This is a genomic window from Brevundimonas aurantiaca (assembly GCF_014199955.1).
Taxonomy (GTDB): domain Bacteria; phylum Pseudomonadota; class Alphaproteobacteria; order Caulobacterales; family Caulobacteraceae; genus Brevundimonas; species Brevundimonas aurantiaca.
Genome location: NZ_JACHOQ010000012.1, coordinates 1 through 56,777, shown reverse-complemented (window position 1 = coordinate 56,777; position 56,777 = coordinate 1). Strand labels below are relative to the sequence as shown.

General features: G+C 66.9%; 51 protein-coding genes and 1 tRNA gene (1 of these 52 running past the window's edge). 17 read left to right on the top strand and 35 right to left on the bottom strand.

Going from position 1 to position 56,777, the window contains the following annotated elements; all coding sequences use genetic code 11:
• A protein-coding gene (ppc, locus tag GGQ93_RS15070; protein ID WP_183218130.1) for a phosphoenolpyruvate carboxylase crosses the window boundary here: on the top strand, positions 1-1,759 show its 3' portion. The gene continues 941 nt to the left of window position 1, outside the view; the window shows 1,759 of its 2,700 coding nt (coding positions 942-2,700); its start codon lies beyond the left edge, outside the window; its stop codon occupies positions 1,757-1,759.
• A gap of 138 nt (positions 1,760-1,897) precedes the next feature.
• On the top strand, positions 1,898-2,230 hold the full coding sequence (locus tag GGQ93_RS15065) for a UrcA family protein (protein ID WP_182714004.1): 333 nt from the start codon (positions 1,898-1,900) through the stop codon (positions 2,228-2,230).
• Between the two features lie 48 nt (positions 2,231-2,278).
• Here the strand turns inward: GGQ93_RS15065 and GGQ93_RS15060 are convergent, their stop codons facing one another.
• Positions 2,279-3,244, bottom strand: a complete 966-nt coding sequence (locus GGQ93_RS15060) for a magnesium and cobalt transport protein CorA (RefSeq protein ID WP_183218127.1) — start codon at positions 3,242-3,244, stop codon at positions 2,279-2,281.
• 128 nt (positions 3,245-3,372) lie between these two features.
• Positions 3,373-5,556, bottom strand: coding sequence for a M3 family metallopeptidase (locus GGQ93_RS15055; protein ID WP_183218124.1), 2,184 nt, complete (start codon positions 5,554-5,556; stop codon positions 3,373-3,375).
• Between the two features lie 128 nt (positions 5,557-5,684).
• On the opposite strand from GGQ93_RS15055, the gene GGQ93_RS15050 reads away from it, so the two are divergent.
• On the top strand, positions 5,685-6,542 hold the full coding sequence (locus tag GGQ93_RS15050; protein ID WP_183218122.1) for a glutamate racemase: 858 nt from the start codon (positions 5,685-5,687) through the stop codon (positions 6,540-6,542).
• A 10-nt stretch (positions 6,543-6,552) separates the two neighbouring features.
• On the opposite strand, the gene GGQ93_RS15045 is transcribed toward GGQ93_RS15050, so the two are convergent.
• From GGQ93_RS15045 to argH, 5 genes are all read right to left on the bottom strand, one after another.
• Positions 6,553-7,551 (bottom strand): cation diffusion facilitator family transporter, encoded by a 999-nt coding sequence (locus GGQ93_RS15045; protein WP_183218120.1) that lies wholly within the window; start codon positions 7,549-7,551, stop codon positions 6,553-6,555.
• Between the two features lie 80 nt (positions 7,552-7,631).
• Complete coding sequence (locus tag GGQ93_RS15040) at positions 7,632-8,288, bottom strand: hypothetical protein (protein WP_054764081.1); 657 nt, start codon at positions 8,286-8,288, stop codon at positions 7,632-7,634.
• A gap of 49 nt (positions 8,289-8,337) precedes the next feature.
• Complete coding sequence (gene lysA, locus GGQ93_RS15035; RefSeq protein WP_183218117.1) at positions 8,338-9,612, bottom strand: diaminopimelate decarboxylase; 1,275 nt, start codon at positions 9,610-9,612, stop codon at positions 8,338-8,340.
• 6 nt (positions 9,613-9,618) lie between these two features.
• On the bottom strand, positions 9,619-9,861 hold the full coding sequence (locus tag GGQ93_RS15030) for a hypothetical protein (RefSeq protein WP_054764083.1): 243 nt from the start codon (positions 9,859-9,861) through the stop codon (positions 9,619-9,621).
• Positions 9,858-11,294 carry an argininosuccinate lyase gene (gene argH, locus GGQ93_RS15025; RefSeq protein ID WP_183218115.1) on the bottom strand — a complete coding sequence of 479 codons (1,437 nt, stop codon included), beginning with the start codon at positions 11,292-11,294 and terminating at the stop codon, positions 9,858-9,860. The genes GGQ93_RS15030 and argH overlap by 4 nt, the downstream gene beginning before the upstream one ends.
• Here argH and GGQ93_RS15020 point away from each other — a divergent pair.
• Entirely contained in the window at positions 11,293-11,940 is a 648-nt protein-coding gene (locus GGQ93_RS15020) for a TlpA family protein disulfide reductase (protein ID WP_183218112.1), read from the top strand. The two genes, argH and GGQ93_RS15020, sit on opposite strands and share 2 nt — an antisense overlap.
• A gap of 13 nt (positions 11,941-11,953) precedes the next feature.
• Here the strand turns inward: GGQ93_RS15020 and GGQ93_RS15015 are convergent, their stop codons facing one another.
• Both GGQ93_RS15015 and GGQ93_RS15010 read right to left on the bottom strand, forming a co-directional pair.
• Complete coding sequence (locus GGQ93_RS15015; RefSeq protein ID WP_183218110.1) at positions 11,954-12,262, bottom strand: hypothetical protein; 309 nt, start codon at positions 12,260-12,262, stop codon at positions 11,954-11,956.
• A gap of 98 nt (positions 12,263-12,360) precedes the next feature.
• Positions 12,361-12,437: transfer RNA gene (locus GGQ93_RS15010), tRNA-Met, on the bottom strand.
• Between the two features lie 191 nt (positions 12,438-12,628).
• Here GGQ93_RS15010 and GGQ93_RS15005 point away from each other — a divergent pair.
• From GGQ93_RS15005 to GGQ93_RS14985, 5 genes are all read left to right on the top strand, one after another.
• Entirely contained in the window at positions 12,629-13,864 is a 1,236-nt protein-coding gene (locus GGQ93_RS15005; RefSeq protein ID WP_183218107.1) for a PQQ-dependent sugar dehydrogenase, read from the top strand.
• 54 nt (positions 13,865-13,918) lie between these two features.
• Positions 13,919-14,152: a hypothetical protein gene (locus tag GGQ93_RS15000; protein WP_183218105.1), complete on the top strand. Its 234-nt coding sequence runs from the start codon at positions 13,919-13,921 to the stop codon at positions 14,150-14,152.
• A gap of 160 nt (positions 14,153-14,312) precedes the next feature.
• Positions 14,313-15,518, top strand: coding sequence for an acetyl-CoA C-acetyltransferase (locus GGQ93_RS14995; RefSeq protein WP_054764089.1), 1,206 nt, complete (start codon positions 14,313-14,315; stop codon positions 15,516-15,518).
• A gap of 138 nt (positions 15,519-15,656) precedes the next feature.
• The gene (locus GGQ93_RS14990; RefSeq protein WP_183218103.1) at positions 15,657-17,849 is read left to right on the top strand and encodes a 3-hydroxyacyl-CoA dehydrogenase NAD-binding domain-containing protein; all 2,193 of its coding nucleotides are present in this window, start codon (positions 15,657-15,659) and stop codon (positions 17,847-17,849) included.
• Positions 17,850-17,969: 120 nt separating this feature from the next.
• Entirely contained in the window at positions 17,970-18,851 is an 882-nt protein-coding gene (locus GGQ93_RS14985) for a DUF7946 domain-containing protein (protein WP_183218101.1), read from the top strand.
• A gap of 110 nt (positions 18,852-18,961) precedes the next feature.
• Here the strand turns inward: GGQ93_RS14985 and recA are convergent, their stop codons facing one another.
• The 6 genes from recA to GGQ93_RS16340 all read right to left on the bottom strand — a co-directional run bounded on the left by recA (position 18,962) and on the right by GGQ93_RS16340 (position 24,921).
• On the bottom strand, positions 18,962-20,041 hold the full coding sequence (gene recA / locus GGQ93_RS14980) for a recombinase RecA (protein ID WP_054764091.1): 1,080 nt from the start codon (positions 20,039-20,041) through the stop codon (positions 18,962-18,964).
• Between the two features lie 167 nt (positions 20,042-20,208).
• Positions 20,209-22,113 carry a M20/M25/M40 family metallo-hydrolase gene (locus tag GGQ93_RS14975; RefSeq protein ID WP_183218099.1) on the bottom strand — a complete coding sequence of 635 codons (1,905 nt, stop codon included), beginning with the start codon at positions 22,111-22,113 and terminating at the stop codon, positions 20,209-20,211.
• A gap of 80 nt (positions 22,114-22,193) precedes the next feature.
• Complete coding sequence (locus GGQ93_RS14970) at positions 22,194-23,162, bottom strand: right-handed parallel beta-helix repeat-containing protein (protein WP_183218096.1); 969 nt, start codon at positions 23,160-23,162, stop codon at positions 22,194-22,196.
• A gap of 1 nt (position 23,163) precedes the next feature.
• A complete protein-coding gene (locus GGQ93_RS14965; RefSeq protein ID WP_183218094.1) occupies positions 23,164-23,985 on the bottom strand; it encodes a phosphatase PAP2 family protein in 822 nt (273 codons plus the stop codon).
• Positions 23,982-24,497, bottom strand: a complete 516-nt coding sequence (locus tag GGQ93_RS14960) for a hypothetical protein (RefSeq protein ID WP_183218091.1) — start codon at positions 24,495-24,497, stop codon at positions 23,982-23,984. The genes GGQ93_RS14965 and GGQ93_RS14960 overlap by 4 nt, the downstream gene beginning before the upstream one ends.
• Before the next feature lie 70 nt (positions 24,498-24,567).
• Positions 24,568-24,921 carry a ribonuclease gene (locus tag GGQ93_RS16340; RefSeq protein ID WP_224764346.1) on the bottom strand — a complete coding sequence of 118 codons (354 nt, stop codon included), beginning with the start codon at positions 24,919-24,921 and terminating at the stop codon, positions 24,568-24,570.
• Between the two features lie 139 nt (positions 24,922-25,060).
• On the opposite strand from GGQ93_RS16340, the gene GGQ93_RS14950 reads away from it, so the two are divergent.
• On the top strand, positions 25,061-26,053 hold the full coding sequence (locus GGQ93_RS14950) for an LLM class flavin-dependent oxidoreductase (RefSeq protein WP_183218089.1): 993 nt from the start codon (positions 25,061-25,063) through the stop codon (positions 26,051-26,053).
• A gap of 18 nt (positions 26,054-26,071) precedes the next feature.
• Here the strand turns inward: GGQ93_RS14950 and pheT are convergent, their stop codons facing one another.
• From pheT to GGQ93_RS14930, 4 genes are read right to left on the bottom strand one after another with little or no spacing between them, the layout of a single operon-like run.
• Positions 26,072-28,525, bottom strand: a complete 2,454-nt coding sequence (gene pheT / locus GGQ93_RS14945; protein WP_183218086.1) for a phenylalanine--tRNA ligase subunit beta — start codon at positions 28,523-28,525, stop codon at positions 26,072-26,074.
• Positions 28,522-28,914: a hypothetical protein gene (locus tag GGQ93_RS14940; protein WP_221233743.1), complete on the bottom strand. Its 393-nt coding sequence runs from the start codon at positions 28,912-28,914 to the stop codon at positions 28,522-28,524. Before GGQ93_RS14940 ends, pheT begins: the two co-directional genes overlap by 4 nt.
• Positions 28,915-28,917: 3 nt before the next feature.
• Entirely contained in the window at positions 28,918-29,994 is a 1,077-nt protein-coding gene (gene pheS, locus GGQ93_RS14935; RefSeq protein WP_183218084.1) for a phenylalanine--tRNA ligase subunit alpha, read from the bottom strand.
• 41 nt (positions 29,995-30,035) lie between these two features.
• Positions 30,036-31,022, bottom strand: a complete 987-nt coding sequence (locus tag GGQ93_RS14930) for a polysaccharide deacetylase family protein (protein ID WP_183218082.1) — start codon at positions 31,020-31,022, stop codon at positions 30,036-30,038.
• 158 nt (positions 31,023-31,180) lie between these two features.
• Between GGQ93_RS14930 and GGQ93_RS14925 the strand changes: the two genes are divergently transcribed.
• The gene (locus tag GGQ93_RS14925) at positions 31,181-32,800 is read left to right on the top strand and encodes a response regulator (RefSeq protein WP_183218080.1); all 1,620 of its coding nucleotides are present in this window, start codon (positions 31,181-31,183) and stop codon (positions 32,798-32,800) included.
• 78 nt (positions 32,801-32,878) lie between these two features.
• On the opposite strand, the gene rplT is transcribed toward GGQ93_RS14925, so the two are convergent.
• From rplT to GGQ93_RS14895, 6 genes are all read right to left on the bottom strand, one after another.
• Positions 32,879-33,232 (bottom strand): 50S ribosomal protein L20, encoded by a 354-nt coding sequence (rplT, locus tag GGQ93_RS14920; protein ID WP_054764100.1) that lies wholly within the window; start codon positions 33,230-33,232, stop codon positions 32,879-32,881.
• A gap of 106 nt (positions 33,233-33,338) precedes the next feature.
• On the bottom strand, positions 33,339-33,536 hold the full coding sequence (rpmI, locus tag GGQ93_RS14915) for a 50S ribosomal protein L35 (protein WP_054766748.1): 198 nt from the start codon (positions 33,534-33,536) through the stop codon (positions 33,339-33,341).
• 163 nt (positions 33,537-33,699) lie between these two features.
• Positions 33,700-34,989, bottom strand: coding sequence for an MFS transporter (locus tag GGQ93_RS14910; RefSeq protein WP_183218077.1), 1,290 nt, complete (start codon positions 34,987-34,989; stop codon positions 33,700-33,702).
• Positions 34,990-35,074: 85 nt separating this feature from the next.
• Entirely contained in the window at positions 35,075-37,036 is a 1,962-nt protein-coding gene (locus tag GGQ93_RS14905; RefSeq protein WP_183218075.1) for an alpha/beta hydrolase family protein, read from the bottom strand.
• Between the two features lie 253 nt (positions 37,037-37,289).
• Positions 37,290-37,811, bottom strand: coding sequence for a translation initiation factor IF-3 (infC, locus tag GGQ93_RS14900; RefSeq protein WP_039244129.1), 522 nt, complete (start codon positions 37,809-37,811; stop codon positions 37,290-37,292).
• A gap of 118 nt (positions 37,812-37,929) precedes the next feature.
• Positions 37,930-38,898: a glycosyltransferase family 9 protein gene (locus tag GGQ93_RS14895; protein ID WP_183218073.1), complete on the bottom strand. Its 969-nt coding sequence runs from the start codon at positions 38,896-38,898 to the stop codon at positions 37,930-37,932.
• A gap of 198 nt (positions 38,899-39,096) precedes the next feature.
• On the opposite strand from GGQ93_RS14895, the gene GGQ93_RS14890 reads away from it, so the two are divergent.
• Entirely contained in the window at positions 39,097-39,837 is a 741-nt protein-coding gene (locus tag GGQ93_RS14890; RefSeq protein ID WP_183218070.1) for an alpha/beta fold hydrolase, read from the top strand.
• A 60-nt stretch (positions 39,838-39,897) separates the two neighbouring features.
• Here GGQ93_RS14890 and aguB read toward each other — a convergent pair whose 3' ends face one another.
• From aguB to GGQ93_RS14860, 6 genes are all read right to left on the bottom strand, one after another.
• Positions 39,898-40,797, bottom strand: coding sequence for an N-carbamoylputrescine amidase (gene aguB / locus GGQ93_RS14885; protein WP_183218068.1), 900 nt, complete (start codon positions 40,795-40,797; stop codon positions 39,898-39,900).
• Complete coding sequence (locus GGQ93_RS14880) at positions 40,794-41,189, bottom strand: four helix bundle protein (protein WP_183218066.1); 396 nt, start codon at positions 41,187-41,189, stop codon at positions 40,794-40,796. The genes aguB and GGQ93_RS14880 overlap by 4 nt, the downstream gene beginning before the upstream one ends.
• On the bottom strand, positions 41,186-42,193 hold the full coding sequence (locus GGQ93_RS14875; RefSeq protein ID WP_183218063.1) for an agmatine deiminase family protein: 1,008 nt from the start codon (positions 42,191-42,193) through the stop codon (positions 41,186-41,188). The genes GGQ93_RS14880 and GGQ93_RS14875 overlap by 4 nt, the downstream gene beginning before the upstream one ends.
• Positions 42,194-42,368: 175 nt before the next feature.
• Positions 42,369-45,719, bottom strand: a complete 3,351-nt coding sequence (locus GGQ93_RS14870; protein WP_054764106.1) for a TonB-dependent receptor — start codon at positions 45,717-45,719, stop codon at positions 42,369-42,371.
• A 175-nt stretch (positions 45,720-45,894) separates the two neighbouring features.
• On the bottom strand, positions 45,895-47,022 hold the full coding sequence (locus tag GGQ93_RS14865; RefSeq protein WP_260171233.1) for a capsular biosynthesis protein: 1,128 nt from the start codon (positions 47,020-47,022) through the stop codon (positions 45,895-45,897).
• Positions 47,023-47,570: 548 nt separating this feature from the next.
• The gene (locus tag GGQ93_RS14860) at positions 47,571-48,728 is read right to left on the bottom strand and encodes an OmpA family protein (protein WP_183218059.1); all 1,158 of its coding nucleotides are present in this window, start codon (positions 48,726-48,728) and stop codon (positions 47,571-47,573) included.
• Positions 48,729-48,991: 263 nt separating this feature from the next.
• Between GGQ93_RS14860 and GGQ93_RS14855 the strand changes: the two genes are divergently transcribed.
• Entirely contained in the window at positions 48,992-50,194 is a 1,203-nt protein-coding gene (locus GGQ93_RS14855) for an acetyl-CoA C-acyltransferase (protein ID WP_183218057.1), read from the top strand.
• Positions 50,195-50,338: 144 nt separating this feature from the next.
• Here GGQ93_RS14855 and GGQ93_RS14850 read toward each other — a convergent pair whose 3' ends face one another.
• The 3 genes from GGQ93_RS14850 to GGQ93_RS14840 are packed head-to-tail and all read right to left on the bottom strand — an operon-like array spanning position 50,339 to position 52,073.
• The gene (locus tag GGQ93_RS14850) at positions 50,339-50,911 is read right to left on the bottom strand and encodes a demethoxyubiquinone hydroxylase family protein (protein ID WP_183218055.1); all 573 of its coding nucleotides are present in this window, start codon (positions 50,909-50,911) and stop codon (positions 50,339-50,341) included.
• Positions 50,912-50,915: 4 nt separating this feature from the next.
• A complete protein-coding gene (locus tag GGQ93_RS14845) occupies positions 50,916-51,458 on the bottom strand; it encodes a disulfide bond formation protein B (protein ID WP_183218053.1) in 543 nt (180 codons plus the stop codon).
• Positions 51,459-51,497: 39 nt separating this feature from the next.
• On the bottom strand, positions 51,498-52,073 hold the full coding sequence (locus tag GGQ93_RS14840) for a YqaA family protein (RefSeq protein WP_183218050.1): 576 nt from the start codon (positions 52,071-52,073) through the stop codon (positions 51,498-51,500).
• 106 nt (positions 52,074-52,179) lie between these two features.
• On the opposite strand from GGQ93_RS14840, the gene GGQ93_RS14835 reads away from it, so the two are divergent.
• From GGQ93_RS14835 to GGQ93_RS14820, 4 genes are all read left to right on the top strand, one after another.
• On the top strand, positions 52,180-52,815 hold the full coding sequence (locus GGQ93_RS14835; RefSeq protein WP_183218048.1) for an exopolysaccharide biosynthesis protein: 636 nt from the start codon (positions 52,180-52,182) through the stop codon (positions 52,813-52,815).
• 134 nt (positions 52,816-52,949) lie between these two features.
• The gene (locus tag GGQ93_RS14830; RefSeq protein WP_183218046.1) at positions 52,950-54,059 is read left to right on the top strand and encodes a DUF5694 domain-containing protein; all 1,110 of its coding nucleotides are present in this window, start codon (positions 52,950-52,952) and stop codon (positions 54,057-54,059) included.
• 151 nt (positions 54,060-54,210) lie between these two features.
• Positions 54,211-55,323, top strand: a complete 1,113-nt coding sequence (gene hppD, locus GGQ93_RS14825; protein WP_183218146.1) for a 4-hydroxyphenylpyruvate dioxygenase — start codon at positions 54,211-54,213, stop codon at positions 55,321-55,323.
• Positions 55,324-55,509, top strand: a complete 186-nt coding sequence (locus GGQ93_RS14820) for a hypothetical protein (protein ID WP_054764115.1) — start codon at positions 55,324-55,326, stop codon at positions 55,507-55,509. It begins immediately after the preceding gene.
• Positions 55,510-55,888: 379 nt separating this feature from the next.
• Here the strand turns inward: GGQ93_RS14820 and GGQ93_RS14815 are convergent, their stop codons facing one another.
• A complete protein-coding gene (locus GGQ93_RS14815) occupies positions 55,889-56,380 on the bottom strand; it encodes a DUF4145 domain-containing protein (RefSeq protein ID WP_183218044.1) in 492 nt (163 codons plus the stop codon).
• Positions 56,381-56,777 lie beyond the last annotated feature (397 nt).

Here is a 56,777-nt window from a genome sequence, read left to right as displayed (position 1 = left end):
CCGGGCGGACGAGCCCTATCGCCGCGCCCTGACCGGGGTCTATGCGCGCCTGGCCGCCACCTATGAGGCGCGGGGCGGCGCACAGCCCCCCCGCCGCGCGGCCGTTGCAGCCGAAGCCTATCCCGGCCCAGACGCCTTCGAGGCCGATCTGCGAATCCTGCGCGACAGCCTGGTCTCGCACCACGGCGAGGTGTTCGCCGACGACCGGCTGAACGATCTGATCACGTCGGTGGAAATCTTCGGCTTCCACATGGCGACCCTGGACCTGCGCCAGAACTCGGATGTCCATGAGCGGGTCGTCGCCGATCTGCTGAAGACGGCCGGGGTCTGCGACGACTATTCCGCCCTGGACGAGGAGGGCCGGCTGGCGGTGCTGGCGGCCGAACTGGCCTCGCCGCGCCTGCTGTTCAGCCCCTATGCCGACTATGCGGCCGAGACCCTGAAGGAGCGGGCCATCCTCCAGGCCGCCGCCGACGCCCTGGCCGCCTTCGGCCCCCAGGCGATCCGCACCCATATCGTCTCCAAGACCGACGCGGCCTCGGACCTCTTGGAGGTCTATCTGCTGCTGAAGGAGGTCGGGCTTTACCGCCCCGAAGACCCCGCCGCCTGCCCGATCCAGGCGGCGCCCCTGTTCGAGACCATCGAGGACCTGCGCGCCTCCCGCCCCACCCTGGAGCGGCTGCTGAAGGAACCCTCCGCCCTGGCCGTCGCCAAGGCGCGCGGGGTGCAGGAGGTGATGATCGGCTATTCCGACTCCAACAAGGACGGCTCCTATCTGACTTCGGGCTGGGAGCTGCACGAGGCGTCGCGCGCCCTGGTCGAGGTCACCCAAGCCGCCGGTCTGAAGCTGCAGCTGTTCCACGGGCGCGGCGGCACGGTCGGACGCGGCGGCGGCTCGGCCTTCGCTGGGGTCCTGGCCCAGCCGGAGGGCACGGTCCAGGGCCGGATCCGCACGACCGAACAGGGCGAGGTCATCGCCAACAAATACGGCGAGCCGGAGATCGCCCTGCGCAATCTGGACGCCCTGACCTGCGGCGCCGTGCTGGCCTCCCTGGGCCAGGGACGGGACCAGGCCTTCACCGCCGAACACGGCGCCACCCTGTCGGACCTGTCGGCCCGGTCGATGGCCGCCTATCGCAAGCTGGTCTATGAGACCCAGGGCTTCGTCGACTATTACCGCGCCGCCACCCCCATCGCCGAGATCGCCGATCTGAAGATCGGCTCGCGCCCGTCGTCGCGGACCGCCTCGACCCGGATCGAGGATCTGCGCGCCATTCCGTGGGTGTTCAGCTGGTCCCAGAGCCGGGTCATGCTGCCCGGCTGGTTCGGCTTCGGCTCGGCGGTCCAGGGCTGCGACATGGACGAGCTGAAGGCGATGGCCGAGGCCTGGCCCTTCTTCAAGACCTTGGTTCAGAACATGGAGATGGTCATGGCCAAGTCGGACATGACCATCGCCCGCCGCTACGCCACCCTGGTCAGCGACGCGGGTCTGGCCGCCGCCATCTTCGGCGAAATCCGCGACGAATGGCAGAGGACGCACGACGCCATCCTGGCCATCACCGGCCATGACAAGCTGCTGGGCGGCCAGCCGGAACTGGACCGTCTGATCCGCCTGCGGATGCCCTATGTCGAGCCGCTGAACCATGTGCAGATCGAGCTGATCCGCCGCCGCCGCGCCGGCGACGAAGATCCGCGGGTGCGCGAGGGAATCCTGCTGGCGATCAACGGGGTGGCGGCGGGGCTGAGGAACAGCGGCTGATTTCCGCCGACACCCTAAATCCGATTTAATTCAACCGTCACAGATCGGCGCCGTAATTCTCACTGCGGCGTTACAGAAGAAAGCTATTGCGCCTTCATCGTCACTTCGGGCGATTATCGTTCCCTAGGAGCTAAAACGATGAAGGTTCTTTCCCCCGTTCTCTTCGCCGTCGCCGTCCTGTCCGCCTCCTCCGCCCTGGCTCAGGACGTCCGGATCCCCTTCGGCGATCTGGACCTGGCCTCGACGGCCGGCGCCGCCGCCTTCGACGCCCGCGTCCATCAGGCGGCCGAGCGTCTGTGCCGCGACATCAGCTTCACCGCCGGCCAGATCACCAATCGCCGCTCCTGCCGCGCGGCTGTGCGGGCCGAGGCTCTGAGCCGGCTGCCGCGCCTCCACCGCGTCCAATACGTCAGCGCGTCGCGAGACGTCCGCCCCGTCGTTCGCGCCGCGACCGCCTCCGGCGAAAGCTGACCGTTCGGATCGGCGAGGGGCCTCAGCGTCCCTCGCCGGTCTCTTGCGTCACAGCCATTTCGTCCGTTTGAACGTGATGTAGAGACCGACGCAGACGGCGGCCATCACCGCCATGACGGCCGGATAGCCGTAGCGCCAGTGCAGTTCCGGCATGTGTTCGAAATTCATGCCATAGATGCCGGCGATGGCGGTGGGCACGGCCAGCAGCGCCGCCCAGGAGGCGAGCTTGCGGGTGATGACCCCCTGCCTCTGCTGTTCCAGCAGATTGGCGACTTCAAAGACGGACGACAGGATCTCGGTCAGGCCGTTCAGGCGGCTGTTGACCCGTCGGACATGGTCGCCGACGTCGCGGAAATAGGGTCGGACGTCGGGGTCGATACAGGGCAGGTCCAGAGACTGGAGCTTGCCCGCCACCTCCTCCATCGGCCCCAGGATGCGGCGAAACTTCAGCAGTTCGCGGCGCAGGGTGAACAGGCGGCGGATTTCGTTGCGCGACAGAAACGCCTCTAGCGCCCTCTGCTCGATCTCCAGCACGGCGTCCTCGGAATGGTCGACGATGGGCACATAGGCGTCGACGATGAAGTCGAGAACGCCATGCAGCACGAAATCCGGCCCGGTCCGCAGCTGGGCCGGCGAGGCCTCCAGCTGGGTCCGCAAGGCCGTGTGGGCGCGGTTTGAGCCGTGACGGATGCTGATGACGTGGTCATCCCCCACAAAGACGTGGGTTTCGCCGTACTGGATATGGTCCTCGATCTTTTCCGCCGTCCGGGCGACCACGAACAGCTCGCGACCATAGACCTCGACCTTGGGCATCTGATGGGCCGACAGGGCGTCCTCGACCGCCAGGGGGTGCAGGTTGAAGCGCCGGACCAGAACCTCGAACTCGGCGTCGGTCGGGTCGTGCAGGCCGATCCAGACGAACTCGCCGGGCTGCAGGGCCAGTCCTTCGGGGGTCAGAGGCGCGGCGCGCTCCCTTTGACCGTCGCGATAGACGTAGGAGGCGACGACGGGCATGGGCGCTTCTTCTTTCTTCGGCAGTCCTCCCGACTTAGGCCAGACCGCGCGCAAACGAAACGGCCGGCGGATCGCTCCGCCGGCCGCAAACGTCATTCAGCCCGTTGGGGTCTCAAACAGGCCCCGGATCAGGAAACCGGGAAGCCCCGGACCTTCAGCAGAGCCGCCACGTCGGGGTCGCGGCCGCGGAAGGCGCGGTAGGCCTCGGCCCGGTCGGTGGTGTTGCCTGGCGCCAGCATGATCGACTTGAAGCGACCGGCGATGTCCGGATTGAAGACGTCGCCCGACTCCTCGAAATAGGCCCAAGTGTCGGCGTCCATCGTCTCGGACCACAGATAGCTGTAATAGCCGGCCGAATAGGCGTCGGACGTGAACAGGTGATTGAACTGCGGCAGCCGGTGCCGCATCACGATCTCCTTGGGCATGCCGATGCGGGCCAGGCTGGCCTTTTCGAAGGCGTCGATGTCGGTCGGCGGCACGGCCTGGGTGTGCAGATCCATGTCGACGATGGCCGAGGACAGATAGCTGACCGTCGCATAGCCCTGGTTGAAGGTGGACGAGGCCTGGATCTTGTCCACCAGGGCCTGAGGCATGGCTTCGCCGGTCTGATAATGTTTCAGATAGCCGTCCAGGATCGGCCGGCTCAGCACCCAGTGCTCGTGCACTTGCGACGGATATTCGACGAAGTCGCGCGGCGTATTGCCGAACGACGGATAGGTCACGTTCGACGAGAAATAGTGCAGGGTGTGGCCGAACTCGTGGAACAGGGTCTCGGCGTCGTCCAGCGAGATCAGCACCGGCTCGCCCGGCTCGGGCTTAGTGAAGTTGTTGTTGTTGGAGCCCAGGATCACCTTGGATCCGTCCAGGGTCGAGAAGGACCGATAGGTGGTCATCCAGGCGCCCGAACGCTTGCCCGGACGGGCGTAGTCGTCAGTGTAATACAGGCCGATCAGCTTGCCGGTGGCCTTGTCGTGCAGCTCATAGACCTCGACGTCCGGCTCGAAGGTCGGAACTGAGCCCTTGGGCAGTTTGGTGAATTTGAAGCCGTACAGACGCTCGGCCATGGCGAAGGAGCCGGCGCGGACCGCGTTCAGCTCGAAATAGGGCTTCAGCTGGTTCTGATCCAGGTCGTACTTGGCCTTACGCACCTTCTCGGCGAAGTAGAGATAGTCCCAGGGTTCGATGTCGAAACCGGCGATCGCCTTCATGTCGGCGACCTCTTCGGCGACGCGGGCCTTGGCCGGGGCCCAGACGCGGTCCATCAGATTTTGCGCATTGGCTGGGGTCTTGGCCATGGTGTCCTGCATCCGCAGTTCCGCATGGTTGCGATAGCCCAACAGCTTGGCGCGCTGGTCCCGCAGCTTCACGATCTCGGCGATGGTCGAGTTGGTGTCGTTGGCGTCGCCGTTGTCGCCGCGGTTGACGAACTTCTTCCAGACCTGCTCGCGCAGGGCCCGGTCGTCGGCGAAGGTCAGGAAGGGGTCCACGGCCGAACGGGTGTTCAGAATGGCCCAGCCCTGCAGATTGCGGCTGCGCGCGGCCGAGGCGGCGGCGGCCTTGTTCGAGGCGGGCAGGCCGGCGACGCCGGCTTCGTTGGGGATCAGGGTCCAGCTGTTCTCATCAGCCACCACCTTCTGGCCGAAACGGGTGAAGGCGTTGGACAGGGCGGTGTTGATCCGGCCCAGCTCGGCCTTGCCGGCCGCGTCCAGATTGGCGCCGGAGCGGATGAAGGCGTCGCGGCGACGTTCGGCCAGACGCTTCTGCTGGGGGCTGAGGCCCATGGCGTCGGCGTTGTCGGCGACGGTCTTGATGCGCTGGAACAGCTTTTCGTTGAAGGTGATCTCGTCCGAGGCGGCCGACAGGATGGGCGACAGTTCGGTGTCGACGGCGTCATAGGCCTCGCCGCCGATGTTGGAGGTCATGACGCCATAGATGTTCGACGCCCGGTCCAGCGGCTCGCCGGCCAGCTCCATCGCCGCCAGGGTGTTGGCGAAGGTGGGCGGTTCGGGATTATTCGCAATGGCCGCGATGTCGGCCCGCTGCAGCTCGATTCCCTCCAGCATGGCTTCGCGCAGCTTGGCCGGCGTCACCTTGTCGAAAGGCGGCACGCCGTCATAGGGGCCGGTCCAGGGCTGGAGCAGTTCGGCCTTCGGCGTCGCCTTGGGCAGGACGGCGCGGGCGATCCGGGCCTCTTCGGCGAGGTCCATGGCGGCGGGCGCCGAGCCGGCCGGGGCGGCGCCGGAGCCGGTGGAGGCGCAGGCCGAGAGGGCCATCAGGCTGCCGCCCGCGATGAGAAGCTGGCGTCTGTGCATGGAATGCTCCGTGAAAAGGTCATGTCGCGGTCACACTTAGGCGCGCCGGGGCGGATCGTCACCTGTCCGACCCGTTAAAGCCCCGTAATCTTGTTGGAAGGATCGTCGCACTGTTCTAAAGCGCGGTCATGGCTATTGGCGTTTTCGACTCCGGCGTGGGCGGCCTGACCGTCCATCGTGAACTGACGCAGCGGTTTCCGCAGCGCGACTTCATCTATCTGGCGGACCAGGCCCACGCCCCCTACGGCGGACGCGGCGGCGAGGACATCGTCGAACTGACCAAGGCCGGGTGCGAGCGACTGTTCGAGGCCGGCGCCTCGGTCGTGGTCCTGGCCTGCAACACCGCCAGCGCCATCGCCCTGCGCCGCCTGCAACAGACTTGGATCCCCGGCCTGCGCGAGCGGCTGGGCCGGCCGGTCAATGTGCTGGGCATCATCGTGCCGACCATCGAGGCCGCGACGGGCCTGCCCTGGAGTTTCGAGGCCGAACGTCCCCAGGAGGGTGAAAAGATCCAGGCGGTGGACATCACCGGCGTCTTCTGCACCGCCGCCACCGCCATCAGCCGCGTGTTCGAGATCGAGATCGACAAACGGCGCGAGGACATCGCCGTCTTCTGCGAACCCTGCCCCGGCCTGGCCGGCCTGATCGAACTGGGCGCCCCGGTCGAAGAACTGACGGTCGTGGTCAATGATCACGTGGACGCGCTGCGCCGCCGCATCGGCCGCCACCCGGACAAGGCCATATTGGGCTGCACCCACTATGAGATCATCGCCGAACTGTTCGCCGCCGCCCTCCCGCCTGGGACGGCCCTGATCGAGCAGCCGACGGCGGTGGCCGACGCCCTGGACCGCTATTTCGCCCGCCATCCCGAATACGCCCTGGGCGACAGTGGTCGTCGCGACTTCCTGACCACGGGCCAGGCCGGGCCCCAGTCGGACCTGGTCGCCCGCTTCTGGGGCGCCCCTCTGACGTTCGATCAGGCTTAAGCTCGGCGGCTCAACACCCCGGACAATCCGGCAAGGGCTCGCTCTCCAGCTGGAGCGTGGTGTGGCGGATCGCATGGCGTCGCGCCACCGCCTGAGCCTCTCGCAGAAGCATGTCGCCGTCCGTCCGGTCGTGGACCAGGTGGGCCGTCAGGGCGGTCTCGGTCGTGGACAGGGCCCAGACGTGCAGGTCGTGCACCGCGCGCACGCCCGGCAGGGCGCACAGTCCCTGTTCCAGCGCCGTCATGTCGACGTCGTCCGGCGCCCCGTCCATCGCCAGATGGACCGAATCCTTCAGCAGGCCCCAGGTCGACCACAGGATGACGGCGACGATGACCAGGCTGACGATCGGATCGACCACGGACCAGCCGGTCAGCAGAATCATGCCCCCCGCCAGGACGACGCCCAAGGACACTCCCGCGTCGGCCATCATGTGCAGATAGGCGCCGCGCGCGTTCAGATCGTGCTGGGACTTCATGAACAGCAGGGCCGTGCCCAGATTGATGATGAAGCCGACGGCGGCCACCGTCATGATGACACCCGAGCCGACCGGCGCCGGTTCCGCAAACCGCCGCACGGCCTCGAAGGCGATGGCGCCGCAGGCGAAGATCAGCAGCACGGCGTTGGCCAGGGCCGCCAGGACCGTCGCCTTGCCGAAACCGTAGGTGCTCCGTCCGCCCGCCGCCCCGTGCGCCCCGCGCCGCGCCAGCCAGGCCGCCCCGCCGGCCATGGCCAGGCCCAGGACATCCGACAGATTATGGCCGGCGTCGGCCAGGAGAGCGGTGGAATCCGCGATCAGCCCGGCCGCGAATTCGCAGACCACAAAGGCCAGATTGACCGCCAGGCCGACGGCGTAGCGCCAGTCTCCGGTGTCCACGGGGCCATGGGCGTGCCCGTGGCCGTGATGGTGATGATGACGTCCCCCGTGCGCGTGGTGATGACCGTCGTGCGCATGATCATGCTCGTGATCATGGTCGTGGTGGGCGGAGGGGCTTTCGGGCTGGGCTGTCATGGCTCTCGCCTATACGCCAATTCCGCAAACAGCGAAGCTGCTACATGATAACGCTTTGAATGTTATCATGTAATATCCCATCAATGCTGATGCAGCGCGACCAGCAGCCCCAGGCCGATCAGGGCCAGGCCCAGCACCGCGCCTTCATAGCGCGCCCATCGCTCCAGCCGCAGGATTGAGGCGCCCGCACTGGCCAGGGCCGTGAAGACGGCCATGCCGGCGATGGTGCCCAGGGCGAAGATCAGGGTCAGCAGGGCCAGGGCCGTCATCCCCTCCGAGGCCGAAGACAGATAGATGGGCAAGAGGACCTCGCCCGGGGACACGGCCATCATCGCCACCAGACCCAGGAAGGCCGCCTTGTCCGATACGGCGGGGGCGGCGATTTCCAACGCGGGGCCGCCCGCCACGGCCGGGCGTTTCAGCGTGGCCCGCGCCAGATAGAAGGCGCCGAACAGGAACAGCAGGACGGCGGCAAGATGCGGCAGCAGACCCTCCACCCAGCGCTCGAGCGCCAGGCCCGCCGCCACGATCAGCCCGCCGACCAGGGCGGTGGTGGCGATATGGGCCAGGCCGGCGACGGCCACCACCGCCAGCACCCGCGACGCGCGCCAGCCCTGCGCCCGCCCCACCAGGGTGAAGGGCAGCCAGTGGGTCGGGAGGGCCGCATGCAGGAAGGCCGCGACGAAGCCGCCTCCCAGGAGAGACAACAGGACAGGCGGGTCGGACGGCGGGGACATGACCGGCCCTATAGCTTGTTACTTTATAACAGTCGAGCCCAAATCGCCCCTACAGCCAGTCGGCGAAAGGCTCGCGGTCCAGCATCTCCTCATAGGTGGGGCGGGGGCGGATCACCGCCCACTGCTCGCCGTCCACCAGAACCTCGGGGACCAGGGGCCGGCTGTTGTACTCGCTGGCCATGACGGCCCCATAGGCGCCGGCGCCGGTGAAGACCACCAGATCCTCGGGCTCCAGCGGCGGCAGGAGCCGGTCGCGGGCGAAGGTGTCGCCGGTCTCGCACACGGGGCCGACCACATCATAGGGCCGGGCCGCGCCGGGCCGGGGATTGACCGGGCGGATGTCGTGATAGGCGTCATACAGGGCCGGACGCATCAGATCGTTCATCGCCGCATCCAGCACCAGGAAGCGGCGGCCGTCCGAGCGTTCATTGACCTGGATCACCTGGCTCAGCAGCACCCCGGCGTTGGCGGCCAGAAGACGGCCGGGCTCGAAGGCCGCCTCGACCTCCAGCCCCGCCAGGACGCGGGCCGCCATGGCGACATAGTCGGCCGGAGACGGCGGCTCCGTCCCGCCGGCGTAGGGCACGCCCAGGCCGCCGCCCAGGTCGAGCCGGGTCACGGCGTGGCCCTGGCGTCTCAGCTCGCGGGTCATGTCGGCCAGGATCGTGAAGGCCGCCTCCAGCGGCGCCAGGTCGGTGATCTGGCTGCCGATATGACAGGCCAGGCCCACGGGCGTGGCGTGGGGCGAGGCCGAGGCGCGGGCGTAGAGCGCCATCGCCTCCTCGACCGGCACGCCGAACTTGTCGCCCTTGCCGCCCGTCGTGATCTTGGCGTGGCCGCCGGCCCCGACGTTCGGATTGACCCGCACGGCGACGGCCGGGGCGGCCTGCATCAGGGCGGCGACGGCGATCAGCCGGTCCAGTTCGGCCCCGGACTCGATATTGATCTGGCGCACCCCGATGCTGATGGCGAAGGCGATCTCCATGTCGGTCTTGCCGACGCCGGAGAAGATGATCTTGTCGGCCGGCACCCCGGCGGCCAAGGCCCGGCGGATCTCCCCTTCCGAAACCGTATCGGCGCCCGACCCCAGCCGGGCCAGGGTCGCCAGGACCGAAAGGTTGGAGTTGGCCTTGACCGCAAAGGCGATCAGGGCCTCGCCCAGGGCGTCGCGGTGCGCGTCGGCGGCGGCGCGCAGCAGGCCATAGTGCCGCTTCAGCGTCGCGGTCGAATAGACATAGACGGGCGTGCCCACCTCGTCGGCGATCAGGTCCAGCGGCGCGCCTTCGGCGTGCAGGGCGCCGTTCTTGAGATCGAAATGGTGCAAGGCGGCCTAGCGGGGGTCGTTGGCGGCGGGATTGGCGCCGAAGGGATTGGAGGGGCCGCCGTCGATCGGCACGCTGCTGGACGGCCGGTTGATGGTCGCCGGCTCGGGCAGGCTGGGGGCGCGGCTGCTGCGGGGGGCCCGCTCGGTCTCGCGCCTGGGCGATTCCAGATCGGCCATACGACCGCAGCCGGCGACCGACAGGGCGAGCAGGCCCGCGAGGATCAGGGTCTTTTTCCCAAAGACGTTCATAGGCGGGCTCTCCAGTCGGCGATGCGCGCGCGGACCTGTTCCGGCGCGGTGCCGCCATAGCTCTGACGGCTCCGGCACGAAGCCTCGGCGGTCAGCACCTTGTAAACCGCTTCCGTGATCCCCGGCTCGAGTTTCTGCATTTCTTCCAGCGGCAGTTGCGACAGGTCCACGCCCAGGGCTTCCGCCTGTTTCACCGCCGCGCCCGTGACGTGGTGCGCCTTGCGGAAGGGCAGGTTCAGTTCGCGCACCAGCCAGTCGGCGAGGTCCGTCGCGGTCGAGAAGCCGGCGCCGGCTGCGGCCGCCATCCGTTCGGTATTGGGCCGCAAGGCCGAGACCATGGCGGTCATGGCGACCAGGGCCAGGTCCAGGGCGTCGAACGCCTCGAACACCGGCGGCTTGTCCTCCTGCATGTCCTTGGAATAGGCCAGCGGCAGGCCCTTCATTACGGTGGACAGGGCGACCAGCGATCCCATGATCCGGCCGGTCTTGGCGCGCACCAGTTCGGCGGCGTCGGGATTGCGCTTCTGCGGCATGATCGACGAACCGGTGGTCAGGTCGTCCGGCAGGGTGGCGAAGCCGAACATAGGCGTCATCCAGACCACGATCTCTTCCGCCAGGCGCGACAGATGGCCCGCGGTGATCGAGGCGGCGGCCAGGCTTTCCAGGGCGAAGTCGCGGTCCGAGACGGCGTCCAGCGAATTGGCCATCGGCCGGTCGAAGCCCAGCTCGGCCGCCGTCATGTGGCGGTCGATCGGGAAGGGCGAGCCGGCCAGGGCGGCGGCGCCCAGGGGGCTTTCGTTCATCCGCGTCCGGGCGTCGGCGAAGCGGCCGGCGTCACGGCCGAACATTTCGACATAGGCCATCAGATGGTGGCCCAGGGTCACCGGCTGGGCGGTCTGCAGATGGGTGAAGCCGGGCATCAGGTCGGCCGCATGCTGTTCGGCCCGGTCCAGAAGCGCGGCCTGCAAGGCCTTCAGCTGGGCGATCGAGCGGTCGCAGGCGTCGCGGACCCACAGGCGGAAGTCCAGGGCCACCTGGTCGTTGCGGCTGCGGGCGGTGTGCAGCCGGCCCGACGGCTCGCCGATCAGCTCGGACAGCCGGGCCTCCACATTCATGTGGATGTCCTCGAACTGGTCGCGGAAGGGGAAGGTTCCGTTCAGAATCTCAGCCTCGACGGCGTCCAGCCCCTTCAGAATGGCCTCGGCGTCCGCCGACTGGATCACGCCCTGTTTGGCCAGCATCCGACAATGGGCGCGCGATCCGGCCAGATCCTGACGCCACAGACGCCGGTCCACCCCGATGGAGACGTTGATCGCCTGCATGATCTCGGCGGGGCGCGACGAAAAGCGGCCGCCCCACATGTCTTGACCTGCGGGCTTCGCCGGGGCCTTAGAAGCATCGACTTGGGCGGTATCGGAGGCGGCGTCGGTCATGAGTGGCTCGAGAAAGGCGATCTGGGCGGTCGTCGGCGCTCTGGTGCTGATCAGCACGCTCGCCGGCGCCGGCGGCTTGGCGATGTCGCTATACGCCAATCATAGGCAGAAGGCGCAACCCCAGACGACGCCCGTCGCAAAAAGCGATCTGGCCCGGTTCGCCGTCGGGCCGCTGGCGGCGCTCGAAACCCCGTCCGAACTGAAGCGCGCGCCCGAATATATGTTCCGCGACCGCAACGGCACGGCCGTGCGGTTCTCGACCTTCGAGGGCAAGGTGGTGGTGGTCAATCTGTGGGCCATGTGGTGCGCCCCCTGCCGCACCGAAATGCCGACCCTGGCGGCCCTGGCCCGGTCTTATCAGACCAATGAGGATCTGATCGTCCTGCCGATCAATGTCGACGCCACCGCCGACGCCCTGGCCGACGCCAGGAGCTTCATCGACGTGCACGAGCCTCTGCCGCTGTACAGCGACATCCGCTTCCAACTGCCGTTCGAGTTTCCGGGCAAGGGCAAGATGCCCCAGACCGTCTTCCTGGATCGCGAAGGCCGCATCCGCGCGATCTTTGCGGGCGAGGCCGACTGGAACAGTCCCGAGGCCCACGCCCTGATCGACGCCCTGCTGGCGGAAGGCGCGCCCGCCGCCTGATCCGGGGGGAGCCTCAGTTTTCGTCGGGCACGCGCCGGTCGGTCGCGGGGTCCACGGCGCCCGGCCGACCTTCGGCGGCGGCCTCGGCCTGGTTTTCCTCCAGCTTGTCGGCGACCTTGCCGGCCCCGCTCTCGATCGCCTGAGCCGCCTTCATGGCGCCGGACTCGATCACTTCGCCGGCCTGGGACGCCGCCTCGGCGGTGTTGTCGGCGGCCGCCTCGGCATGGGCCTCGGTCTTTTCCTGCTCCGCCTGGGTGCAGGCGGCGGCGGTGAGGGCCAGGGCGGCGGCGACGGTCAGCAGCATCGACTTGCGGATGGTCATGCGAATTCTCCGGTCAAGGTTGTCCGCCGGTGAACGCCGCAGGGGCGTACCGGTTGCGCCTGTGGCCGAACCGTCGATGTCGGAGAACAAGGGGAAGGTGGTGACTGGAGGCGGGATCGAACCGCCGACCTGTGGGTTATGAATCCACCGCTCTAACCATCTGAGCTACCCAGTCGTATCCCGCATCCGGGCCTTCGCGAGGCCTGGGCCAGCGCGAAAGAGGCGTGCGTATATCGCCGTCGCGCGCGCGGTTCAAGTCGTGTCGATGCAGATCGTGCGGCGATAGGGCGCAAGACGGGGCAGGAGCGGACAGATAACGCTGGGGTTTCTTCGTTACCGACGCCCCCAACCCGCCCGGAGCCGCCCATGCGCCCCATCGCCCTCGCCGCCTCGACCGCCCTGCTCGTCCTCGCCGCCGCCTGCGGCGCGAACGGAGAGACCGCCTCCGCATCCGGCCAGTCGGGCGCCCCGCTGGAGACCCGGCCCGCCAACAATCCCGACCAGCAGCCCGTCTTCCCCGGCCAGACCCGGGCGCCGGGGGTGAAGACCGAACAGGCGATGCGCCACAGCGTGGTCGCCTCGGGCCTGTCGCATCCCTGGGGCCTGGCCCTGATGCCCGACGGGCGCTGGCTGGTGACGGAAAAGCCCGGCCGGTTGCGGATAATCACGGCCCAGGGCCAGGTCGGCGAACCGGTCCAGGGCCTGCCCCGCGTCGATGCGCGCGGCCAGGGCGGCCTGCTGGACGTCGTCGTCAGCCCCGGCTTCGCCCAGGACCGTCTGATCTACTGGAGCTATGCGGAGCCTCGGGACGGCGGCAACGCCACCTCGGTCGCACGGGGGCGGCTGTCCGACGACGGCGCGCGGGTGGACAATGTCCAGGTCGTCTTCCGCGCCCTGCCCGCCTATGACGGCGACAAACATTTCGGCTCGTCCCTGGCCTTTGCGCCGGACGGCAAGCTGTTCATCACCCTGGGTGAACGCTCCGACCGGCCGATGCGGCCCCAGGCCCAGGATCTGGGCTCGCACATGGGCAAGACCATCCGCATCAACGCCGACGGCACGGTTCCCCAGGACAATCCCTTCGTCGGCCGCGCCGGCGCCCTGCCCGAGATCTGGAGCCTGGGCCACCGCAACGTCCAGGGGATCGCCGTCCAGCCCGGCACGGGCGCGATCTGGACCATCGAGCACGGGACGCGCGGCGGCGACGAGGTCAATCTGGACAGGGCGGGCCTGAACTACGGCTGGCCCGACGCGGCTTACGGCGTCGAATATGCGGGCGGCGCGATCAACAGCGGCGCGACCCAGAAGGCCGGCACGGAACAGCCCGTCTATTATTGGGATCCGGTCATCGCGCCGGGTGGGGCGGTCTTCTACCAGGGCGCCATGTTCCCGGCCTGGGACGGCGATCTGCTGGTCACCGCGCTGAAGGAGAAGCATATCGCCCGGCTGGTGATCGAAAATGATCGCGTCGTCGGGGAAGAGCGGCTGCTGACCGACCTGGGCGAGCGTGTGCGCGACGTGGCGATCGGCCCAGACGGCGCCGTCTGGGCGATCACCGACGAGAGCGACGGAAAATTGGTCCGACTGGCTGCGGCCGAGTAGTCTTTAGCGAAGCGCGGGCCCCGCCCCTGCGGGCCTCGCCCATAGGAGAATACCATGCGCCACGCCACATCCTGCATATGGGCGGCGACCCTGGTCGCCCTGCCTTTGATCGCCGCCTGCGCCTCGACCGGCGTCGAAAACCGCTACCAGACCGAGTTGGACGCCCTGGAGGCGCGCTGTACGGCGCGGCAGGGGATATTGGTCACCACGGGTCTGCAGACCGGCCGTCCAGAGACCGACTACGCCTGCCAGATCAGCGGCGTCGCCAGCCGAATCCCCGGCGACTGACGGCTGGGGCGCCGCGCCTCGACCGCCTCACGCGCCTTGTTACTTGACGTTGACGTAAACGTAGGGTTCTTGGCGACCAAGCTTTGATCCGACCCGGCCGTAAGCCGCGCCGCCCTTTCCGGGCGACGTCGCTCCGGCCCAAAGATGGAGACTCCCTGTCATGGCTGACGCCTATATCTACGACGCCGTCCGCACACCCCGCGGCAAGGGCAAGAAGGACGGCTCGTTGCACGAGATCACCGGCCTCAGCCTGGCGACCCAGGTCCTGGAGGCCCTGCGCGACCGCAACGACCTGGACACCTCCAAGGTCGATGACGTCATCCTGGGCTGCGTCACGCCCGTGGGCGAACTGGGCGCCGACATCGCCCGCACCGCCGTTCTGTCCGCCGGCTGGTCGCAATATACGGCCGGGGTTCAGGTGAACCGCTTCTGCGCCTCGGGCCTGGAAGCCGTGAACATGGCCGCCGCCAAGGTGAAGTCCGGCGAGTCCGACTTCGCCGTCGGCGGCGGGGTCGAGGTCATGAGCCGCGTGCCCATGGGTTCGGACATGGGCGCCTGGCCGACCGATCCTTCGTCGGCCTTCCCGACCTATTTCGTGCCCCAGGGCGTGTCGGCCGACATGATCGCGACCAAGTACGGCTTCAGCCGCGACGACGTGGACGCCTATTCGGTCGAAAGCCACAAGCGCGCCGCCCGCTCCTGGGCCGAGGGCCGGTTCAACAAGTCGGTCATCGCCGTGAAGGATCAGCTGGGCCTGACCATTCTGGACCGCGACGAGACCATTCGTCCGAACACGGACATGCAGACCCTGGGCGGACTGAACCCCTCCTTCACCATGATGGGCGAAATGGCCTTCGACAGCGTGATCAACCAGCGCTATCCCGAGGTCGAGCGGGTCAACCACGTCCACACCCCCGGCAACTCCTCCGGCATCGTCGACGGTTCGGCGGGCGTGCTGATCGGTTCGCTTGAGGCCGGCCGGGCCCTGGGGCTGAAGCCGCGCGCCAAGATCCTGGGCGGCGCCTCGATCGGCTCGGAACCGTCGATCATGCTGACCGGACCCGAATATGTGTCCAAGAAGCTGCTCGGCAAGCTTGGCATGACGACCGACGACATCGACCTGTGGGAGTTGAACGAGGCCTTCGCCGCCGTGGTGCTGCGCTACATGCAGGCCATGAACATCCCGCACGACAAGATGAACGTCTGCGGCGGCGCCATCGCCATGGGCCACCCCCTGGGGGCCACCGGCGCCATCATCACGGGCACGGTGCTGGACGAGCTGGAGCGCTCGAACAAGTCGACGGCCCTGATCACCCTGTGCATCGGCGGGGGCATGGGCACCGCCACCGTCATCGAACGCGTCTGATCCATTGCTCCCCCATCGGGGGAGCTGTCAGCGAAGCTGACTGAGGGGGGCGAACCCATCGCCGGCGTCGGCGGCCGCCCCCTCCACCGCTTCGCGGTCCCCCTCCCCCGCTGGGGGAGGATCTGAGGAAGAGAGATTATGGAAAACTTCAAGATCGACATCGACGCCGACGGCATCGCCGTCATCGCCTTCGACGTGCCGGGCCGTTCGATGAACACCCTGACCAGCGCGGTGATGAAGGAGATCCCGGAACTGGTCGAACGGATCAAGACCGACGAAACCATCAAGGGCGCCGTCATCACCTCGGGCAAGGCCTCGGGCTTCTGCGCCGGCGCGGACCTGGGCGACATGGCGGGCGGCGTGCTTTCCGGCGGCGGCGACCTGCAGAAGGCCTTCGACGCCGGCTGGGCGCTGAACGGCGCCTTCCGCGCGCTGGAGACCTGCGGCAAGCCGGTGGCGGCGGCGATCAACGGCCTGGCCTTGGGCGGCGGGCTGGAGTTCACCCTGGCCTGCCACTATCGCGTGGTCGAGAACGACAACAAGATCCAGCTGGGCCTGCCCGAGATCAAGGTCGGCCTCTTCCCCGGCGGCGGCGGCACCCAGCGCCTGACCCGCCTGGTCGGGGTCCAGAACGCCATGATGGCCATGAGCGAGGGCAAGTCCTTCCGCCCCAATGACGCCAAGGGCGCCGGCATCGTCCATGAGGTGGTCGAGAAGGGCCAGTCGGTCGAGGCCGCCAAGGCCTGGATCAAGAACGGCGGCAAGGCCGTCCAGCCTTGGGACGACAAGTCCTTCAAACTGCCCGGCGGCGGCCCCTATCACCCGGCCGGCATCCAGAACTTCATGGTCGGCAACGCCATGCTGCGCAAACAGTCCTATGGCAACTATCCGGCCGTGGTGAACCTGATGAAGGCCGTCTACGAGGGAACCCAGGTTCCGATGGACGCGGCCCTGCGGATCGAGACCCGCTATTTCATCAAGACCCTGATGACGCCCCAGGCCCAGGCGATGATTCGATCGCTGTTCCTGTCCAAACAGGAGCTGGACAAGGGCGCCGTGCGTCCCGCGGGCGTGCCCAAGTCGGACCCGAAGAAGGTCTCGGTCCTGGGCGCCGGCATGATGGGCGCGGGCATCGCCTATGTGCAGGTCATGGCCGGCATCGAGACCGTGCTGATCGACCAGACCCAGGAAGCCGCCGACAAGGGCAAGGCTCATGTCGAGGAGCTGTTGAAGAAGCGTCTGTCGCGCGGTCAGATGACCCAGGAGAAGTATGACGCCACCCTGGCCCTGGTCACGGCGACGACCGACTATGACCACATCAAGGGTTCGGACCTGGTGATCGAGGCGGTGTTCGAAAACCGCGAGATCAAGGCCGATGTGACCAAGCGCGCCGAGGCCCAGCTGGTCGAAGGCGCCGTCTTCGGCTCCAACACCTCGACCCTGCCGATCACCGGCCTGGCCGAGGCCAGCGTGCGGCCCGAGGACTTCATCGGCATCCACTTCTTCTCGCCGGTCGATAAGATGATGCTGGTCGAGATCATCCTGGGTGAAAAGACGGGTCAGGCCGCCATCGCCAAGGCGCTGGACTATGTGCTGAAGATCAAGAAGACGCCGATCGTCGTCAATGACTCACGCGGCTTCTACACCTCGCGCTGCTTCTCCACCTTCCTGATGGAAGGCATGGCCATGCTGGAGGAGGGTTACGGCCCGGCCCTGATCGACAATGTCGGCCGGATGACCGGCATGCCGCGCGGCCCGCTGGAGATGCACGACGACGTCGCCCTGGACCTGTCCTACAAGATCGCCAAACAGACGGCGCTGGACCTGGGCGACAAATACGTCCCGACCGAAGGCGCCGACATTGTCGCCAAGATGGTCGAGGGCGGACGCTACGGCCGCAAGAACGGCAAGGGCTTCTATGACTATGACACCAAACCCAAGACGATCTGGAAGGGGCTGAGCGAACTGGCGCCGACCACCAAGGGCATCGATGCGCCCGAGGAGCCCGGCGCCTTCGCCCAGATCGACGAGCTGAAGACCCGCCTGCTGTATCGCCAAGCCGTCGAGGTCGCCCGCTGCTGGGCCGAGGGCGTCATCGACGACCCGCGCGAGGCCGACCTGGGCGCCATCCTGGGCTGGGGCTTCGCGCCCTGGACCGGCGGCCCGATCAGCATGATCGACGGCATCGGCCTGGCCAAGTTCGTCGAAACGGCGGATCGCCTGGCCGCGACCTATGGCGACCGGTTCAAGGTTCCGGAGCTGCTGCGCGACATGGCCGCCAAGAACGAGACCTTCTACGGCCGGTTCGCCCCGGAGAAGGCCGCCGCCTGATCGGTTGCGGAAAGTGTGAGTACGGAACGGGCGGCCTTCGGGTCGCCCGTTTTGGTTTGGGGCCTCGCTTGAAGTCTTATAGACCCGTGGTACACGAGAGCCACACCATCGGAGCGAGCAGTGATAGAAATCTCTTTGTCTTTCACAGGCGGCCTATCGGACGACCACGAAATCGACTTGTATGACGGCGCTCAAGCGCTCGTCGGCTTTCAACGTTCGCTTGCGATCACGACACATCTGATTTTAAACGGCGAAGTTATTACGCAGGCGCCGAAACTCAAAGGCGCCACAATATTAAGTCGACCCCCAGAAGATGGTAGTTGGAAGACGACGGCAGTTATCGCAACAACAATATTTACGTTAGGAACCGCTCCAAAAGACACGCCGATCGGCCATCTAATTAGCTCGGCCTATGACTACGTTGTTTCTGAATCTCTAGGTTTTCACGTTGATTATGACAAAAGCCTGGGACAGCAGATTGAGGAGCATCGGCGCGCGAACCCTGACTCTTTGGTTCCCGCGCTGCGAGAGACCCAGTTCGATAGCGTCATTGAGAAGTGTGAAACGGCCCTCAGAGACCTTCACCGACCCATTGTATTTTCCGAAACGGCACATCAAGGACGAATTATTGAGCGGCGTGGATCTACCGAAAAGCCTATTGGCCCCCCGCTTGATTGGAACACATGGGGCTATATCGCGCACACCCATCAAACAGATACGCCCCAAATATTTGAGGGTTGGGTCAGTAGCTACAATATGAATACATTTAAAGGACGAATATACATAAATAAGGAGGGGAGACCGATCCCATTTCAGCTATCAGAGGAAGTACGAGGCGTTGTATCCGTCGGCCTTATAACATCAAGCCTAACAATGAACGCAAGGCAGCGGCTAATTGATACAGGAAAACGGTATTTTTCGGCGTTTCGGAACGAGACTTCAAATGGACGTCTTAAGAGCCTTCTTATACTTAGGATATCTGACAGTATAGATACGCTATAAATCAAAAAAGACCCGCCCGACGCGAGGTCGGACGGGTCGCTCCGCCGCCCCTCGCGGGGTCGGTGGCGGGTCGCTTGGGGCGACGGAGTGTCCTTAAGGTCCGGAGAGGCTCAGCCTTCCAGATCCTGGCCTTCGTCCGGCTCGGGCGTGCCCAGCAGTTCGTCGGCGATCTTGTTGGTCGAGGCGCGCACCGCCTTTTCGATCGAGGCGGCGATGTCGGGGTTCTGTTTAAGGAATTCGCGCACATTCTCGCGGCCCTGACCGATCCGGGTCGAGTCATAGCTGAACCAGCTGCCCGACTTCTCGATCACCCCGGCCTTGACGCCCAGGTCGATCACCTCGCCCAGTTTGGAGATGCCCTCGCCGTACATGATGTCGAAGATGACCTCGCGGAACGGCGGGGCGACCTTGTTCTTGACCACCTTGACCCGGGTGGTGTTGCCGACCACCTCGTCGCGGTTCTTGATCGCACCGGTGCGGCGGATGTCCAGGCGCACCGAGGCGTAGAATTTCAGCGCATTGCCGCCCGTCGTCGTCTCGGGGCTGCCGTACATGACCCCGATCTTGTGGCGGATCTGGTTGATGAACAGGACGATGCATTTGGACTTGGAGATGGAGGCCGTCAGCTTGCGCAGCGCCTGGCTCATCAGACGGGCCTGAAGGCCGGGCAGGCTGTCGCCCATCTCGCCCTCGATTTCGGCGCGGGGCGTCAGGGCCGCGACCGAGTCGACCACCACGATGTCCACCGCGCCGGAGCGCACCAGGGTGTCCACGATCTCCAGCGCCTGTTCCCCGGCGTCGGGCTGGGACACCAAGAGATCGTCCAGGTTCACGCCCAGCTTCTGGGCGTAGACTGGATCCAGGGCGTGTTCGGCGTCGACGAAGGCGGCGACGCCGCCCTTCTTCTGCACCTCGGCCACCGTATGCAGGGCCAGGGTGGTCTTGCCGGAGGATTCCGGGCCGAACACCTCGATCACCCGCCCGACCGGCAGGCCGCCGATGCCGAGCGCCATATCCAAGCCCAGCGAGCCGGTCGAGACGCTTTCGATCTCGGCCACCACGCCGGCCTTGCCCAGTTTCATCACCGAGCCCTTGCCGAAGGCGCGATCGATCTGGGCGATCGCCGCCTCGAGAGCCCGTTGTTTTTCGCCGTCTTCCTTACCCACCAGTTTCAAAGCCGCCTGTGCCATTGCCTTCGTCTCCCTTGCCATGATTCCCGTCAGAAGCTTGGGAGAGACCCGCCATGGACCCGCCCCCGTTTGGTGAGGCCGACTATGTGCACGGTTTGTTCCGGTTCACAAGATGTTCTCATCAGAGACCGACGAATCTCTTCGAGTCTACGTCCGTTTCTGACGCATCACTCGGCGACGACGTCCACAGCCGAAGCCGGTTCGGCATGGCGCGCAGCGAGGGACAGGCCGCAGCCCAGGATCAGCACGGCCGTCGACAGGCCCGCGAGGGTGTGACTCCAAGGGCTGTGCGTTCCCGACGGCTCCCCCCGCATCGGCGCCAGGGGCCGGACCAGGACGAGGATCAGCAGGGCGATCAGGGCCAGGGCCCAGGCCTGGCTCATGCCCACGCCCAGGAAGATGAAATGGCCCAGGCCGAACAGCCAGCCGCCGACCAGGACCGTGACCACGGCCGCCGTCGCCAGGGCCGCCCACCGCTCCAGCCGGGCGCCGATCAGGGCGGCCAGAGCCGCCGCGAAGGCCGCCGCCAGGCCGGTCCAGACGAACAGCAGGGCCGCCTCGGGGGCGATCGCCTGAACCAGGCCGCCCAGAACCAGCACCAGGACGATCGCGCCCAGCCAGCCGCCCCAGACCGTCTCGTCCTCGCCGTCCGGCCAGAGGCTTAGGGCGACGCCGACCACGGCGGCGCCGAGCACCAGATAATCGACCCCGCCCAGGACCGTCGCCAGAACGGCCGCCGCCGCGACCACCCAGGCCAGCAACCGCCGCCCGATCAGGGCCCGCCCGGCCGTCAAGGCCAGCAGGACCGCCAGCACGGCCAGACCAGCCCCCGCCTCCATCCAAGGCAGGCGACGCAGCATCATGTAATAGGTCTCGGCGGAGTCGATTCGCTCGCCGATCGGCCCCGCCAGGACCCGCGCCGCCTGGGCCGCCACCATGCCGACGCTCAGCAGCCACAGGCCGCCGGTGAAGCCCTTCACCCCCTGTCTCCAGGTCAGGCCGGTCGCATGACGCGCGCCCCAGGCGGCGAAGGCCGTGAGCCCAAGGGCCAGAGCCAGCAGGCCCCAGCCCGTCTCAGGCCCATGGCGCAGAAGCCCCAGGCCGAAGACGTCGGAATAGACCGAGTTCCGCGTCGTCTGGGGCAGGGTCGGCGCGCGCAACAGGGCGTCGGCCGTCTCCAGCGCCTGGGCGCCGATATGCTGGACGCTGCCCTGGTCGAGAGCGTCCGGCGTCGAACCGGGCGAGTGGTACTGAGCCGGGCGGCCGAGGAAGGCCAGATTGATCCCCGCCAGTCCCCGGTCGGCGGCGATGGTGAAGTCGGTGCCGTTGGGCATCAGCCGATAGACGAAGACGGCGAGCGCATTGCTGGACGGCCCGCCCTCGGCCCGCCGCGCCGCCCGGGCGTACAGATCGACCGTCTGGGCGTTTCCGGGGCCGGTCTCGAACATCAGGGCCCGACCGCCGCCGCCCCGCGCCTCCAGGTTCACCACCGCCCCGACCCGGTCGCGCAGCGGATGTTCGCTGAAGAAGGCGCGCGCCCCGTCCAGGTTCAGCTCCTCGGCGTCGGTCAGGAGGACGATCAGTCCGCGATCGGCCGGTCCCCGCGCCTTGATCGCCCGCACGGCTTCCAGAACGGCGGCCACCCCGCTGGCGTCGTCGGCCGCCCCCGGCGACCCCGGCACGCTGTCGTAATGGGCCATCAGCACCACCAGAGGCAGGCGCGGGTTCCGGCCGGGCAGGACGCCGACCAGATTGACGGCAGAGACCCCTTCGGTGGAAAGGCCGTTCCGCTCCATCCGCCGCACGGCCGCCGGAGACAGGGCGCCGGCCTGAAACCTTGGCGACAGGCCCAGTTCCGCCATCCGGCCATAGAGATAGGCCTGGACCAGGGCGTGGTCGGTCGAGCCGACCGGCCGGGGCGCCCGCGCCATCAGCCGCACGTCCTGCATCGCCCTTTCGGCGGAAAAAGCGGCGGCCGGCGCGCTCGCCGGCTGGGGTCGAGGGGTCTGGGTGGTGAGCACGGCCAGACCCAGGGCCGCCGTCAGAGCCGCCAAAAACAAGACCAGCCGCATGCGATCCATCCCCCGAAGTCTCTAGCGGCACTAAGGACCGAGGCCGTGGCGTTTCGCAAGAGCGAGACGTCAGCGCCCCGTCAGCGTCCTGTCCGGTTCCGCTCGACCCGGTTGCCGACCGCCCCATCGCCGTCGTCGGCGCTGGAACCGAAGGGATAGCCCGCGTCGTCGGCGCAATAGCGCCGGTTTCCCTGGCGCGCGCCGACCACCACCGTGCGAGGTCGCAGCCAGCCGGCGCCCGAGAAGATATTGTCCGTGATCTGATTATAGGACGGCGTCTGGTGTCGGATCACCCCGTCCTCGCCGCAGTTGCGGTACAGAAAGATCCCGCCCCGACCGCCCAGGGCGAACCGGTTGCCGATGATGCGATTGGCGCCTGACCCGTCCACGGCGATCATTTCGCGCCCGGTGCGCAGGACGAAGTCGTTGTCCTGGATCAGGGCGCCCGCGCTTTCGGCGTCCAGATAGACGGCGGTGGAGACCGAACGGCCGGTGAAGCGCGATTCCCGGACGGTCGTCCGCGTCACCCCTGGTCCGACATAGAGGGGAATGGTCCCTGTCGCCTGAAACCGCACCTGCTCCAGCACGGTCTCGGACGGAGCCGCCGCCTGGGCTGCGGTCGTGTGGTCCGGGCGGCGGGACGAGGCCAGAAGATCCCGCATCGACCCGCCCGCCCCCATGCCCCAGATGCGGATGTTGCCGACGACGGTGCAGTGGCGCACCACCGCGCCGATCGGCCGGCTCCACCCCTGCGGTGTCTGGCGCGACCAGACGGCGACGGTGGGGGATTGGGCGGTCGCCTGACCCGGCTGGCGGATCGTCCCGCCGCCGCAGTCCAGACCGGCGCCTGAGGCTTCCGCCCCCTCGATCAGGACCGGACGGGACACGTTCGCCCCCGCCAGGACGGCGCGACACAGCAGCCGATAGGGGCGGTCGGAGGGGGTAGTCAGGTCGCGCACCTCCTGCGGCGTGCACGGTCTGGCGGCGGGGCGGGCGGCGGGACGGTCGTCGATCGGCGCCAGCAAGGACAGCAGCAGGAGGCCGACCATTTCAGTCAGCGGCCGTCGCCGCCAGGGCGGCCCGTTCGGCGGCGCATCCCGGATTGGTCAGGCCAGCGGCGCGGCGCGCCTCCAGCTCTCGCCGCGCCGCCTCCGCCTCGGCCTGGAAGGCCGGCGCGGCGATGATCTGTAAGGCGACGGCCCGCCCGAGGGCCGCGCCCGCCGCGACGTCGCTGGGAGAGTTCATCGCGCAAACCATTCGGCTGACGCCGATCTGACGTCCGATGCGGCGCACCGCGCTCGCATGATCCGGCTCCAGCGCGGCCAAGACCTCGGCATAGGCCGCGCCTGCCGCCGCGCCCAGGGACGGATAGGCGGCGCTGTCGCGCATCGCCGGCGTCAGCCGTTCGCAGGCCGGGCGGTCAGGATCGTTCGACACAGGCCGGGCGCGACGCGCGCGGGCCGCGACCTGTTCGGACACGGTCCGCACATCGTGAAACGCCTTGGCCGCCATCCGATCCAGCGTCTGTGTTTCTGCATCGCCTCCCAGCCGCAGCCCCAGGGCGCAGTCGAAATGTTGCAGGGCCAGGGGCGGACGAACCTCGGCGTGGGCGGTGGCCAGCAGCCACCGATCCGACTGTTCCAAGGCCCGGAACCGGTCCGACTGGTCGCGGTCTTGGCGGTCGGCGGCCGAGCCCGCATCGGGAGCGGACGGCGCGGCCTCAGCCAATCGCGCCAAGGCCTCGGGCGACAGATAGCCGCTGTCGGCCAGGACGAAGACCGGCGCGGGGGACGGCCGCCCCCCGCCCGCACAGGCCGACAGGACAAAGGCTGTCGTCAGAACCGCCGCGAAGGAAGCGGCGAACGGCTTCACCGCCCTTCGCTCCAGCTCAGCTGCACGGAGGTCTCTCCGCCTTCGCCGGGGGCGGCGACGACGTGGATATTGGTCGCACCCGCCGGGCCGCCGGCGGCGCCATAGGCGCGGGCGTCGCCCTGGTTCATCCCCATGACCGACGAAAGCCCGGCCTGTTCGGCCCGTTCACGATAAAAGGCCACCACCTCGTCGGGACTGGCGGAGGTGCGGAAGGTGACCAGGCCGCCGTCTCCGTCGGGTCCGGTCGCCGTCGTCCCCGGCTGATCCAAGACCGCGCCGGGATAAAGGGCGGCGTAGTCGGGCGCCCCCGGGGCGGCGGGCTCAACGCCGCCGCTTGAGGCGGGGGCGGCGGTTTCGGCGTCGGGCGCGACCGCAGTATCGACCGCCGCGGCCGGCGGCGCTTCAGTCGCTGCGGGGGCGGCGCGGCCTTGGGCCGTCTGGGCCTCCTCTCGGCCGCAAGCGGCGAGCGTCAATATCAGAAAGGCGGCCGAGGCCGCCGAAAGGCGTATCATCGGGGAATCGTCCCTTGGACCCGTGGTCGAGGCGGCACCGTGGCCTAAGGATGCGGCGCCAGCAAGGCGTTCAGTCGCCGCCGCGCCCGCCCTCGACCGGATCGCCCGCCTCGCCGGTGAAACGGCGGCCGGACTCTGCGACGGCGTTCGGCTCGGCGTTCGACGGCGATTGGGGGTCCGCCTCCGCACGCCCTTCGGCCGCCAGGGCCTCATTGATGACCGCAGAGTCGGGATCCTCGTCCGAACCGCTCGCCGAGCCGCCGCGCAGCGAACCCGCCCGCGTGTCCGACCCCGAATCCGATCCGTCCAGCGCCTCGATCAGAGCGTCGCCCATCTGACCCAGATCGGGCTTTTCGCCGACGTCCTGGGCCTCGCGCGCCTCGCGGCCCTCGATCTGGGGCTCCACAGCCTTGTCTTCGGTCACGGCGCCGTCTCCTGTTCTTTTCAGAGTCCCCGCTCAAAGCCCTTTGACGCAGTTCGGGTTCCCGGCGGGTCCGCAGACGCCCCGGCCCCGCAAACGCTCCGCCCCTTGAACCGCGACCGAGGCTGCCGATCTAAGCTCCATGATCCCCTTTTCCGTTCTCGATCTCTCTCCCATCGTCGAAGGGGGCGACGCCCGTCGCGCCTTCGACGAGACCCTGGCCCTGGCCCAGGCGGCCGATCGGCTGGGCTATCAGCGGTTCTGGCTGGCCGAGCATCACAACATGCCGGGCATCGCCGCGACCGCGACCGCGATCGTCATCGGTCACGTCGCGGCGGGCACCGAGCGGATCCGGGTCGGTTCGGGCGGGGTCATGTTGCCCAATCACGCGCCCCTGGTGGTCGCCGAACAGTTCGGCACTCTGGAGACCCTCTATCCCGGCCGTATCGACCTGGGCCTGGGTCGGGCGCCCGGAACCGACGGGGCCACGGCGCGCGCCCTGCGCCGCTATTTCGAGGGGGCGGACCATTTTCCGCGCGACGTGGTCGAACTGATCCAGTGGTTCGAGCCGGCCGCCGAGAACCAGCCGGTCCGGGCCGTGCCGGGCGCGGGGCTGCGCGTGCCGATCTGGCTCCTGGGCTCCAGCCTGTTCAGCGCTCAGCTGGCGGGGCAGCTGGGCCTGCCCTACGCCTTCGCCAGCCATTTTGCGCCGGAACTTCTTCTGGAGGCCCTGGCCCTCTATCGCCGCAACTTCACTCCGTCCGACCGGCTGGCGGCCCCTCACGCCATGGCCGTGCTGAACGTCTTCGCCGCCGAGACGGACGACGAGGGGGTCCGCCTGGCCACCTCGATGCAGCAGAGTTTCGCCCGGCTTTCGACCGGCAAGCCCGGACGCCTGCCGCCGCCGGTCGATGACATCGCCGCCGTTCTGACCCCCCAGCAGATCGAGAGCGCGCGCAGCCGCCTGACCTATTCCGCCGTCGGCGGGCCAGAGACCGTCAAAAAGCAGCTGTCGGACTTCATCGCCCTGACCCAGGTGGACGAGCTGATGATCACCGGCATGATGTTCGACAAGGCCGCGCGCATCCGCAGCCTGGAGATCGTAGCCGAGGCGCGTGAACGCCTGGCGGCCTGATCTTCGGACCGCAGGACGTCAGGCGCGCAGCTTGCCGCCCTGTTTCTCGACCGCCGCCACCACCTTGGCGCTCAGGGCCTCGATCTCGGCCTCGGCCAGGGTCGCCTCGCGCGGCTGGATCACGACTTCCAGGGCGACGGACTTGAAGCCCTCGTCCACCCCCTTGCCGCGATAGACGTCGAACACCCGGACGTCGGCGATCAGCGCCTTGTCGGCGCCGGCTGCGGCCCGGACCAGATCGCCGACCGGCTTGGCCTCTTCGACCACGAAGGCGAAATCGCGGGTCAGGGGCATGAAGGCCGACAGGTCGGCGGTTCCCCGCGCCTTGCCCGACCCGTTCTTGCCTTTCTGGCCGCGCGGCTCGGGCACGGCATCCAGCACGATTTCGAAGGCCAGCATGGGCGCATCGGCGTCCAGCGCCTTCAGCACGCGCGGATGCAGCTCGCCGAACTCGACCATCACATTCTTGGGCCCCAGCTGCAGGCGGGCCGAACGGCCGGGATGCCACCAGTCGCGGTTCTGGCCCTGGACCAGTTGCAGCGAGGCGACCGGGGCGCCGATCTCTTCCAGCACGGCGGTCAGATCGGCCTTCAGGGCGAACAGGGCGTCCTCTCCAACCCCGGCCCAGTGGCGGGCGGCGTGCGGGGCGACCAGGCCTGCGACGACGGTGCGCTGATCCGCCGGCCCGTCGCCCAGATAGATGGGGCCGATCTCGAACAGGGCGGCGTCGGCGAAGCCGCGCGCGGCGTTCCTCGCCGCCGCCTGGATCAGGTTCGGCAGGGCGGAAGGCCGCATGCAGTCCAGATCGGCCGCAATCGGGTTCTCCAGCACCAGCCGTTCGTCCCCGCCGCCGAACAGGGCGGCGGTCGATTGTTTGGTGAAGGACCAGGTGACGGCCTCGGCATAGCCAAGAGCGGCAAGCGCCCGGCGCGCCGTGCGGACGCGGGCCTGGCGGGGGCTCAGCACCCCGCCGGCGGGGCGGGCGACCTCGGGCAGGGGCGTGTCGGGCAGGCGGTCGAAGCCCTCGATCCGCGCCACCTCTTCCACCAGATCCGCCCGGCCCTCGACGTCGCGCCGCCACGAGGGGGGGGTGACGATCCAGGGTTCGGCCTGACCGGCCGGGGCGGCCTGAACCAGGAAGCCGAGCTGGCCCAGGATGGTCCCGATCCGATCCGTCGGCAGATCCATGCCGCTGAGCCGCTTCACATAGGCGGGGTCGAAGGCGAAGGGCGCCGGCCCAGCCGGGGGTTCGCCGACGAAGACGATCTCGGACGGTTCGCCGCCGCACAGGTCCAGGATCAGGCGGGTGGCCAGCTCCAAGCCGGGCGTGACCGAGACCGGATCGACGCCGCGCGCGAACCGATACTGGGCGTCGGAATGGATGCCGAGCGCACGGCCCGTCTGGGCGATGACCAGGGGGTCGAACCAGGCGCTTTCCAGGAAGACGTCGGTGGTGTCGTCGTCGCAGCCGGTGCTTTCGCCGCCCATGACCCCGCCCAGGCCGATGGGGCGCTCGCCCCCGGCGTCGGCGATGACGCAGTCGGCGGCGGAGACCGCATAGGTCTTGCCGTCCAGGGCGATCAGATGCTCGGGCTCGCCGCCCTCGATATGGGCTGTCCCGGCCGAAACCTGTCCGCCCCGCACCACGATCTCGGTCCCAGACAGCTTGGCCAGGTCATAGACGTGCAGCGGGCGGGCGCGGTCGTAGGCGATCAGATTGGTCACATCGACCAGGCGGTTGATCGGGCGCAGGCCGATGGCGGTCAGGCGTTTCTGCAGCCAAGCCGGCGACGGGCCGTTCTTGACGCCCCGGATCACCCGACCGGCGAAGACCGGGCACATCTCGGGCGCGTCCAGCCGCACGCTGATCGGCGACGGGAAGCCCCCGCGCACCACGGCGATGTCGAAATGCTTCAGCTTGCCGACGCCGGCGGCGGCCAGATCGCGCGCGATCCCCGCCACGCCCAGCCAGTCGGGCCGGTTCGGCGTGACCTCGAAGTCGATGACGGGTTCGGCGCCGAACAGGCCGGCGACCGGGATTCCCACCGGGATCTCCGGCGGCAGTTCCTGAATACCGTCGCTTTCGTCGGCCAGCTCAAGCTCGGAGGCCGAGCACAGCATGCCGTTGGACACCACGCCGCGCACCGGCTTCTCGACCAGGGTGACGCCAAGACCCGGCACATAGGCGCCGATGGGGGCGTAGATGGTGGTCAGGCCCGCCCGCGCGTTCGGGGCGCCGCAGACGATCTCCTTGATCCCGTCCACCGTCTCGACCTGACAGACCTGCAGCCGGTCGGCGTTGGGGTGGCGTTCGGCCGAAATGATCCGGGCCACGGTGAAGGGCGCGAGCTTGGCGGCCGGGTCGAGCACCTCCTCGACCTCCAGCCCGGCCATGGTCATGGCCTCGGCGATCTGATGGACGTCGGCCTCGGTTTCGAGGTGATCCTTGAGCCAGGAAAGGGTGAACTTCATGCCGGAACCCCGCCCAGAACCTGCTGAATATTGGTCAGAAACTCCGGCGTCCCGGTGAAGCCGACGCGCAGGAAGCGGCAGTTGACGAAGCTGCAGTCCTGGAAGGCGACCGTGCCGGTGACCTTTTCAGGGCCGACCGGCTGAAGCAGCAGATTACGCGGGTCGCCCATGGCGTCACCCATGTTGCAGCCGTCGAAGCTGCACCCGCCGACGGCCAGCAGCACAGCCGGCCCTTCCAGAAAGCAGTCGCGGAAGGTCTTGCCTGCGATCATCGCCTCGCCGCGCTGCGCGGCCTCAATGACCAGCTGCGGCAGCCAGATATGGACGCCCTCATAGGCGGGACCGGCCCCGATCAGGGGCAGTTTCAGCGTGTCGTCTTCGATCTTCATGATTCAGCTCAGGCCCGAAGCCGGATTGGGGGCCGCAAAGGCCGAGAAGCCGTAGTGCGCCAGCCAGCGCGTATCGGCCTCGAACATGGGGCGCAGGTCGGGCACGCCGTATTTCAGCATGGCCAGCCGATCCACCCCCATGCCGAAGGCGAAGCCCTGATATTCGTCCGGGTCGATGCCGCAGTTCTTCAGCACATTAGGATGCACCATGCCGCAGCCCAGGATCTCCAGCCAGTCGTCGCCGGTGTTGAACACCAGCTTCCCGCCGGATCGGTCGCAGCGGATGTCCATCTCCGCCGACGGTTCGGTGAAGGGGAAGTGGTGCGGACGGAAGCGCGCCTGAACCGCGTCCAGCTCGAAGAAGCGGGCGATGAAGGTCTGAAGCGTGGTCTTCAGATGGCCCATATGGATGTCGCGGTCGATCACCAGACCTTCGATCTGGTGGAACATCGGCGTGTGGGTGGCGTCGGAGTCCTTACGGAAGGTGCGCCCCGGCGCGACGATGCGGATCGGCGGCTTCTGGGACATCATGGTGCGGACCTGCACCGGGCTGGTGTGGGTCCGCAGCACCTTGCGCTCCCCCGTCTCGGGGTCCGGCTTCAGGAAGAAGGTGTCGTGCATCTCCCGCGCCGGATGTTTCGGCGGGAAGTTCAGGGCGGTGAAGTTGTGGAAGTCGTCCTCGATGTCCGGGCCTTCCGCGACCGCAAAGCCCATCTCGGCGAACAGGGCGATCATCTCGTCCATCACCTGCATGGTGGGGTGAACCCCGCCCTTCCTGCGCGGCCGGGCCGGCAAGGTCAGGTCGATCCGCTCGGCCTGGAGCCGGGCGTCCAGTTCGGCCGCCTCCAGCTCGGTCTTCCTGGCCGTGATGGCGGCGGCGACGCGGTCGCGCAGGCCGTTGATCATCGGCCCCTGTTCGCGGCGTTCGTCGGGGCTCATCGCCCCCATTCCCTTCAGCAGGCCGGAGACGGAGCCGGACTTGCCCAGGGCGGCGACGCGCACCTCTTCGAGGGCGGCGACGCTCTCTGCGCCGCCGATGGCGTTGATCAGGTCGAGTTCGAGTGTGGCGAGATCGGTCATTTGGGCCGTGCCTTAGCGGGCCGGAGCCGTTTCGTCACCCTTCAAGGCGCGGTTTGCGCCCCGGCGATGGCCTGAAGTTCCGACGCCGGCGCCTTGTTGGCCGCGACGATCCAGGCGGGCGGTTCGGGCTCCCAACGAATGGCTTCGCCGTCGGTGGCCTTCCAGCGGTGCAGCCACGAGATTCCGTTGGGCCGCACATAAGTGTCCGCATGAGCATAGATCGGGTCCGCCAGCGCCTCCTCCAGGGACACGAACCGATAGCCGCGCGCCAGATAGAGGGCGTGGATCTGCGGATAATAGGCCTGGTTCAGGCTGTTGGCGTGCAGCAGCAGGACCTGGGCCGGCTCGCGCCCGCCGGTCAGTTCGGCGCTGTAGGGTTCGTAGAAGTCGAGCACCCGGGTCATATGGGCCACATAGGCCTCGCCGATCCGCCGCTTCAGCGCCGCGTCGCCCAACTGCTCGGCCTTGCGATAGACGTCGGCGAACATCCAGTCGTTGTTGTCGATGGTGACCGGCGCGACCGTATAGCCGCGCTCGGCCAGGCCGGCGGCGATGGCGTCATGCTTTTCCTGAGTCTCGCCGGTGAAGAGATAGGGGTGGCGGAACCAGCGCAGGGTCCGCCCGCGCGCCTGAAGCGCGGCCCGTGTCGTCGCAGCACCGGCGTCCACATCGGCCAGATAGGCTTCCGCCGTCGTCTGGTGGATGTTGATATGGCTGAAGCTGTGATTGCCCAGGTCGAGCCCGGCGTCCAGCCACAGGTTCAGAACCTTCGGCAGGGTCGAGGCCCGCGTCGCTTCGCACACCCGGCCGTCGTTGACGAAGGCCGTCCCATGGGTATCCAGCGGCTTGAGCATGGCCAGGAAATCCGTCGTCAACCGCATCAGCTGCGCCGGGTCGCACAGGGCCGCCGCCGGCCCCTGATAGGGCAGGTCGTCAAAGGTCACGGCCACCTTCCGATCCTGGGCGAGGGCCGGGCTGCCGAGACCGGCGACCAGGGCGAGGATCAGGCTGAAGAGGCGGCGCGTCATACCCAAAGCCTAACGCCTGTCGCCGCACGCGCAACCCCGGCTTATTTCATCAGTTTACGGAATAAATGTCGGAAAGACGCCGCGAAAGGTTCATCCACGGCAAAGCTGATATTAAAGATCGACCGCTAAGCCCGCTGATGTGGACATTGGGGGGCCGAATGCCGCTGATTGGTGACTTTGTCGAATTGATCGCGCCGGTCGCCCCGTCCACCCTGGGCGCCGAGGTGTTCGACCGTTTCCAGCGGGAACCCAACACCCTGGCGATCGCGGTGGTGGGCCAGGACGGACGGCCCTTGGGGCTGATTGAGCGAAACGCCTTCACCCTGCGGATGGCGGCGGAGTACGGCCGCGCCCTCTACGCCCGCAAGCCGGCGGCGAGTTTGATGGACCGCAACGCCCCGGTGGCCGAGGCTTCGACCAGTGCGGAGTTCTTTTTCCAGGCCTATGGGGCGGCCGAACTGGGCGCCCTGCTGGGCGGCTTCATCGTTGTGGCCGATGGCCGCTACCTGGGGGTCGGCACCGCCCTGCAGATCGTCCAGGCCGGCGCCGCCCTGCACCGCCAAAGGGCCGAGGAGATGGGCGCCCTGGCCCGCGATCTGGCCGCCGCCGAGGCCGAGGCCGTCGCCTCCAGCCGCGCCAAATCGGAATTCCTGGCCGTGATGAGCCATGAAATCCGCACCCCTCTGAACGGCGTCCTGGGCGTCGCGGCCCTGATGGAGAAGAAGCTCGAGCAGGAAGAGCTGCGGCCTTACGTCCGTACCGTCATCGATTCCGGCCAGAGCCTGCTGCGGCTGTTGACCGACGCCCTGGACATGTCTCGCGCCTCGGCCGGGATGCTGACCCTGGAGGAGGAGCCGCTGAACCTGTCGGCCGTGGCCTTCGACATCGACGCCCTGTGGCGCGCGCGCGCCGAGGAGAAGGCGCTGAGCCTGACGGTCCGCACCGAGTTCGAGGCCGGCCACTGGGTCAGAGCGGACGGCATGCGCATCAAACAATTGCTGAACAATCTGGTCGGCAACGCCCTGAAGTTCACCCAGAGCGGCGGTGTGATCGTCTCCCTGTCCAGCCACTTGACCCCCGACGGGGTCAGAGTCGAGCTGACGGTGGACGACAGCGGTCCGGGCGTGCCTGAAGCGGCGGCGGCGACCATTTTCGAACCCTTCAACACCGGCAAGGCGGGGCGCGAAGGCGCCGGCGCCGGCCTTGGTTTGGCGATCTGTCGCCAGATCGCCGAACGGATGGACGGCGGCATCGGCCTCAGCGTCTCGCCCCTGGGCGGCGCGCGCTTCCATGTCGTCCTGCCCCTGACCGCCTGCGCGGCCGAAGAGGCCGCCGCCGCCGTTCCGATGGCCGAGCCCACCGCGCACGAGACCCTGCATGTCCTCGTGGTCGACGACAACGCCGCCAACCGTTTCGTCGCCGCCAAACTGCTGGAGATGTTCAACTGCACGGTCGAACTGGCCGAGAACGGACAGGAGGCGCTGGACGCCGTCAGCAACCGCCCCTTCGACCTGGCTTTGATGGACATCAAGATGCCGGTCATGGATGGGATCGCGGCGACCCGCGCCATCCGCGCCCTGCCCGGACCGGCCGCCCGCCTGCCCATCCTGGCCCTGACGGCCAACGCCGACGAGCGCGACGAGCTGGACTATGTCGCCGCCGGCATGAACGGGGTGGCGCAAAAGCCGATTCAACCCGACGCCCTGTTGAACGCCATTCGCCTGGTCCTGGCCGAAACACAGTCGGAGGCGACGCCTGTCGAGGCGGAGGCGGCCTGACCTGAAAGGCGCCGGAAACGAAGAACGCCCGCCCCGGCGAACCGGAGCGGGCGTTGATCCTTGTCGCGAAGACCCGGCTTAGGCCAGGGCGGCGCGGACCTTGTCGGCGATCGCCTTGAAGCCGGTCGGATCGGCGGCGATGGCGGCCAGAACCTTGCGGTCCAGCTCGACGCCGGCCTTGTTCAGGCCGTTGATGAACTGGCTGTAGGTGAAGCCTTCGATACGGGCGGCGGCGTTGATGCGCTGGATCCACAGGGCGCGGAAGTTGCGCTTCTTGGCGCGGCGGTCGCGATAGGCGTATTGCCCGGCGCGGTCGACGGCGGCCTTGGCCGTACGGATCGTATTCTTGCGGCGGCCGGAGAAGCCCTTGGCCTGCTCCAGAACCTTCTTGTGCTTGGCGTGCGAAGTTACGCCACGTTTCACGCGAGCCATGTTGTCTTTCCCTTCGGGACGTCCCTAGCGCGCGCCGCGCGGCGGCTTGCTGCTTGAGGGACGATGCTGTTCAAATTCAGTGAGGATCGTCTGTACGCCGCGCCGATCAGGCGTACGGCATGTAGGACTTGATCTTCTTGGCGTCGGCGTCGGACATGGTCTCGGTGCCGCGGTTCTGACGGATGTATTTCGAGTTGTGGCTGATCAAGCGGTGACGCTTGCCCGCAACCCCGGCCTTCACCTTGCCAGTGGCCGTGAATTTGAAGCGCTTCTTGGCGCCCGACTTCGTCTTCAGTTTCGGCATTTCAGTCTCCTTGTTGGAGGGGATACCGTCCTTCGGACTGTTTGAGCCCGCCGATGAGGTGTCTCTCCAGAGTTATGAACCGCCCAGGCATGCCTGTTCGCCCGGCGGTTCGGTACGCGAAGGCGCGGCTTCTACGCGAAGACCGAGGCCAGCGCAAGATGAGTCAGGCCGGGGCTTTCACGCCGTCATCGACCTTGCGAATGACCCGCCCCGCATTCAGCGCCATCACCGCCGCCGGAACGGTCAAGAGCGCGCCGATCAGGAAGGGCCAGTCATGCCCCAGGCCGGAGAACAGGCCCCCAGCGACCATGGGGCCGAAGATGCGCGCCACCGAGCTGGAGGCCATGTTGAGCCCCAGCATGGCCCCCTGCCGATCCGGCGGCGAGGCCCGGCTGATCATGGCCGAGATATTGGGCATGGCCAGGGACATGCCGCAGGCGCCCACGGCCATGATGATCGGAACGACCCATCCCTGCACCACCGGCAGGGACAGGCCGCCCAGCTCCAGCCGGGCCGCCGGGAACCACTCGACCGGCGCCAGCACCTGAAGCACCAGCGAGGCCCCGAACAGCAGCATGCCGGTCGCCAGCACCCGCGCCTCGCCGAACCGGCGCGCCAGCCGCCCTGCCAGGAAGCCCTGATTCAGGACCGAAATCACGCCCACGATCATGAAGCTGAGCCCCACCTCCCGCGCGCCCCAGGCGTAGCGGCTTTCGGACCACAGGCCGAAGACGCTCTCCATGGCCGAGAAGCCGGCCATATAGATCAGGGTCACGACCAGAACCCGCGACACCACCGGATCGGTTTGGGCGTCCTTCAACCCCGCCAGGAAGGCCGGCCGCGCCGCCGAGGGATCGGCCTTGGCCCGGCTTTCGCGCAGAAAGACCATCACTCCGATGGCCGCCAGGGCCGCCAGGGCTGCGGCCAGGAAAATCGGCAACTGATAGCCCAGCCGCCCCAGCTGCGGCTGGGTCAGCAGTCCGCCCAGCCCCGGCCCGACGATGAAGCCCAGGCCGAAGGCCGCGCCGATCAGCCCCATCCGCCCCGCCCGCTGTTCCGGCGGGGTGACGTCGGCCACATAGCCCTGGACCGTCGAAATATTGCCCGCCCCCAGGCCGGTGAACAGCCTGACCGCGACGGCCAGCCAGATATTGGGCACGAAGGCCAGCATCAGATAGCCCAGCGCATTGGCCACAAGCGTCGCCAGCAGCACAGGTTTTCTCCCCACCCGATCCGACAGCCGCCCCCAGAAGGGTTCGGCGAAGAACTGGCCCAGGGAATAGGCCGAGAACATCAGGGTGATCTGCCAGGCCTCGGCCTTCAGGCTCTGGGCGAAGAAGGGCAGCAGCGGCACCACCAGGCCGAACCCGACCAGATTGATGAAGACCACCGCGAACAGCACCGCCAGGGCGGGCGCGCGGACGGCGGGAGGCGAAGACGGCGTCTGGCTCATGGTCAAGCCTTAGCGCGGCGCTCGCCTTTGGAGAAGCGGACGGCCGCCACCCTGGTGCGACGGGCGAAGGAAGATGAACCGCTTGCTAGTTCGGGGGATTGTTCTCTTCGAGAAAGCGGATCGTCGCCTCCAGCATCTGCAGCCGCGTCTCGGCCTGTGACAGCGAATGATCTTCTCCGTCCAGAGCGATCAGCTCCACCGGCTTGCCGGCACGGCGCAGGGCGTCGGCCATGATCGTGCTCTGTTCGTAAGGCACCACCGTGTCCCGCCGACCGTGGATCAACAGGATAGGCGCATCCACCCTGTCCGCTTGGCGCGCCGGAGAACGCTCATCGAGGGTCCGATCGCCGGAACCTGCGCCCCCCATGAAACGGTTCCAATAGCGGATGATCGGATTGCGAGATTCGGCCCCTGACCCGGACAAGCGCGTCTCGCTGGTCAACATGGCGCGAAGGTCGGAAACGCCCGCCACTGAGACGGCGCACCGATACACCCCCGGATCCAAGGTCGGCCCGGCAAGAGCGGCATAACCACCATAGCTGGCGCCGACGATGCAAACCTTTTCGGGATCGATAATTCCACGGCCGGCGAGGAAGCGCACCCCGTCGGAAAGGTCCGTCTGCATTTTCCGCCCCCACTCGCCGTAGCCCGCCTCCAAAAAGGCCTGCCCCAGACCGTCCGATCCGCGGAAGTTGGGTTGCAAAACCGCGTACCCACGCGCCGCCATCGCCTGTGCCCACCAGTCAAAACCTAGGTAATCACGCGACTGCGGACCGCCGTGTGGAAACACTATGAGCGGCAGACCGCGCGCATCCTTCCCCGGCGGCAGGGTGAGGTAGGCCGGGATCTCCAGTCCATCTGATGCGGAATATCGAATCGCCTGCTGGAAGGCGATCTGATCGCCACGGATGTCCGGATAGGCGCGCCCGACGACGCTGACGCTTCGAGCCGCCGCGTCGTAGATGTAATAGGTTCCCGCGTCACCGACTTCTCCGGCGCCCTCGCTGTAAAAAACAAACTTGGTGTAATCCGAATTGTAGGAAACGACCGTTAATTGCCGAGCCGGCAAGCCTCGGTGCATCAGATCGAAAGCGGCCTCGAGTTTAGGCTCGAAGAAGACCCACTGGCTGCTGTCGCCGCCCGCCCCGATGGCTAGCAAACGTCCCGTGCGGTCATAGATGGCTTGGTCCGCCGCTGCAGGCAGATCGGTTCTTCGCCTTCTGGAACCGTCGGCTAAACCCAACTCCAGCAGAACATTTTCGCCGTCTTCCAGCGCGCTCACCATGACGGTGTCGCCTAGCGGTCCGAAGCCCCACACGTTTGGCCCGTCCAACAGATCGGTCCTACGATAGATTTCTCGCCACCCTGAGCCTTGAGGCACGCTCAGGCGAATGCGGCCCGTCTCGGGATCGCTGGCGATGCGCAGCTTCACCTCGCCGTCGGCGCCTAGCAAATAGCCTCGCGTGTCGCGTAGTCCTGATGAGGACAGGACGCCGCGCCCCGTATCCAAGTCGATGCGATATATGTCGGGTGTCCAAGCGTTGCGCTCGGTGGTCATCGCCTGAACGTATAGAACCGGTCGCCCGCCTCGCTCGCCGCGCCAATAGTCATAGACGGCGTTGACCACGGCCCGATCCGCACTGCGCAAAGCGCGAGCGACTCGCTTTGTCCGGACATTGACGATGTCCAACTGAGGCAACAGAGATTCGCCGATGGTCAGCTGACTTTCGAACACCAAGGACCTGATGAGGACGTGATCTGGCGACGCCCACGACACGCCTACCGGCCTCCGATCACTAACGTCGATGGCGGCGAGAACCTCCCCATTCACCGTCTGTACAATCACTTCGCTGGCGCCGCCCTGACGCCGCAGATAAGCGAGCGTCGAACCGTCATCGGAAAGACTGACCCTGCTTATGGCTGGGAGAGCGGCATAAGCGGCGATCGATGGAGCAGGTGGATGCTGGGCGTGCGCAGCTCCTCCGGCCAGCAGAACGACCATCGAGAAAGCGGCTGCAAGACCGCTGCGAAAAGCTGAAAAATTCAACGACGCCCCCCAGCAAACTACCGGTTGTTCTCGCACCTGTCTTTCCCCCACTCAAGAGGCATTCGGCTTGCGGCGGGGCGAACCCCCTGTGGAGACGCCTCGGCGATAAGAACGACTGGCCGGGTCCAGGCGACCCTCGACAGGGGCAGGCCTTAAGAGGGACCGGCACATCAAGGCTAAGACGCGCCGAACTCACAGCAAGAAGCCCCGGCCGTCTCCAGCCGGGGCTTCTCAATCTGCGGAAATGGCCCCCTCAGCGCGGGGCCAGGATCATGATCATCTGGCGGCCTTCCATCTTGGGCGCGAACTCGACCTTGGCGATTTCGTCGAAATCGGCCTGGACCTTGTTCAGCAGCTTCATGCCCAGTTCGGGGTGGGCCATTTCACGACCGCGGAAGCGCAGGGTGACCTTCACCTTGTCGCCCTCGTCGAAGAAGCGGTGCATGGCCTTGGCCTTCACCTCATAATCGTGGGTGTCGATGTTGGGACGGAGCTTGATCTCCTTCAGCTCGACGACCTTCTGGCGCTTGCGCTGCTCGGCCTTCTTCTTCTGTTCCTGGAAACGGTGCTTGCCGTAGTCGAGGATCTTGGCCACCGGCGGCTCGGAGGTGGAGACGATCTCGACCAGATCCAGCCCGGCTTCCTCGGCGGCTTCCAAAGCGGCGGAGGTGGGCATGACGCCCTGCTTTTCCCCGTTCTGGTCGATGAGAAGAACGCGAGGGGCGCGGATATCCTGGTTCATACGCGGCCCGTCTTTCACGGGTGGCGCTTGCATGGGACGGCGAATGGGCGTCGTTTCCTTATGTGGTCAAAGAAGGCGTGTGTCGTGATGAGCGAACGGGCGCGGCTGTGGCCACGGTCCCCTCTCGCCCGGCAATATGCGTCAGGAAGCCCTATTTTTCAAGGCTGGCGGGCGCTCCGGCGATATAGGCGTCGTGCAGGGCCAGCACGGCCTCGAAGACATGTTCGACCGTCAGGTCCTCGATCGGGGCGAACTGGCCGCGCGTTTCGTTCGAGGCGGCGGTGCGCGTCTTGGGGCCCCAGGGCCCGTACAGCCACCATTCCGTGGGCCCGAACAGGCCCAGCGTCGGGCGGCCCAGGGCCGCCGAGACGTGCATCAGGCCCGAGTCATTGCCGACGAACAGATCGGCCCGATCGATGGCGGCGGCTGAGGCCAGGATGTCGCCCTTGCCGACGAAGTCGATCCCCCGCGGCCCCGCCGCCTCCAGGGCCGGGGTCGCCGGCGGCCGGTCGCCCGGCCCGCCCACGGGCATGAAGCGCCAGCCGTCGAAACGGGGCTCGGCCTTCAGCTTCTCGACCAGGGCGCCCCAGCGGTCGGCGGGCCAGCTCTTGCCCGGCTGGTGGGCGATGGGGGCGAGCGCAATGATCGGTCCGGGACCGGCGCCGCCGGCCAGCTGCGGATCGATGACGGCGGCGGCCTCGGCCCGCGCCTGGTCGTCCAGGAAGATTTCGGGATCGAGCGGCGTCTGCGACCCCATCAGGCGCGACACCATCTCGACCTTGCGCAGGCCGGTCTCCCAAGATCGGTTGTAAACGATGCGCCGTTTCGCCGGGATCAGATAGGCCAGGGCCGAACCGCGAATGTCGATCACCAGGTCCCAGCGCGTACCGACGACCTGTTTCCAAAGATCGACCCAGTGACCGGCGATCTTCTTCTTGTCGAGCACGAGGGTCCGGACCACGCCCGGCGCCGAGCGGAAGAAGGGGGCGGGCGGGCGACCGCAGGCGACGGTGATCTGCGCCCCCGGAACCTGACGCGCGATCTCTCGGATCACGCCCGAGGAAATCACGCAGTCGCCGATGCGGTTGGAGGTGACGAACAGGACCTGGGGTGCGGACAAACGACTGACCTTTCACACCGTCATCCTCGGGCTTGACCCGAGGATCGGGTGCGCCGCGAAAGACTGCGGATGGAGTGGCGACTGTCGCCGCCTTCAGCCGTCCGTGTGCGTCACGCCCGATCCTCGGGTCAAGCCCGAGGATGACGAAGACGCGAACAGGAGGATGACGCCCATACAAAGTCGCGGCACAAGAGCCCCATGAACGATCTTCAACACCTGTCCCGCCCCGATGGCGAAACGCTCGCCTTCAAACGGATCAACGGCTCCGGTCCCACCGTCGTTTGGATCGGCGGCTTCCGTTCGGACATGGAGGGGACCAAGGCCCTCGCCCTGGACGCCGCCGCGCGCGACCGCGGTTGGAGCTTCATCCGCTACGACCATTTCGCCCACGGCCAGTCGTCCGGCGACTGGCGCCGGGCCACCATCGGTCGCTGGCGCGAGGATGCGATCGCCCTGATCGACAGCCTGTCGGGCCCGGTCATCCCGGTCGGCTCGTCGATGGGCGGCTGGGTCTCGCTGCTGGCGGCCTTGGCGCGGCCACAGCGGATCAAGGGTCTGGTCCTGATCAATCCGGCCCAGGACTTTACCGAACGGCTGATGTGGCCAGGCCTGGCCGACCACGAGCGCCAGGCCATAGTGCGCGAGGGCGAGACCCTGATCGTCGAGGAGGGCCTGGGCGAATACGTCCTGACCCGTCGCATGTTCGAGGAGGCGCGGAACTGGCTGCTGCTGGACGGCGTCATCGACATCGCCGCCCCGGTCCATATCCTCCAGGGGCGGGCCGACGACGTGGTGCCCTGGCGCCATCAGGTCGAACTGATCGAGCGGCTGACGGGCGGCGACGTCCGCCTGGACCTGATCGACGGCGGCGACCACCGGCTGTCGTCGCCGGCGGACCTCGACCGGCTGGTCGAGGCGGTGGAGGGGATGCGGGGCTGATCGACCCAACTCCTCCGTCACCCTCGGGTCAAGCCCGAGGATGACGGAATCAGGGACCGCCTACTTCGCGCCCGTCAGCGCCCCATAGAGATCCGTCCGCCGATCGCGGAAGAAGCCCCAGGCCGCGCGGTACTGGTCCAGTTCGTCCAGGTCGAAGCGGTGCACCAGCACCCCCTCCTCCTCGGCGCCCAGGCTCTCGACCAGCGTTCCCTGCTGATCGGCGATGAAGGAATGGCCGTAGAAGGTCTGGCCGACCTCGGTCACCGTCTCATGCCCGATGCGATTGGCCCCGACCACCGGCACGGCGTTGGACACGGCGTGACCCTGCATGGCCCGACGCCAGGGCTCGGCCGTGTGCAGGGCGGCGTCGTGCGGCTCGGTGCCGATGGCGGTCGGATACATCAGGACGTCGGCGCCCATCAGCATCATGGCCCGCGCGGCCTCGGGGAACCACTGGTCCCAGCAGATGCCGACCCCGACCTTGCCGAACCGGGTCTTCCAGACCTTGAAGCCGGTGTCGCCCGGCCGGAAATAATACTTTTCCTGATAGCCGGGGCCGTCGGGGATATGGCTCTTGCGATAGACCCCCAGCGCCTCGCCGTCCGCGTCCAGCATGACCAGTGAGTTGTAGTACTGGGGTCCGTCCTTCTCGAAGATCGAGACCGGTATGGCCACGCCCAGCGCCTTGGCCACCGGCGCCAGGGCCGTGACGCAGGGGTGCTCGCGCCACTCATAGGCCTGGGCGAACCAGTGCTCCTCCTGTGAGACGCAGAAATACGGCCCCTGAAACAGTTCCGACGGCAGGATCACCTGCGCGCCCTTGCCCGCCGCCTCGCGCACGAAGTCGATGGTCTTGGCGATATTGGCCTGCATGTCCTCGCCGTAAGAGGTCTGGATGCCGGCGACGGTGATGGTTCTGGAAGTGGCGAGCGGCGAGTGGCGAGTGGCGAGGGAAGTCATTTCGTGCGCTCCTCGAGTTTGGAGATGAGGCCGGAAAGCATTCGGCTGATTTCGTCGGCGGGTTCGAGCAGCCGAATCAGGGCGGCTTCATCGAGATAGGTCAGGCGTTGGGCGATGATCAGTTGGGTCTCCACCTCCGCCAGAGAACCTCGGGCGATGGAGAGGAAACGCAGAAACTCAGGCGTGGAGCGCCGGGCGCAACCTTCGGCGATGTTGGAAGGCACAGACACGGCAGCCCGCCTGACCTGGCTGATCAGTCCGAAGCGTTCATCCGGGGGCCATTCGCAGGTCGCCGCATAGACGAGCTCGACCCAGGTCAGCGCCTTCTGCCAGACCAGCAGGTCGCGATAGTGACGAACCTCGCCACTCGCCACTCGCCACTCGCCACTCATTCCGGCTCCTGCTGGGAGATGCAGTGGAACGAACCGCCGCCCGTCAGGATGGCGTTCGACGGCAGGGGGATGATCTCGCGATCGGGGAAGGCCTCCTTCAACGCCTGACAGGCCATGTCGGCCGCGCGATCGTCGCCATAGGTCGGCACGATCACCGCCCCATTGGCGATCAGAAAGTTCATATGGCTGGCCGGGATCGGGCGCTCGTCCTCGTCCAGGACCAGGCCCGGCGACGGAATCCTCAGCACATGGATCTTTCGGCCGGCGGCGTCGGTCATGACCGACAGGTCGCGGGCCACGGCGTCATAGACCTCGGCGTTGGGATCGTTGCGGCCCCAGGCGATCGGGCAGGCCACGACGCCCGGCGCGACGAAACGCGCCAGGTTGTCGACGTGGCCGTCGGTGTGGTCGTTCAGCAGGCCGTCGCCCAGCCAGAGCACCTTTTTCGCCCCGACGGCGGCTGCCAGGGCGGCGGTCGCGACCGCCTCGTCCTGGTTCCAGGACGGGTTGCGGTTCGGGTTCAGCAGGCACTGGCGCGTGGTCAGGACCGTGCCCTCCCCGTCATGATCCAGCGACCCGCCCTCCATGACGAAGTCGTTCCAGCTCAGGGTCGCGCCGGAATGGACGCCGATCTGTTCGGCCACCGTCTCGTCGCCCGGCATCACATATTTCTCGCCCCAGCCGTTGAAGCGGAAGGCGGCGGCCGTCTTCGATCCCGCCCAGAACAGAGGACCGGTGTCGCGCAGCCAGACGTCGCCGAACACGCCGGGCACCACCTCGACATTGGCCAAGTCGGCGAAACGCGCCCGCACGCCCTCCGCCAGTTCCGGCGCCCCGACCATCAGCCGGACCTGTTCGCGGCCCGGCCCGGCCAGGGCGCGCACCAGCCCCTCGACCTCGTCCCGGGCCTGTTCGAAGGGTTCGAACCAGTATTCGGCATGGCTGGGCCAGCCCACCCAGACGGCGCGGTGCGGAGCCCATTCGGCGGGGAGAGGAGCGGTCATGGGCGGGCGAGAGTCCTGTCAGGGTTCGAAGGCGACGGGCGGGCGACCCGCGAGCCGCGCCATATGGCCTCAATGGCCCCCGACTTCAACGGCGCCGGACGCCCAGGGGCCGCCCCCAAAGAAAAAGGGCGGCCCGCGAACGGACCGCCCTTCGTCAGCACATTGCTCGCTTCACTCAGAACGAGATGCGGGCGCCGAACTTAATCTGCCAGGTCGAGGCCGGCAGTTGGGCGTTCGGGCGCTTAGCCTCACCACCGAGCGGCGTTCCGGCAGCGCCTGCGCTTTGCAGCGAGGAGTACTGGTACACTGCATTGGGGGCGGCGCAGGAGGAGGCGACGCCGGCCGTCTGGCAGTTCAGCACAACCGTACCGACGCCGCGATAGAACGGATACTGCTCCAGAACGCCCCACTTCTCGTTGAGCAGGTTCCCGAAGTTCTCGATGTCCATGTACAGCTTCAGCTTGCCGGTCGGCAGAACCGGAACCGGGATTTCCTGCGACAGGCGCAGGTCCACCGTGGTGACGGCGCCGGTGCGGAAGGCGTTCCGCGGCGCAATCGAGCCGGCGTACTTGATCAGACCCGTGTTGTTCAGGAAGGCGTTGAAGTCCGTCAGATTAAAGCCCGACGCATAGGTGATGCGGGGATCGCTCGTGGCGGTGACGACGCCGTTGCCGTCGGTCTGGGGCACGTAGAAGAGCTGGTTCGACGTACCCAGGGCGCCGGAGTACGACTGCGGAACGGCGTTGCCGAAATCGTTGTCGTAGTTGCCCGTGCGGCTGCTGTGATAAACGTAGGAGAAGGGCAGGCCCGAGCGGCGTTGGGCGAAGACGTTGATGGACGTTTCGTTGTCGCCGAAGAAGGCGCGGGTGTAGTTCGCGTTGACCGTGAACTTGTGACGGATTTCGTAGTCCGACGTCGCCAGCACCGGGTTGTTGTGATCAGCCGAAGCGAAGCGGACATAGGACGAGTCCGGCTGCGAGCTGGTCATCGGATTGCCGTCTTCCGATTCCGTGTAGGTGTAGGTGCTGCGGACGTCCAGACCTTCGAACACACCGTCGCGCCACGTCTTCTGACCCGTCAGAGCGACCGAGGTGGAGGATCCGCCGTCCTTCAGATTATCCAGCAGCAGATCGAAGACCACCGGGCCGGTCGGGTGGGTATAGACCGGACGACCGTCCGGCGCTGAACCCGAGCGGGTTGCGAGCAGATCTCGGTAATAGAGGGCGTTCTCGAAATCCGTACGGATGACGTCCGCCTGCAGACGGAAGTCTTCGATCAGCGGCAGGCGGAAATCGCGGGCGACCGTCAGGTTGTACTTCCAGGCGCTGGGGATTTCGAAGTTCGGATCCAGCGCCACCACGCTGCCGTTGCCGGGCGTGAAGGTGCAGTTCGCGCCGGTGGGAACGACGGAGAGATCCGTCACGCCCCGAATGGCGCCGGTGCAGACCGCATTGGTGATCCGCGCGCCGTCGTTGCCGAAGGGGTTGCCGATCTGGACGTTGGTGCCGATGGCCGAGAAGCGACCGACGCCGCCCGAGATCGACCAGTCGCTGGGCGTCCAGTTGAAGCCAAGGCGCGGCATCAGCAGGTCACGACCGTCCAGATTGGCGGTGTTGTCGAAGCCGTTGCGGGTGCGGAAGTTGGTGTTCAGCACCGGACGGTCGTCCATGGCGAACCAGTCGTAGCGCAGGCCGTAATTCAGGCGAAGCGTGTCGCTGATCTGCCAAGTGTCTTCGGCGTACAGCGAGTTCACGTCGTAACCGAATTCGACGGCCCCGTCGCGCGCAGTGCCGAACCGAGCGGGAACGGTGCCGCCGGTCGGGTTGACGGCGCCGCGAATGACCAGACCGGAAGCGTTACCGGCCAGGAAGTCGGCATAGCTGTTGAACGTCCACTGACCCAGCGACTGCGACACGAAGACGTTGGTGAAGTCGCGCGTTTCAATCCGCGCGCCGGCCATGAAGTCGTGCGAACCCCAGCTATAGCGGCCGATCAGTTCGGCGTTCTTCACTTCACTGTACAGATAGTTGTCGTGACGGAAGTTGTCGGCGCCGAACTGGATTTGCGGCGTGCCCGAGCCGGCTTGAACACCCGCCAGATCGGAAACGTTGACCGTGACTTGGCCGACAGTCAGTCCGCCGACAGGCAGCTGGGTGGTTTCAGTTTCCTTGTAGCCGACCCGCAGTTCGGTCGAGAAGGCGTCCGTCCACTGCGAGTTCAACTGAGCGTTCCAGGTCGTGAGGCGCTCATCCTTGACATACTGGCTGGATTCCAGCGCCAACCGCGGCTGCGTGGTCGAGCCGCCGTTAATGAAGGCCGACGTGGTCGAACCGTTGAACGAGGTGCCGGTCGTCTCTTGGAAAGTCACGGCCAAGCGATGGTTGGCGTTGATGTTCCAGTCGATCTTGGCAAGGTACTTTTCGTCCTGGACGGGGGGGGCCACATTGACGAACGAACCCGTCTCATAGCCGTAGCGCGTCTTGGCGCCTTGCCGGAAGGTTTCGACGGCCGAAGTGGTGATGCGCGGAATCGGATTTGCGAAGCCGGCGTCGACCGGACCTTCGTTCAGCGAGAACTGCGACTCAAACTTTTCGTAAGACGCGAAGAAGAACAGGGTGTCGCGGATGATCGGACCGCCCAGGGTGGCGCCCCAGGTCTTTTCGTCGAAGACGCGGTTATAGTCTTGGCGGGCGCGGAAACCGTTGCCGCGCGGGCCGTAACCCCAGTACCGGTCACCCAGCAGGCTGTCGTCCGACTTCTCATAGAAGGCCGAGCCCGAGAAGGTGTTGGTGCCGGACTTGGTGACGGCGTTGATCGAACCGCCGACAAAGCCGTTGTTGATGACGCTGAAGGGCGCCACCGAAACGTTCAAAGCCTGAATGGCGTCGATGGAGATCGGCGACCGTTGGGTGGGATAGCCGTTGCCGTTCAAGCCGAACTCGTCGTTCTGGCGAATGCCGTCGACGGTGAACTGGTTCTGGCGCGTATTGGTGCCGGCGAACGACAGGGCGTCTTCGTTCGAGGGGTCAAGCGTCACAAACGGATCGAGGCGCGCGATGTCCTTCGGATCACGGCTGATCGAGGCGGCGGCGGCGATGTCGCCCGCGCCGTAGTTCGAGCCGGTGCCGTAGCCGAAGTCGTTGGAGAAGCGCTGGCCGGTCACCGTAATGGCTTCCAGCTCGGCGGCGGCCTGATTGACGATCACGTCGCCGTTGACGGCGTCGCCCACACCGATGCTGTCCAGCTGAATGCCGCCTTCACCGGCCGCGCTTGAAACCGTCACCGTGTACGGTCCGCCAGCGCGCAGACCCCGCGCGCTGTAGAAGCCCGACGAGTCCGACATAGTGGTGACGGTCGTGCCGGTGGGCTCGTGAACGATGGTCACCGAGCCGACCACGGCCGCGCCGGAGCCGTCCAGGATGCGGCCGCGGATGGCGCCGGTCGTCTCTTGAGCAAAGACGGCCGTCGAGGCCGACATCATGATGGCGGCGGCCGAAACGCCGTACGCCAATTTACGGAAGGTCATTCGCTATCCCCAGCTGGTGGACCAAAAAAGTCGGAAACGTGGTCGTCACGTCTAAATCCGGCCCCGTGTACGATCCATCTTGTAACGCTAGGTGACACATATGTGTCAGAGTCGTGACAGCGCCCTTGGGTGGCTCAGAGAGCACACCCTTGACGCCCTTCAGCGCAAATTTTGTTCAGGAAACCCGCTCGAACACGTCCGCTACGCCCTCGGCGGTGCGCCGAATGGCGCGCGGCTCGTGGAAATTGCCGTTGACCTGACTCTGGGCGATCACATGGGCGCGGAACCGGACGAACAGAGCAGGATCCGGGGCATGGGGTTTAGACCAGAAGTCGTTCAACGCCTGCTGATCCGTCAGACCGTCGAAGTTGAAGAAGGCGTCGCCCAGCACCTTGACCGGCGTCTGGAACCCCAGGGCCGAAAGCGCGGCGGAAGAGTTGTTGACCACCATGCCCTGAGAGGCGCGGCACAGCTGGGCCAGGTTTCCGCCGTCGATGAAATCGACCCGGCCTTGCAGCTCCCGCTCGATGACCAGGCGCCGCGTGACGGCTTCCAGATCGATCAGGCCCGGGTCCAGAGGGTGGTTCTTGATCACCAGCCGCGCCGCCTTGGGCGCATGGACGGCGAAACTGGTCATCACCTCCGCGAGGAAGGCCGTATTGTCGGCATAGCGGGAATAGCGCAGCAGCTGGGCGTCGCCCTCCCGCTGAAGACAGGCGATGAAGAAGGGGCCCCGCGCCGCAATCACCTCCACATCGTTGCGTGACGGCGACTGAAGGGCCAGACCGAAATATCGCCGGACGTGACCCAGGCACTGGCTGAGCGGAGAGGCGGTATAGTGGCTGGCGTGGCGCGGAAAGAGAAAGCCCCCCACGGCCTGAGCCACATGATAGGCGGTGATGTTGACCACATGGTGCGGCAGGATCCGCCCCACGGGTTTCGGATCGGGCAAAAGCGGCGCCGGCTCCGGATAGCCGTCCTTGAAACGCGGCAGGCCGCTTGAGGCGTTCACGCCGTTCTGTTCGACGGTGATCCAGTCCGGGCGGAAATAGCCGTTCTCCAACACCCAAACGCGTGGCCCAAGTCCTTCCGCCGCAGACAGAACCGCGCGATTGTAAGGGCCGCCCTCGCCGAACAGCAGAAGATCGGTGAAATCGGCCGTCAGTTCCGCCAGTCGCGAAGCCCAGACCTGGGCGGAGTGTTTGAACACCCTTCCCCCCGCTCGCGGCCAGTTCAAGGCGTCGCCCGCATTGAAGATCATTCGCTGGACGGTCGCGCCGCGGGCTTCGAGAGTCCGCGCCAAGGCGACGCCGAACGGCCCGAACGGCGCCGAGACGATAAGGAATCTCCGACCATCCAAGCTTTGGATCGCGCGACCTGGCCCGGCCTCCGCACCGTTTTTTTGAGACGTAGGGAAGACGGCGATTTCGGCCGCCCGCTGCGGCGTGGGGGTGCGAAGGCGAAACTGAGGTCGAGGCGCGCTCATGACCTCTCCGCGAAGCCGGTAGCGCCTGCGCCGCCGGCCCAAGAAGGTTCGATTGGAGTGTCTTAAATCGACCATCTAAGGGGTTCCACGCCGTCCGGCCTGGCGATCCATACAACGCCGGGTCGCTTCACCTCTCCGATCAAGTCGTCTGGCGCAAGAGAATTTGTTCGATGGCTTTGTCGCGCTTAGCCGCAGAGGGATCAACCCACTAAAGCTGAGCGATGGGGAAATTGCGGGGGCGGCTGAGGCAGGCGCACGAAGAAGCCGACGCCCGGAATGCAAGGGCGCCGGCTCTCCAACTTTACGCTGACAGACTTCCAAGAACGAGACCCGATCTGACGATGTCAGACCGAGTCTTGCCTGTCTTAGAAGTTGATGTCGATGGTGGCGCGACGGTTGAGCGGTTCGCGCACGCCGTCGGCGGTGGGCTTGGCCAGGGCGGTTTCACCCTTGCCGTCCAGGGCGATGACGCCGCCGTTGACGCCTTGGGCGACCAGGGCGTCCGCGACGGTGCGCGAACGACGGTTCGACAGGCCGACGTTGTAGGCGGCCGAGCCCGAGGTGTCGGTGTAGCCGACGATCAGGACGCGGGTCGGACGGCCCGTCTTGGCGTAGTTGGCGGCCTGAGCGACCACCGAACGGGCTTCAGCCGTCAGGTCCGAGCGATCCCAGTCGAAATAGACCACGAACTGACGCGCGGCCGGGGTCTGCGGAACCGGCGGCGGGGGCGGCGGGGGCGGAGGCGGCGGGGGCGGCGGAGGCGGCGGGGGCGGAGGCGGCGGCGGGGCCGCTTCTTCGGCGCCGAAGCTGTAGCGCAGGCCCAGGGTCACGGTGTGCGACTGATCGTAGTCGCCGTCCCATTCGCCGAAGGCGGTGGCGCCGGCGCCCGTGCCGGCCGTGGTCGATTCCCACGAGGCGTCGCCCGTCAGATAGCGGTAGGTCAGGTCGATGTTGGCGCGGTCGCCAATGGCCCAGGCCAGACCGGCGATCGCCTGAGCGGCGAACTTGGTCGAGCTGTCGTCAATGGCGAACGCGGCGCCGCGGTTAGCGCGCAGATTGCCGATGGTGTCGACGTTGACGCGGTTCACGCCGGCGCCCAGGCCGACGAAGGGACGCACGCCCCAGGCTTCATAGCCGAAGTCATAGATGACGTTGGCCATCAGGGTGGCGGACTCGATGTCGCCTTCCGGAGAGAAGCAGCCGCCCGTCGCCGGGGTCACGTTGCACAGGCCCTGGGTGCCCGAAACGGCGCGCACCGTGCCGATGTCGCCCGAGCGGTAGCCGCCTTCGAGCTCGACGCGCCAGTTGGGGTTGAAGCGATAGCCGAGGCGAGCAAAGGCCGCCCAGCCGTTGTTCACTTCATAGTTCCAGTTCGCGCCGGTGGTCGACGACTCGGCGTTGATGTCGTCGATCATGTGGTAACCGGCGTCGATCGCGCCATACCAACCGTTGGGATCTGCCGAGGCCGCGCCAGCTGAGAACAGCCCGGCGACAGCGACGGATGCGAGAAGTTTGAGCTTCATAGCTTCCTCGTTCTGTAAAAAATGCCCGAAGCCGAGCTGTCCGCCCGACGTTCAGGAGCCGAACGGCAGGCTGCGGCTGCGGTTCCCTCGCATCTGCGAACAATGTGGCGACTGTGGCGCCGTTTCAACACAAAAGACCTGGGCGCCGACGGCCCCGCGAGCCTCTCCGCTTGCCTTACCGCAGGGGGAGGCGCCTAAGTTCCGCCCATGAGGAAACACGGCCGCGCCTCCAAAGCGGCGAACGAAACCGGGAAGGACCCTCCATGCGCGAAGCCGTCATCGTCTCCACCGCCCGCACCCCGATAGGCCGGGCCTATCGCGGGGCCTTCAACGACACCCAGGCCCAACAGCTGGGCGCCCATGCCGTCAAACACGCGGTCCAGCGCGCCGGCGTCGATCCGGCCGAGATCGAGGACGTGATCATGGGGGCGGCCCTGCAGCAGGGTTCGACCGGAACAAACGTCGCCCGCCAGGTCGCCTTGGCGGCCGGCCTGCCGTCTTCGGTTCCGGGCATGAGCCTGGACCGTCAATGCGCCTCGGGCCTGATGGCCATCGCCACGGCGGCCAAACAGGTGATCTTCGACCAGCAGAAGATGGCGGTCGGCGGGGGCCTGGAGAGCATCTCCCTGGTCCAGAACCAGTATATGAACCTGTACCGCGGCAAGGACGAGGCCCTGCTGAAGCTGGCGCCCCATATATATATGTCGATGCTGGAGACGGCCGAGGTCGTGGCCCGCCGCTACAACATCAGTCGCGACCGCCAGGACGAATACGCCCTTCAGTCCCAGCAACGCACGGCGGCGGCCCAGGCGGAAGGCCGACTGGACGCCGAGATCGTGCCCATGACGACCACCATGCTGGTCACCGACAAGGCGACCGGCGAGACCGCTTCGAAAGAGGTGACCCTGTCCAAGGACGAGGGCAACCGGCCCGAAACCACTCTGGAAGGGTTGAAGGCGCTGAAACCCGTCTTCGGCAGCGGCGAGGCGATCCAGCAGGGCGAATACATCACCGCCGGCAATGCGTCCCAGCTGTCCGACGGCGCCTCGGCCTGCGTCGTCATGGAGGCCGGCGAGGCGGTGAAGCGCAATCTCCAGCCGCTCGGCGCCTATCGCGGCATGGCGGTGGCGGGGGTGGAGCCGGACGAGATGGGCATCGGCCCCGTCTACGCCGTGCCCAAGCTGCTGAAGCGCCACGGACTGACGGTGGACGACATCGGCATCTGGGAGCTGAACGAGGCCTTCGCCGTCCAGGTTCTCTATTGCCGCGACCAGCTGGGCATCCCCGACGAGCTTCTGAACGTCTCGGGCGGCGCCATCTCCATCGGCCACCCCTATGGCATGTCGGGCGCCCGGATGACCGGCCACGTCCTGATCGAGGGCAAGCGGCGCGGGGCCAAATACGGCGTCGTCACCATGTGCGTCGGCGGCGGCATGGGCGCGGCGGGACTGTTCGAGATCTATTGAGGGGCGGCCACGCCCCATTCCAAATCCGTCATCCTCGGGCTTGACCCGAGGACCGGGCGTGGATCGGGCTGTGCATCGCCTTTGGCGCAATGCGGCGGACCACCCGGCCCTCGGGTCAAGCCCGAGGGTGACGGTGGCGCGGGATCAAACCTTCTCGCTGATCTTGATCGCCGCGCGGCATCCCGCCTTGATCACCCCGCTCAGCAGCCGATAGGCCGGCGCCTCGCGGCTGCCGTGCTCGACGGCGTGGTCGTGGTGGGCCAGCTCCTCGTCGCGGAACTGTTTCAGCTCGGCGGCCAGGGCCGGGTCGCGGTCGCCGATCTCGGCGATCTGATCGGCGTAGTGTTTCTCGATCACGCTCTCGACCGCCTCGGTGCAGGCGTGGGCCGCCTTTTCGCCGATCAGGGCCGTACCGGCGCCGAGCGCCGAAGCCGCGATCCGCCAAAGGGGGGTCATGGCCGTCGGCCGCACGCGCCGCTCGTTCAGCAGCCGCTCGAACCGGGCCAGGTGAACCGCCTCCTGATCCTGCATTTCGCCGAGGTCGCGCACGATGTCGCCGCGCGCCTTGCGCCCCTCGAACACGGCCTTCTGGGCGCGATAGATCAGGACCGCCGCATATTCGCCGGCGTGATCGACGCGAAGGATTTCGTCCATCCGCGCCCTGTCCGCGCCCAGGCCCGGGCGGGGCAGAGGAGTGTGCGGGGCGGCGTCGGTCATGGGATCAGGCCCTTTCGAAGCGGGGGGCGCGGGCGTCCTTGGGGCGTTTGGTCGCCAGCAGGCTGAACCCGGCCAACGCCAGGGAGATCAGGGCGTTCCAACCGGCCATCGACAGGCCCAGCCAGCTCCAGGCCACGGAATCGCACATGGCCACCCTCTGGGCCGGCCCCGTGCCCAGGGCCAGGGCGGTCAGGCTCTCCAGATCGACCGACCCGCTGCTGACGCAGGTCGCCGGCAGGCTCCACCACTTGTATTCGCCGCCCATATGGAAGACGGCGGTGATCGCGCCCGTCGCAAACACGGCCCCCAGCAGGAAGGCGGCGATCCGGGGCGTGCCGCGCCGGCCACCGCTCAGCACCGTCCAGGCCGTCGCCACGGCCGCCACGGCCACGGCGCCCCAATAGACCTCGCGCTGTTTCAGACAAAGGTTGCACGGCGCCAGGCCCGCGAACCGTTCGAACCCATGGGCTGCGCCCAGCATGGCCAGCGACGCGGCCAGGGCGAAGGCGGTCCACCAACGGGTCAACAGGCGATAGAGGCTTCTCATTGCGAAACGGTCTTACTCCGGTCCGGTCTCCGCGTCGACTTACAGAAGCTTCACCGCGATTATCAGGCCGACCAGCAGAACCAGGCCGGTCCCCGACCACAGGGCCAGGCGCTTTTCCACCTGGGCCAGCATGGCCTGGCCCCAGCGTTTCAGAATCCAGGCCTCCAGGAAGAACCGCCCGCCCCGTGTCACGACCGACGCCGCCATGAAGACCGGAAAGCTGAAGGCCGCCAGGCCCGAGGCGATGGTCACCAGCTTGTAGGGGATCGGCGTCAGCCCCTTGATCAATATGACCCACAGACCCCACTGGGCGAACCACTGGCGGAAATGATCTAGCCCGTCGGCATGGCCCAGGAACCGCAGGATCGCCAGGCCCACGTCGGTCAGGAAATAGCCGATGGCGTAGCCCAGCATCCCGCCCAGAACCGAGGCGATCGTGCAGACCCCGGCGTAGACATAGGCCCGCTCCGGCCGGGCCAGGATCATCGGCGCCAGCATGACGTCGGGCGGAATGGGAAAGAAGGAACTCTCGGCGAAGGAGACCGCCGCCAGGGCCGGCGTGGCGTGGCGATGGCGCGCCAGGTCGAACACGCCGTCATAAAGTCTGCGAAGCATGGAGATTTCCTCGAACCGCCCCGCCCTAGCAAGACCCGGTCTCGCCGTCACCCGCTGCGACACCGCAACGCTCGCGACTGAAGCGGTTGCGGTTTAAGCCCCTCAGATGACCGCGCCCCGCCCATCCCCCCAGGCTGACGACGTCAGCCACGACATCACCCGTCTGCTGCGTCGCCTGTCCGACGAGGGCGGCGACGCCGGCCTGACCCTTGACGAGGTCCGCGACCGGCTGGACGAGCGGGCCTACGGCCTTTTGATCCTGCTGCTGTCCATCCCCTGCCTGGTGCCGGGCCTGTACGGCGTGCCCCAGGTCGTGGGCGTCATCGTCATTCTATTGGCCGCACAGATGCTGGTCGGGCGCGAAGAGCCCTGGCTGCCGCGCTGGTTCCTGAAGCTGCGCGCCAAGGGCTCCTGGCTGAAGGCCATGGCCGATTTCGCCGAGTCGAAACTGGGCTGGATCGACCGGCTGTCGCGCCCCCGCTTGCGGCGTTTCGCCGACGGACCGGGCGAGAAGCTGGCGGCGATCTTCATGATCCTGGCTACGGCCACCATCGTCCTGCCCCTGACCAACACCGTCCCCTCCGTGGCCCTGGCCCTGCTGTCGGTCGGCCTGATCCAGCGCGACGGCCTGTTCGTGATCGCCGGGGCGGCGGTGACGACGGCCTGGCTGACGATTTTGGGCGCGGTGGGAACCGGCCTATTGATGGGCGCCGAGTGGGCGACCCGCTGGCTGCCGGGCTGAGGCCGGGAGTGGTTCCAGCGCTGCAAGCGTAACCTTAGATGTCCAAGAATTAACGGGCGTCTGGGCGGCGATCCGTGGAAGGTGGCGTGACCGACCGACGGTCGATCTTTCTCAAATTCCTTTCACGGCGCGTCATGGCTTTGCCTCTTCGTTTCTCCCGCATCTTGTTCGTCGCCGCCGGCGCGCTGCTGGCCGCCGCCCTGCCCGCCGCCGCCCAGGACTACCGCCAGTCCTTCCATCCCGATCAGCTGAAGGGACCGCCCGCCGGCGCGCTGAACGAGGTCTTGGTGCTAGGCACGCCGCACTTGTCGAACATGGGCGACGGCTTCAAGGTCGAAAGCCTATCGCCGCTACTGGATCGGTTGGCGGCCTGGAAGCCGACCGCCATCGCGACCGAGGATCTATCGGGCCTGCAATGCGACAGCCTGCGTCGCTATCCGTCGCGCTATGCCGAGACGGTCGAAACCTATTGCTGGGATCCCGCCCCCGCCGCCCTGGCGACCGGTCTGGACGTGCCAGCCGCCAACGCCGAGGCCGAGCGGCTGCTGGCCGAGTGGCCCGCACACCCCACGCCGGCCCAGCGGCGTCATCTGGCGGCGGTCTTCCTGGCGGCCGGCGAGCGGGGATCGGCCCTGGTCCAATGGCTTCGCCTGCCCGCCCAGGACCGCACCGCCGGGGACGGTCTGAACGACGCCTTGGTCGCCGTGCTGAACCGGATCAAGGACCGAGCCAATGAGACCTATCTGATCTCCGCGCCCCTGGCCGCGAGGCTGGGGCTGGAGCGGCTGTGGAGCGTCGACGACCACTCCGCCGACACGCCCGATCCGACCGATCCCATCGAGAAGAAAGCCTATGCCGACGCGATCATGGGCGCGTGGAATAATCCCGCTAGCCAAACCCGACGAACGCAGGATGCGGAACTGGGCGCCGCCCTCGATCAGCCCGACGGCGTGCTGCGCATGTACCGCGTCTATAATGCGCCGACGACGCCGCCCCTGATCTATCAGTCCGACTTCGGCGCCACCCTGGTCGAGCCGTCGCCGCAGGCCTTCGGCCGCCGCTACCTCGGCTATTGGGAAACGCGAAACCTGCGCATGGTCGCCAATATGCGCGATGTTCTGGGCCGCTATCCGGGCACGCGGATGCTGACCATCGTGGGGGCCTCGCACAAGGGCTACTACGAGGCCTATCTGGACCAGATGCACGATGTCCGGCTGGTCGATCCCGAACCCGTCCTGCGCTGATCGCATGAAGAGGGCGGAGCCGCCGTTCATCACGACCCCGTGGGTCTGCCTTGGCTCTGTCGTCATCCGCGACTAGGTTCCGCGCCAATCGGCGGCCCCTATCGGTTAAGCCCGCCTCAGAACGCTACGCGGGAGACGCGCCATGAACGACATGACCCCCAACCCCAGCCAGGCCCCTCATCAGCCGACGGCTGAACAGATCGACCGGGAAAATCCCCTGGGCGTCGACGGTTTCGAATTCGTCGAATTCACCGGCCCTGAGCCCCAGGCGATGATCGCGCGGCTGGAGATGATGGGCTTCACCCAGACCCATGTGAACCCCAAGACCGACGTGGTGCGCCTGAAACAGGGCGACATCTCCTTCTTGGTCCACCGCTCGCCAAAGGGCCAGGCGGCGGACTTCGCCAGGGATCACGGCCCCTCGGCCAACGGCATGGCCTTCCGCACCAATGACGCCAAGGCCGCCTATGAGGGGGCGCTCCAGCGCGGCGCCGTGGCCGCGACGGATGCCGACGGCGGCGCCCTGGGCGACTATCCCTACATCCTGCAAGGCATCGGCGGCTCGCTGCTGTACGTCATCGACCAGTACGGCGACGCCGGCTCCCTGTATGACGCCTGGGACGAGATCGAGGGCTGGGAAGAGGCCGAGCGCAAGAACAACGTCGGCCTGGAGGTCCTGGACCACCTGACCCACAACGTCCGTCGCGGTCAGATGCGCACCTGGTCGGGCTTCTACAATTCGGTCTTCAACTTCGAGGAACAGAAGTATTTCGACATCAAGGGCAAGGCGACCGGCCTCTTCTCCCAGGCCATGATCGCGCCCGACCGCGCCATCCGCATCCCGCTGAACGAGAGCCAGGACGAAAACTCCCAGATCGAGGAGTTCATCCGCCGCTACAACGGCGAAGGCATTCAGCACATCGCCCTGACCACCGAGAACATCTTCGAGACGGTCGAGGCCATGCGCGCCCGCGGCGTGGACTTCCAGGACACGATCGAGACCTATTTCGAACTGATCGACAAACGCCTGCCCAACCACGGCGAGGACGTGGAGCGGATGCGCAAGAACCGCATCCTGATCGACGGCTCGGACGAGGAGGGCCTGCTGCTGCAGATCTTCACCCAGGACACCTTCGGCCCGATCTTCTTCGAGATCATCCAGCGCAAGGGCAACGAAGGCTTCGGCAACGGCAATTTCCAGGCCCTGTTCGACTCGATCGAGCTGGACCAGATCCGTCGCGGCGTCATCAAGGTCGACGCCTGAATGAAGATGCGGCCGCCGACCTGGCTGCCCTGGCTGGGCCCGGCCCTGGCGGCCGGCGCCGGCGCCCTGGCCGGGCGCTTCTGGCTGGAGGGCGGCTTCTGGACGGTCCTGATCGCCGCCCTGATCTGCGGCTTCGCCCCCATCGTCGCCTACAGGATCTGGAAACGGCTGCACCACCGGGGGTGAGCGGGCGAGAGTGGGCTTTGACGGGGAGCGGGCCGGATGGGTGTCGGCTGGGGTGGAAAGCGGCCCTAGGCTTGTGACGCGGACAGCCAATGCGAACCCCCGCGAGGCTCATGTTTGGCGCGATCCTAGCGGTAGCGTAGGCGGCTCTCTTCATCGTCCGCTATCTGTCCAGAGGGCTTTGGCACTGCCATTGGAACGGCGAACGACACTCTGCTGACAGCGGATCGCAGAGCTTCGCGCTTGTCGTCCATAAACGGACCCATTCGATTCAGAGGAGCGCGTCAGACATAGCCTCCGATCTCGCTATCCGCGTGCGCTTCGCGCACGCCCTGTGCAGTGGTACGGAGCGTCTCTCTATATATTCTTGCTGGTTCTCCCATCAGCCATCGGATTTCTCATCGTTTGCGGTCGAGGGTGTGGCGAACTGCTGCTGTTTGCGCAGTGCACCCTTATCGCGTTCTTCAATCCATTTCAGTTTCTCGGGTGGTAGGGCAGCGAACGCTTCCTCGACATGCTTAGGCTCGGAAATCATTTTCTCAGCGATCAGGTTCACCATTTTGAAGAGGGTCGTCACCGTAGCGGGGTCGTCGCCGAAGCTTATGGTGCCAGGATGAACCGCGTCGTTTCCCGTGACCCTAACCACGTCCAGCGCTTGCTTTACCCGCACGTTTAGGCCGTCCGTAACGAGCTGACCAATCATGGCATCTATCTTACCGTTCTTGCCGAGGTGAATGCACAGGCGCTCTATAGCTAGGCGGAGAAGCGCAGCAGCTCCCCTCGGCGACACAGCCGCAATTGCTGCAGCCTCTGCAACATCTGCCTTGATGTGATCGGGGAGGTCGGCGTTCGGTTGGACATCGAACTTCTGCATCGGCCAAACCATTCGGTCGCGGAGCCAGATGGCTGATCCGCCGCAAATGTAGCATTGCGACAAATGTAGGTTGACCACGTGGCTGGATACGTAGTGGCCTTGGTTACTTCGCTCGTACTCCGGTACGTGCCCGAGCAACTTGTTGGTGTAGGCTTCGAGCGATGCGCGTTGCTCGCGGTCGGCGATGCCCAGTAGCACCTGTCGAAAGTGATCGGGATCAGGCGTGTGGGGGACCTCCCCGACTTTTTGGGCTTCACCGTAAACCCTGTACCAGCGCTGCTGAGTATGGGCGTTGCAATGCGGGCTGACGTGACCCCCTGAAACTCCTCCAGGAATAGCTAGAGTCCGCCCCTCGAAAGGACGGACAGAATGAAGCGATCACGGTTCACGGAAGAGC

Coding starts and splice junctions, on each gene's coding strand:
- GGQ93_RS15065 (WP_182714004.1), top strand. CDS start 1,898: ATGAAGGTTCTTTCCCCCGTTCTCTTCGCCGTCGCCGTCCTGTCCGCC.
- GGQ93_RS15060 (WP_183218127.1), bottom strand. CDS start 3,244: ATGCCCGTCGTCGCCTCCTACGTCTATCGCGACGGTCAAAGGGAGCGC.
- GGQ93_RS15055 (WP_183218124.1), bottom strand. CDS start 5,556: ATGCACAGACGCCAGCTTCTCATCGCGGGCGGCAGCCTGATGGCCCTC.
- GGQ93_RS15050 (WP_183218122.1), top strand. CDS start 5,685: ATGGCTATTGGCGTTTTCGACTCCGGCGTGGGCGGCCTGACCGTCCAT.
- GGQ93_RS15045 (WP_183218120.1), bottom strand. CDS start 7,551: ATGACAGCCCAGCCCGAAAGCCCCTCCGCCCACCACGACCATGATCAC.
- GGQ93_RS15040 (WP_054764081.1), bottom strand. CDS start 8,288: ATGTCCCCGCCGTCCGACCCGCCTGTCCTGTTGTCTCTCCTGGGAGGC.
- GGQ93_RS15030 (WP_054764083.1), bottom strand. CDS start 9,861: ATGAACGTCTTTGGGAAAAAGACCCTGATCCTCGCGGGCCTGCTCGCC.
- GGQ93_RS15020 (WP_183218112.1), top strand. CDS start 11,293: ATGAGTGGCTCGAGAAAGGCGATCTGGGCGGTCGTCGGCGCTCTGGTG.
- argH (WP_183218115.1), bottom strand. CDS start 11,294: ATGACCGACGCCGCCTCCGATACCGCCCAAGTCGATGCTTCTAAGGCC.
- GGQ93_RS15015 (WP_183218110.1), bottom strand. CDS start 12,262: ATGACCATCCGCAAGTCGATGCTGCTGACCGTCGCCGCCGCCCTGGCC.
- GGQ93_RS15005 (WP_183218107.1), top strand. CDS start 12,629: ATGCGCCCCATCGCCCTCGCCGCCTCGACCGCCCTGCTCGTCCTCGCC.
- GGQ93_RS15000 (WP_183218105.1), top strand. CDS start 13,919: ATGCGCCACGCCACATCCTGCATATGGGCGGCGACCCTGGTCGCCCTG.
- GGQ93_RS14995 (WP_054764089.1), top strand. CDS start 14,313: ATGGCTGACGCCTATATCTACGACGCCGTCCGCACACCCCGCGGCAAG.
- GGQ93_RS14990 (WP_183218103.1), top strand. CDS start 15,657: ATGGAAAACTTCAAGATCGACATCGACGCCGACGGCATCGCCGTCATC.
- recA (WP_054764091.1), bottom strand. CDS start 20,041: ATGGCACAGGCGGCTTTGAAACTGGTGGGTAAGGAAGACGGCGAAAAA.
- GGQ93_RS14975 (WP_183218099.1), bottom strand. CDS start 22,113: ATGCGGCTGGTCTTGTTTTTGGCGGCTCTGACGGCGGCCCTGGGTCTG.
- GGQ93_RS14970 (WP_183218096.1), bottom strand. CDS start 23,162: ATGGTCGGCCTCCTGCTGCTGTCCTTGCTGGCGCCGATCGACGACCGT.
- GGQ93_RS14960 (WP_183218091.1), bottom strand. CDS start 24,497: ATGATACGCCTTTCGGCGGCCTCGGCCGCCTTTCTGATATTGACGCTC.
- GGQ93_RS14950 (WP_183218089.1), top strand. CDS start 25,061: ATGATCCCCTTTTCCGTTCTCGATCTCTCTCCCATCGTCGAAGGGGGC.
- pheT (WP_183218086.1), bottom strand. CDS start 28,525: ATGAAGTTCACCCTTTCCTGGCTCAAGGATCACCTCGAAACCGAGGCC.
- GGQ93_RS14940 (WP_221233743.1), bottom strand. CDS start 28,914: ATGAAGATCGAAGACGACACGCTGAAACTGCCCCTGATCGGGGCCGGT.
- pheS (WP_183218084.1), bottom strand. CDS start 29,994: ATGACCGATCTCGCCACACTCGAACTCGACCTGATCAACGCCATCGGC.
- GGQ93_RS14930 (WP_183218082.1), bottom strand. CDS start 31,022: ATGACGCGCCGCCTCTTCAGCCTGATCCTCGCCCTGGTCGCCGGTCTC.
- GGQ93_RS14925 (WP_183218080.1), top strand. CDS start 31,181: ATGCCGCTGATTGGTGACTTTGTCGAATTGATCGCGCCGGTCGCCCCG.
- rplT (WP_054764100.1), bottom strand. CDS start 33,232: ATGGCTCGCGTGAAACGTGGCGTAACTTCGCACGCCAAGCACAAGAAG.
- rpmI (WP_054766748.1), bottom strand. CDS start 33,536: ATGCCGAAACTGAAGACGAAGTCGGGCGCCAAGAAGCGCTTCAAATTC.
- GGQ93_RS14910 (WP_183218077.1), bottom strand. CDS start 34,989: ATGAGCCAGACGCCGTCTTCGCCTCCCGCCGTCCGCGCGCCCGCCCTG.
- infC (WP_039244129.1), bottom strand. CDS start 37,811: ATGCAAGCGCCACCCGTGAAAGACGGGCCGCGTATGAACCAGGATATC.
- GGQ93_RS14890 (WP_183218070.1), top strand. CDS start 39,097: ATGAACGATCTTCAACACCTGTCCCGCCCCGATGGCGAAACGCTCGCC.
- aguB (WP_183218068.1), bottom strand. CDS start 40,797: ATGACTTCCCTCGCCACTCGCCACTCGCCGCTCGCCACTTCCAGAACC.
- GGQ93_RS14880 (WP_183218066.1), bottom strand. CDS start 41,189: ATGAGTGGCGAGTGGCGAGTGGCGAGTGGCGAGGTTCGTCACTATCGC.
- GGQ93_RS14875 (WP_183218063.1), bottom strand. CDS start 42,193: ATGACCGCTCCTCTCCCCGCCGAATGGGCTCCGCACCGCGCCGTCTGG.
- GGQ93_RS14870 (WP_054764106.1), bottom strand. CDS start 45,719: ATGACCTTCCGTAAATTGGCGTACGGCGTTTCGGCCGCCGCCATCATG.
- GGQ93_RS14860 (WP_183218059.1), bottom strand. CDS start 48,728: ATGAAGCTCAAACTTCTCGCATCCGTCGCTGTCGCCGGGCTGTTCTCA.
- GGQ93_RS14855 (WP_183218057.1), top strand. CDS start 48,992: ATGCGCGAAGCCGTCATCGTCTCCACCGCCCGCACCCCGATAGGCCGG.
- GGQ93_RS14850 (WP_183218055.1), bottom strand. CDS start 50,911: ATGACCGACGCCGCCCCGCACACTCCTCTGCCCCGCCCGGGCCTGGGC.
- GGQ93_RS14845 (WP_183218053.1), bottom strand. CDS start 51,458: ATGAGAAGCCTCTATCGCCTGTTGACCCGTTGGTGGACCGCCTTCGCC.
- GGQ93_RS14840 (WP_183218050.1), bottom strand. CDS start 52,073: ATGCTTCGCAGACTTTATGACGGCGTGTTCGACCTGGCGCGCCATCGC.
- GGQ93_RS14835 (WP_183218048.1), top strand. CDS start 52,180: ATGACCGCGCCCCGCCCATCCCCCCAGGCTGACGACGTCAGCCACGAC.
- GGQ93_RS14830 (WP_183218046.1), top strand. CDS start 52,950: ATGGCTTTGCCTCTTCGTTTCTCCCGCATCTTGTTCGTCGCCGCCGGC.
- hppD (WP_183218146.1), top strand. CDS start 54,211: ATGACCCCCAACCCCAGCCAGGCCCCTCATCAGCCGACGGCTGAACAG.
- GGQ93_RS14820 (WP_054764115.1), top strand. CDS start 55,324: ATGAAGATGCGGCCGCCGACCTGGCTGCCCTGGCTGGGCCCGGCCCTG.
- GGQ93_RS14815 (WP_183218044.1), bottom strand. CDS start 56,380: ATGCAGAAGTTCGATGTCCAACCGAACGCCGACCTCCCCGATCACATC.